Origin of the sequence: Clostridium sp. UBA7791 (assembly GCF_002480755.1) — a bacterium.
GTDB lineage: Bacteria > Bacillota > Clostridia > Clostridiales > Clostridiaceae > Clostridium_J > Clostridium_J sulfidigenes.
This window is the reverse complement of sequence record NZ_DLCT01000003.1, coordinates 345,443-403,113: the sequence shown is the minus strand read 5'-3', so window position 1 is coordinate 403,113 and position 57,671 is coordinate 345,443. Positions and strand designations below refer to the sequence as shown.

Below are 57,671 nucleotides of genomic sequence, written 5' to 3'. Positions count from 1 at the left end.
TCAGCTCTAGTAGCTGGTGTTCCTATACTAAAACCGCTCAATATGGACTTCATTAATTCTTCCGAAGTTTCCTCTAAATTATCTTCTGAAGAGTTTTCATCATCATCATCATTATTTTCTTCTTTTCCTAAACTCTTACCACAGGTTTCCATAACCCTTAGCAAAGTCTTTTCTGTATGATTTTTAGGTGGCTTCTTTGTTACGGTGTTAACTTTATTTCCTACAATATCCACTACTCCCTTTTCCATAACTAAAGGAAGTATAGTATCCTTAGTTTCTATCTTTTCTACCACACGCCAGCCTTCAACAATTTGAACTTTACCCTTGGAAACAAATATGCCTTTAATATTTTCCTCATAAACCTTAGCCGTAATTTTTGTTTCCTCAAATTCAGCAATAGGCATAAATTGCATTATAAATCTATTTTTCACTGCATTATAAACAATTGCTTCATCAGCACTAAGGCCGCTTGGTTTTATATAAGTTGGAACTATAGCACTATGACTCTCCACCTTAGAATTATCAAAAACCCTTTTAGTTTTTGCAAATTTTATTTGATTTTCGTATGGTAGACCCTTTTTAAGATTCTCCAAAACCTTCCTTGTTCTATCCTCTAAGCTTTCTTCTAGGACAATACTGGCAGTTCTAGGATAAGTAATAAACTTTTTTTCATAAAGAGACTGGGCAACCTTTAAAACCTTATCGGAAGTCCATCCTTTAAATTTACTAGTAATATGTCCTTGAAGATTTGATAAGTTAAATAGATACGGTGGATATTCCCTTTTCTTCTCTGTTTGCTTATCAACTATCTCCGCTCTTTGTCCTTGTAGTAATTTTCCTATATTACTTAAATAAGACTTCTCTTCGAATTTTTCTGAATCATTTTCATAATATAGACCTTCGTACTCCTCATTAGCCTTAGTCTTAAAGGTAGCCGATAACTTATAATAAGTAGTAGCTACAAAGTTTTCAATTTCCATGTCCCTATCATAGATTATCTTTAGAGTTGGTAATAACACTCTTCCTATGTTTAGCATTTTAACATCTTCAAATTTATATCTCAAAGTTGCCACAGATGTAAGATTTATCCCAATAACCCAATCTGCCCATTGCCTTCCTATTCCAGCATCTTGTAAGGACTTCATTTCTTTATTAGGCTTTAAAGCTTCCATACCCTTTTTTACTTCATCTGGAGTCCACTCATTTAGAAGAAGCCTATATACAGGCTTTTCTTCATTGAAATATATAAATAATTCATCTGCTATAACCTGACCCTCTCTATCAAAGTCTGTGGCGGATATTATTCCATCTACATTCTCTCTATCTATAAGTGATTTAATAATGCTAAGCTGTTTCTCAGCTCCCTTATCAGTAATATTTCTATTAAGTGAATCACTTTTTATCTTATATTTAAACTCCTTAGGTATAAATGGAAATTTAGAAAACTCCCATCCCTTCATGCTTTCATCATAATCTTTAGCATCATATAGTTGTAATAAGTGACCAAACGCCCATGTAACTAAATAATTCTCACCCTCAAAGTATCCATCTTTTCTAGTTTTTATATTTAAAGCTTCTGCAATATTCTTTGCCACGGATGGTTTTTCCGCAATAATAACCTTAGCCACTTCTCTCACACCTTACTTATTTTCTCTTACTTAAATAAATTTACTTATATTTATAGTTATTTTTAATTCTTAAAACTTTCCACTTAATTATACAATAAAATAAAACTTTATTAAAACTAGACATTTATTTTACAATATAAACTTTTTTGACTAGACCCTAAGGTAGTAGATTATGATTTATCAGAAGTGATAATATGAGGATTTTATATATAAAAACATATAAATATTTTCATAGATAAATATGGAGCTATTTATAATGTTAAATAGCTCCTTTGTCAATACTTATCGGCTAACTTATCTTGAACTAGCCCTTCTAAATATATATTGCACAGCTAGGTTCCAAATCAAGTAAAGCTCCGAACCTTTGCGATGCTGTAAAAAAGCAAATTAGTGCAAAAAGCTCTGAGATTTCTTTTTCACTGAATAGTTCTCTTAAACTTTTAAAAGTCTCCTCTGTTAAAACTATATTCTTTGAAATCATATCTGCAATTTTCGTTGCCATTCTTATATTTTTATCCTCTATATCTTCAGAAGGCTTTCCCTTTGCCATACAATATTTACATCCATTGTTAAAAGCAAGAGTACGTCTTACTTCTTCTTTTAATTCATAACCAAAAGTTTTAGATTTTAAAAAACTTATTTCTAAATTACTCCAACCTTTCATTATCTCACTGTTATATCCAAGTAGTTGTTCAAAGGATGTTATCCCCTCATTTGAAAAATTTATTTTTGTCATAATATCTCTCCTTTATTAATCAAATCTAATTTTATTAATATTATATATAAATAAAATTGAATTTTGTATTTCATATGACATATAATAAAACCTATATATATATCATACAAAATATTAAAAAGGAGAAAATATTTCAAATGAAATTTGACGAAATTGATGTAATGATTCTATCCGAATTAGAAAAAAATAGTAGATTATCCATAAGAGAGTTGTCAAAGCGAATTAACCTATCCCCATCCTCTGTTACAGAGAGAGTAAAAAGACTTGAAGATAACAGAATAATAGAAGGCTATACTATTACTATAAATAAAAAGAATCTTGGTCTATCCATTGATTGTATAATAAAAATCACCATGAAAAATGGTGAATATGAGCGATTCAAAAATTTTATTAAAGACTACAATCGCAGTGAATGGTGCTATAGAATTGCTGGGGATGGTTGTTTTCTTGTTAAACTTTCAGTTAAAGATTTAAGTGACATTGAAGAATTTATTAATGAAGTATCTCCATATGCAACAACTAGTACTTATATTGCATTCTCAGAAGTAGTCATAGAGAATTCTATAAATAAGTTTTTAATATAAGTTTTTTATTCTGTCCATAGTTCCCATGTTAAAATACTCTGATCATAATCCTGTTACCTTAGTGTTTAAATTAAAATAAAAAAAGAAAGCCTCCATGAACTACATATAATTCATGGAAGTTTCCTTTTGTAGAGTTAATTATAGCTTATATTTTTTTAACGAATTCGGATTTTAAACTCATAGCTCCAAAACCATCAATTTTACAATCAATGTTATGGCCATCAGATGCATCAGGAACTAAACGTATATTTTTTACTTTCGTTCCTATTTTTATTGATGATGAAGCACCTTTTACTTTAAGATCTTTAATTATTGTTACAGAATCACCATCTTGTAACACATTTCCATTTGCATCTTTTATAACATTAATATCTTCATTATTTTCATTTTCAGCTTGTACTCCCCACTCGTGAGCACATTCTGGGCAAACAAAAATACTTCCATCTTCGTAAGTGTATTCTGAATTACATTTTGGACAATTAGGTAAATTACCCATAACTTCATTTCCTCCATTCGTTACTATAGTTCTGATACATAAGATTCACTTTATAAAATAATATATACAGCTTCTTATGTTCTTATATACTATCATAGTCTTCCTCTATTGACAAATTCTATTTATAATTTAACTCAAGCTTTCCAGTACTTAATTACAGAAATCTCATCACCAGGTTCTATCCATCCTTCTTCTAATACTTGAGCAAAAATCCCTTCTCTAGGCATAACACACTCCCCTGTGGTCTTCATTATTTCACAGTCCTTATGACATTCTTTTCCAATCTGTGTCACCTCCATAATAACTTCTCCAATGGAAAGCTTTGTTCCTATGGGTAGTTCATATAAAGTTATTCCTTGTGTTGTTATATTTTCTGCAAATATTCCTGGGACTAATTCTTTATTTATTTTTCCTCTAAGCTTATCTATGCTTTCATCTCCTAACAAGCTAACTTGTCTATGCCAATTACCACCATGAGCATCTCCTTCTAATCCGAAGTCGATCTTAAAGAAACCTCTTTTTATAGGTGTTTTTATAACCCCTTTCTCAGTACTTATATTTATACTAATAACCTTTGCCATATCCATCTTCTCCTATCTTTAAAAATAATTAATCTCTCCAGATTTTCCACCAATCTTTCGAAGTAGCCTAATATCACTTATAACCATTGATTTATCTACTGACTTACACATATCATATATAGTTAATGCTGCTATGGATACCGCTGTTAAAGCTTCCATTTCTATACCGGTCTCCCCTATTGTTTTAGTTGTAGCTATTATATCTACCTTACTTTTATCATGATCTAGGTGAAAGGTAATATCACACCCTGACATCATGATAGAATGACACATGGGAATTATATCTGAAGTTTTCTTTGCTCCCATTATCCCACCCACTTGAGCTACGGAAAGTACATCTCCCTTTATAATTTCCCCTTTGTCTATCTTTTCTAAAGTAGATTTCTTCATATAAATAGAACCGCAGGCTATTGCCTCTCTATCTGTCTTTTTCTTTTCACTAACATCTACCATTCTAGCTCTTCCTTGCTCATTTATATGAGTGAATCCTTCATCTATTTGAACATCTTTAATCATAAGTTATCCTCCTATTTGAAACATTTGCTTATTGCTTCTACTTTTTCCTTCCATAGATAGTCTATGTCCTAATGGCTTATTATACATAGCTCCTAAAATCTTTTTCTTAAGAATACTATATTCTCTACTCTCTCGTAAATCGCAGTATGATAAATTATATTTTTTAAATAAATCTCGTACATCTGATAGAATATTAATTTCCTCTTCACCATGCAAACAAGACTTAATTCCACCTTCAGCAGTTAATCTAACTCTATTACACTCACTACAAAAATTACAACTTATAGGACTAATAAATCCAATTCTCCCTTTTCCCTTACTACTTTTATAAAGTTCTGCCGTTGAAGATACTCTATGATCTTCAGGTATAAGATTAGGATGTGACTCTACTATATCCTTATAGGGTATAAAATGATTTTTAAATAACTCTGTACCTGCTCCTATAGGCATTAATTCTATAAACCTCACATCTATAGGCATTTTCTCTGCAATTTTAATAAACTCATCAACCTCGTCTAAGTTTATACCTTTCATAAGCACCACATTAATTTTCACCGGAGTAATGCCCTTATCTAAACATACTTCTATACCTTCTTTAACTTTTTTAAGATATGATCGTCCTGTTATTCCTTCATACTTGTCTTCCTTTAATGTATCCATACTAACATTTACTCTATTTAACCCTGCCTTCTTTAATTCATCTATTTTATCCTTCAAAAATATGCCATTAGTAGTTAAAGATATATCTTTAATTCCTTTAACTTGGGATGCATTATATATAATCTTAGAAATATCCTTTACAATCAACGGTTCTCCACCAGTAAATCTAACTTTCTCAACACCACATTCAGCAAATATTCTAATAATTAAATCTATTTCTTCTATAGACATTTTCGAACTAACATAATTTTGATTACACTTTCCTTCTGGCATGCAATACATACATCTTAAATTGCACATATCCGTAAGAGAAACTCTTAAATAATTTATGTTACGTCCATGGGAATCTTCCATAAATACTCCTCCCTTTATACTCCCTATAAATCAACTTCACTCCTAGCACATTCTGAAGTTTCTCCAGATAAAATCTTTAGTCCATGATCTAAATATGGAAAAATGAATTCTATATTTTCTTTAGCACCTCTAGGACTTCCTGGTAGATTTATAATTAAAGAATTCTTTCTAATACCTACAATTCCTCTAGACAGCATCGCTCTTGGTGTAATTTCCATAGACTTCATTCTCATAAATTCTCCAATCCCAGGTACATACTTTTCTATAACTTGTAAAGTTGCTTCTGGAGTTACATCCCTCTTTGAAAATCCAGTTCCTCCATTAGTAATTACCAATGGTATATTTAATTCATCACATATATATATAAGTTCTTTTTTTATATCTACAACTTCATCAGGTATAATTTTATAATAATGGACTATATATTTATTTTTTTCTAAATACTCCCTTAACACTTGCCCTGTCTCATCTATACGCTGTCCTTCAGAACCTTTATCACTTATAGTTAAAATTGCAGTTTTTTTCATACTATAACCTCCATAAAGTTATTGTTAATTCAAATATTTAAATAAATATAATTTTTATATTAAACGCAAAATTATATCCTGACTATCTCCTCAGTTTTTATTAATATCAATTATATCATATTTATTATATTTTATGTAAATATATTCAATTTTTTTCAAATTGTACATTATAAAAATAATTAGTTTCCCGATATTTATTTTCTATAACATACCTTTTAATACATAAACTTAATTGTAAATTTTATATGTTATTACATTTATTTCTTGATATAAACCTTCTACAAATGTAGAATATAATTATATACTACATTTGTAGAAGTGATAATAATGGTTAATACTTTTTCAACCAATTTTAATGGAGGTGTAGATAACACGAAAAAAAGATTTAAAAATATTTTTGATATGAAGAACAAACTTAATGGTATCTCCTTGTTATGTATTATACTTTTCTTTAGTATCGTTATATTTTCCCTAATTGCTTGCGAAAGAGTAAATCCTTCTCCTGATAAAACCGTTGCTGAATCTTTTATAGAAAATTACTATAATATTTCAGACTACACTTTAACAGATCAACTTTCTAAGCTTTTTGAAAGCTCTCTTGAAGGACGTGCTCCTTCTAATGGGGAGACAGGTATTGTTACACTTTCTCCTGAAGATGAAACTAAAATTAGAGAAGTTTGTTTAAAAAATATAGGTGATTCTATTACTTCTCAATTAGGTGATGAACTTATTTTAAATAGATTTCCCTTATCTTCTATAAAAATGGCTAAGGACTATGAATACACCACTACCATATCTAACATTATTCTTGATAAAATCTCTAGTGATAATGATACCGAAGCTTACTACAAATATAATGCTGATATTAATATAATATATAATGATGGATACAAGGAAAAGCAAACTCTAGAAGGAAAAATTAAGCTAATAAATAAAAATAAAAAATGGCTTGTTTCTATTTTTACTCCATTGACAGAAATATTACCAAATAAAAAATATTATAATCCACAAAATTTAGATTCTCATTCACTACAAACTAATGATTCTACTTCTATAAATCATGATATTAGCTCCGCTGAAGAATTTTGTAATTCATATATGAATGCTATGATAAACAAAGAATATTCCTTCATTTACAATTATACAGTTAATTCTTCTAATAGTGATACTTTAGAAGAAGGTCAAAAAATATGGGATGAAATAGATATTGACTATGTAAAAATACTTAATGCTGAAGTAAGAAATAATAAAGCTTATTACGAACTAGAAATAAACGTTAAAGAACCAGGAAATTCAGCCTTCGATAAAGGTGTAACCGTCAGGTGGCTATATATATTTTATAGTAACAAAAGTAATACTTGGGTTGCAGAGGGACTTATGTCTGGTGGTAAACCAGATGAAAGCTGGTGGAATACTATTTATGGTGGTTAATACTGATATTATAAAGCCAATAAGTAGAGACTACTCTCTACTTATTGGCTCATTTACTTTCTCGTATAAAGTTATAACATCCTCACTATTTTTTCCTTCAGTAATATTATAATCTTCATCAACCTCATCTTCTTTTTCTTTTTTCCTAAACCTTATTCTCCACTTTGTATCTTTTTGTATAACTCTATCAGCTTTTTTAAATAAGCTTAGTATTATAAATATGATTACGGCTGCTGTTAAGGATAGTGCATAGAGTCCTCTTCCTACCGCTAAACCTAAGCATGCCACAATCCAAAGAGTTGCGGCAGTAGTTAATCCCCTTACAGATCCTTTCTCTCTTAAAATAGTACCAGCTCCTAAAAATCCAACACCACTTATAACCTGAGCTCCTAATCTAGCTATATCGACTTTTATAACTTCAGCATACATAGGATTTTGAGCAATAACCATGATTTTTTGTATATCATACTCTGTTATTAAAGAAATAATTGTAGCTCCTAAGCATACTAATATATGAGTTCTAAACCCTGCTGGACTATTTTTAAATTCCCTTTCATATCCAACAAGTCCCCCTACTATAACGCCTACTATAAGCCTTTCTAACACTACTATATAATCCATAATTCCCTCCCCATCATAGTATAATTACTTATATTATATTCATAGGTTTAATATTGTTTAAAAAAATGTTATAATTATTTTACAACTTAAAGGCAAGGAGGATTTTAGATAATACTTTAAACTTATCTAAATAACAGTTATATGAAAAGAAAAGAAAATTTAATTCGTATAATTACCGGAATAATCTGTGGATTATCTGTATTATCTCTAATAGTTACCATCGTCTCATCTATTTCTATGCTTTTAGGATTTGACGTAAATATTCAATCAAAATTATTAACTTTAATAAGCACATCTGATATTATATCTACTGAAATATCATCTTTACTCATACTTATTTGTATGTCCATTGGAGTTATTGTTTGCTTAAATATAAATAAAAATTCAACTAATTAGAATAATAATATTAAAAACTAATCCCCATGAAAAAATTATATATTTTCATGGGAATTATATATTTTTTTATTGTCTAAAATACATGTCTACTAATTCTGGAAACCTATCTATTTTATAATCATAATCTTCCACATTCCCAAATCCATAAGATGCATACACAAAAGGTATTCCTGCTAACCTAGCTGCATTTCTATCCCCTTGTGTATCACCAACATACATAGGATTCTTTAAATTATTTCTATTAATTATGAGTTTTATATTCTCACCCTTTGTAAGTCCCGTTCTTCCTGGATGTTCAAAATCTATAAAATATTTTTTCATGTTATGAGCATGAAAAAAAGCTTCTATATAACCGTGGTGACAGTTACTAACTATAAATAGCTTATATTTTTGTGAAAGCTTCTTTAAGGTTTCTTCTAGTCCTTGAAAAAGGATTCCTCCATGAAGCGGTAAATATTCATTTTCTTTCTTACAGCAATAATTCATAAATTCAATTGCTCTTTCTTCCTTCAAATCTGGAAGAAGGATCTTAACTAAATCTATAACTGGTACCCCTACTACTGATTTTAATTTTTCCTTTGTAATTATTGCATCTATATCACTAAAATCCTTTATAGCTTCATTCCATATTTCTACAATCGCATCTAATGAATCCCACATAGTTCCGTCTAAATCAAATATAATGCTATCTACTGTCTCTAATATCATAAACTCACTCCTAAATATCTTATTTTCATTAGTAATTATTCATAATTAGGCTCCAAATAAACTATTTTTTTGCCATGTTCCTTCGCATATTTAATTTCACTTCTGGTGCTAGAGCCTATATACCCATTCTTATTTATAACAAAGATTTCATCTGCCATATCAATTTTTCTTTTATGAATATCATCAAGCATGATTTTAATTTCATCTGTAATTATAGTTCCAAATTCACCATCTGCGTGGCCGAATAATCCTACTGATATTACAATTATCCCCTGAAGAGTTAACTCCTTTTGAACTTTTATAAAATCCTCTTTAAACTTTGTACTTCCGCATAAAGTTACTACTTTATATTTACCCACCATTTTATACTCACTTCCCAACTTTTAAATGTAAAACTATAGCAAATTATAAGTTACCATTCTTACAAAAGAAGTTATCAAAAATTTTAATAATACACTAACATATAAATTATATCATAATATTCTAAAATATTTTGTTAATGGACACTAAGTGGATTTGATATCTTTGCCATGTAGTTCTAATTTACTTAATTCTTCATCAATAATACTCTTATCTAATCTTTCAAATAAAACATGAAAATTACTTATATTTACTCCTGAATTTAATTGAATCTCTTTCCACCTATTTTCTTCGCAATAAAACCAACTTTTAATCTTTTCTGAGGACTCTGGCAAAAATGGATTTAGAAGATTTGCTAGGTTTACAATAGCATATAAACAATTATAAATAGTATTTTCACACTGTTTATTATCTTGTTTTATGGTAATCCATGGCATTTCTTCATCAAAATATTTATTTATACTTCGTATAAATGTAAATATTCTTTCTATGCCAGATTTTAAATTTCCTTCTTCTATATTTTCCCCAATATTTTTATATAATTCTTCTATAGTGCTTTTAATTGACTCTTCAACTTTTCCTTTTGGTACCTTGCTATTAAAATTCTTCTTAACAAATACCAAAGTTCTATTAACTAGGTTTCCATAAGCTCCCAATAATTCACCATTATTTTTATTTATGAACTCCCTCCAAGTAAAATCAGCATCTCTTCTTTCAGGTCCATTTGCAATAAAGAAATATCTTATTAAGTCACTATTATATCTATCTACTATATCTGGTACCCAAATTGCCCAGTTATTACTTGTTGATATTTTCTTTCCTTCTAAAGTCACATATTCACTAGAAATAACCTTATCTGGATTTCTTTCTGGTCCTGTTCCTCTTAATAATGCTGGAAGTATGATTGTATGAAATGGTATATTATCTTTTCCATGAATATAATATGAAATACTGCTACTATTCCAATAATCACTACAATTTTTATTATTTTCTTTTCCCCACTTCTCACTTACAGTTAAATATCCCAATACCGCATCAATCCATACATATACTTTCTTATCTTCAAATCCTTTAATTGGTATATCTATTCCTATATCTAAATCCCTAGAAATAGCTCTATCTTTCAAACCTTCATTTAAGTATCTTTCTGTACTATTTACTGCATTTATTCTCCAGTTTTTTCTAGACCTTTCTAAATGCTTTCTAAGTCCTTTTTCAAAAGTAGATAATGCAAAGTATAATTGTTTAGTGGATTTTACTACTGGCTTACTACCACATAATTTACACAGTCTATCCTTTAACTCTAAAGGATCTAGAAGGGTTGAACAATTTTCACATTGATCACCTCTTGCAATACTATTGCAATGCGGACATACTCCCTCTACATATCTATCAGGTAAAAATTGTTTGCACTCCTCACAATAAACTTGACTTACTTTTTTTTCATATATTAAGCCTTTTTCATATAGACTTATAATTATCCTTCTTACTTCTTCTTTATGCTGATTATCATCAGTTCTTGAATAACAATCATAGCTGAAATTTAACTTATCAAAACAATACTTAAATTCCTCATGATATCTATTAGCTATAACTTCTGATAATACACCCTCTTTTTTTGCTCTAATAGAAATAGGTGTTCCGTGACAATCACTTCCTGAAATATATAATACATCATCCCCTTTTGCTCTATAATATCTAGCTATAACGTCTCCAGGCAATAATGCTGCAATATGTCCTATGTGCAACGAACCATTGGCATAAGGCCATGCTCCTCCAATTAAAATATTCATTCTACTCTCCTCCTCTTATACTATTTAATTTTTCACTTCTCCAAATTATAAATTTGGAGTAAAACTAAAAACTCCCACTCCTAAGAAATTAATCTTAGGAACGAGAGTTAAAACTTCGTGTTACCATCCTACTTCATTTACATTTCACAATATAAATCTCTTCAAGTACGTTATAATTAAAATTGCTTACATGAAATTTATTCCACGACTAGTACATAGATAAAATTTCTCATAAAAATCCTGTTTATAGTTATACTCTATCACTATTACGGGTGAACCCGTTGCAGCCTTAATATTAAATCTCGGTGCACTGCTCCAAGGCCATTTTCTCTTTAATATCCATTGCTTCTTCTCACCAATGAAAGCTCTCTGTATAAGTATTCTTAAAGTTACTTTCCTTTTCTTTGCATTTAGCTATTATACTTATAATTATATATATATTTACCAACTTGTCAATTGAAGTTTAAAACTATTAATTATTAATAGTTTTTATTACAAATAGAAAATAGTAATATTTAATTATTATCATCAAAACAATAATGCATTTTATAACTAAACTATCTAAAATTATAAGTGGAAATGCCATCATAAAATCAGCAAATAACAATATAGTCATCTTTTGTTTTAAAGTCATTGCTTTTTCCTTTACAAAACTATCTAGGTGTTTTTTATATATCTTTGTGTTCTTGAACCAAATATCAAATCTCTCAGACCCTTTTACAAAGAAAAAAGAGGCTAACAGCAAAAATGGTGTTGTAGGGAGTATAGGTAATATAATCCCTATCGCTCCAAGTGTAAAACATATCAACCCTACAGATACGCATATAAACTTTTTACACTTATTCATAGTAACTCCCTTCCTAAATCCTTATAGAGATAATCATTTTAATATGTATACATTATAATAACCAACAATTAATTTCAATATATTTTATCAATTATTTTTTCTATTTTAATAATTTAAATCTTTATCTTTAGTAAACAAGACAAAAACAGAAAAAGCCTACCATCTATATGGTAGACTTTTTCTGTCTGTGTCTTGTTTAATGTCTAGTTCTTTTAAAATTATAGGGAAATTTTAAATGAAACTAATTATATATATTAAATTGTTAATATATAGCATAAAAAATTTGTTCTATAATATTATTATAATACAAAATACTAAAATTTCAAAATATATTTTTCTACAAAATTTTAATTTTTTCTTAATTTTAGTCCTTTATTCCAATATATTAGGGTATACTCTATATAATATCATCTCTAAAAATATTTAAATTAATTTTAACATATTCTTTAAAATGTTATTACTTTTAAAAGTAGCTTATTTCCCACAAACTGTAAACGTTTATAAGTGGTATTAATTAAAGTATATCACTATTATATTCTATGTCAATTCATTACAATAAAGTGGAATGCTAATTTTATTTGTACTAATATATACTAATTTAAAATTAAATATGATATATTTAATTTTGTTATTAATATAGTTATAGGAGAATTATTATGGAAAATAAATTTAAAATAACAAGTCCTAGATATCAACAAATAGCAGCCGATGTTGCAGCCAAAATTGTTGATGGTCATTATAAAGTTGGTGATAAGATTTATGCAAGATCTTCTCTTGCAAGTCAATATGGTGTCTCATCTGAAACTGCAAGGCGTGCTATTTGTGTATTATCAGACTTAAATATTGTAGATACTTCAAAAGGTAGTGGAGTTACTATAAAGTCCTACGAAAATGCTATAAAATTCGTTAAACAACATGATGATATTAATACTATAAGTAATCTAAAGCAAGATATTATTGATAGTGTTGACAGACAAAAAAAAGAAATAAAATTTTTATACGGATGTCTTTCTGATTTAATAGATAAAACTGATAGATTACGCTCTGTAAATCCATTTACACCATTTCAAGTAGAAATAACATCTGCTACACCTTATATTAATAAATCTGCATCTGATATAAACTTTTGGCATAATACTTCAGCAACAATAATAGCAATCAGAAGAAACGACTCTTTACTTATGTCACCAGGACCATACGCAGTTTTTCAAGAAAATGATATATTTTATTTTGTTGGAGATGAAAATTGCATTGAGCGTGTAAAAAAATATTTATATCCCTAATTTAAATTGTATGTAATAAACTTAATATAAATTAATTAAACTATCAGAAAATAATATATTAATCTTTGCTAGTATATGAACTAAGATTAATATATTTTTGCGATAGTTTATTTTTTTTGAATTTGACAAAGTAACAACTTTCATTTATAATTAGGTTGTTACTTTACAAAGGAGGATTTACATTGATAAAATTCGAGAATATTTCAAAAAAATTTAAAAATACTACTGTTCTTTCTGATGTCTCTTTTGAGATTGAAAAAGGTAAATTAGTAGCTATTATAGGTGAAAGTGGTTGTGGAAAGACAACTACACTAAAAATGATAAATGGTCTCATAACACCAACTTCTGGTAAAATATATATTAACAATGAAGATATTAGCACTAAAAATGTAATAGATCTTAGAAGAAATATGGGTTATGTTATTCAGCAAACAGGTTTATTTCCTCATATGACCATAAGAGAAAATATTGAACTAATACCAAAAGTTCAAAATAAAAATCCTGAAGACATTACACAACAAACATATAATTTAATGGATATGGTTGGTCTTGATTGTGATAAATTTCTTAATCGATACCCTGTAGAACTAAGTGGAGGGCAACAACAAAGAGTAGGTGTCGCAAGAGCCTTTGCCACTAATCCAGATATAATATTAATGGACGAGCCATTTTCAGCTCTTGATCCAATTACACGTTCAAGTTTGCAAGATGAACTTGTGAATTTACAATCAAAACTAAAGAAAACTATTATATTTGTAACCCACGATATGGATGAAGCTATAAAAATATCAGATAAGATGTGTATCATGGATAAAGGCAAAATTATTCAATACGATACACCTGAAAATATATTAAAAAACCCCGTTAATGATTTTGTCTCACAATTTGTTGGTAAAAAAAGAATCTGGACCTCTCCTGACTTTATTAAAGCTGAAGATATTATGATAGAAAATCCTATAACTTGCTCTAAGGACCTATCAATATTTAAATGTATAGAAAAGATGCGTTCGTACAAAGTTGATAGCTTAATGGTTGTTGATAACAAATCAAAAAAACTGCAAGGAATAGTAAAGGCAAAACAAATGCGATCAATTGATGATAAATCAATTCAAATCAGTTCTATTCTTAACAATAATTATATTTATGTTTCTCCAAATGATACTATAATTGATATTTTAAAAATTGTAAATGAGAATAATATTTCAACAGTTCCTGTTTTAAATGATAGTAGCAGTCTTATTGGATTAATTACTGAAAGTAGTCTTGTTACAACGCTTAGTCAACAATATATAGAAGAGGAGGCGTAGTAATATGAATATTTTAGAATACATTTTACAAAATAAAACACAAATTATATCATTATTGATTGAGCATATCAGACTTACTTCAATTTCAGTTGGCCTAGCAATTTTAATAGGTGTTCCCCTAGGAATTCTAATTTCCTATGTCAAGAAGTTAAATAAACCAATTCTTGGAGCAGCAAATATTATTCAAGCTATACCTAGTATGGCTTTATTAGGATTTTCCATACCATTTTTAGGTATAGGAACTCTCCCTGCAGTTACAACAGTAATTCTATATTCCTTGTTGCCTATAATCAAAAATACTTATACTGGGATTTCTAATATTAACCCACAGACAATTGAAGCCGCAAAAGGAATAGGATTGACAAAATTTCAAATTCTAACAAAAATTCAAATTCCATTAGCTCTCCCTGTTATAATGGCTGGAGTTCGAATTTCTTCTGTTACTGCTGTTGGCTTAATGACCATTGCTGCCTTTATAGGTGCCGGTGGATTAGGTTACCTTGTATTCTCTGGAATAAGAACTGTGAATAATAATCAAATACTAGCTGGTGCAATCCCAGCATGTATACTAGCTTTAGCTGTAGATTTTCTAGCTAGTATTGTTGAAAAACTAACAACTCCAATCAGTTTACAAAAGGTTAAGTCTAATACAAAAAAAGATTTCATGAAAACTCGTAAAATGCAAAAAGGAATATTAGCAATCTCAAGTATTTTTATTATTCTAATATTTATATTTTCTGCAATTACTAATGTTAATACTAACTCAAAAGTAATTACTGTAGGGAGTAAAGATTTTAGTGAACAAATGATATTAGGCCACATGGTTTCAGATTTAATTGAAGAAAATACTGATATTTCAGTAAATCGTAAAATAAATCTTGGTGGTACTCAAGTATGTTTTTCTGCTTTAAAATCTGATGACATAGATTTATATATTGAATATAGTGGGACAGCTTATGGAGATACCTTAGGCAATCCTCCTATAAGTGATATGGAAAAAGTATATGCTACTGTAAAAAATGATTTCAAAGAAAAATACAATATTGAAGTTTTAAAACAAATGGAGTTTAATAATACTTATACCTTAGCTGTTGAACAAGAAACAGCTGAAAAATATAATTTAGAAAGTATTAGTGATCTTTCACTCATTGCTACTAACCTAAAGTCTGGAACTACCTTAGAATTCTTAAACAGGGATGATGGTCTTCCTGGACTAAGCAAAAAATACAATTTTTCATTTAAAGATTCTATAGGCCTTGATGGTTCTCCACGATACACTGCTTTAATCAGCAAAGAGATAGATGTGGTAGATGCCTTCGCAACAGATGGATTGCTAAAGAAATTTAAATTAAAGACATTAAAAGATGATAAGAACTTTTTCCCACCCTATTATGCTATGCCTATAGTTAGAGGTGAAACTCTTAAAGAGTATCCAGAAATAATTCCTCTATTGGAACAATTATCAACTATCCTTAATGATGACATCATGATGGAACTTAATTATAAAGTTGATGAACTACAGATGGAACCTAATGATGTATCCCGAGAATTTTTAGAAAAACAAGGTTTAATATAAATATAATAACTTTTTATTACAACTAATAAGTTATAGATTAAATTTCAAATACAAGAGACTGTGCAGAATAGATTAAAACTCACTCTGCAACAGTCTCTTTTTCTCATTAAGGTTGTTTTACTTTATTTTTATCACTTGTCCTGGGTATATTAAATTTGGATTTGATATATTATTAAGCTTAACAAGAGTTGAAGTAGTAGTATCAAACCGCTGTGCTATCTCACTTAAAGTATCCCCCGATTTTACAGTATAATAGGATGAACTACTAGCATTACCTTTAGATGAAGAACTACCTGATGGTAATACTATTTTTTGTCCTGGATATATTAAATTAGGATTTGATATATTATTAATACTAGCTAGAACTTTAGTTGTAGTTCCATATTCTTGTGCTATACCGCTCAAAGTATCTCCTGATTTTACAATATAATAGGATGAATTACCGGTATTACCTCCTGTTGAAGAACTACCTGTTGGCAATATTATTTTTTGTCCTGGATATATTAAATTAGGATTCGATATACCATTAATAGATGCCAGTACTTGATAGGTTGTATTATATTTTTCTGCTATTCCACTTAAAGTATCCCCTGATTGTACTGTATAGTATTTATCATTTTTACTATTATCATCTGTACTTGGACTTTCTGGTATACTTTGTCCATTTAATAATATTCCCTCATTGAACTCATTTAGGTCACAATTTCCACTTACACCGGGGACTTGTCCAGTACTTGAAAATTGAAAACCAACCCATTGATTCCATATTGGATTACTAGCAGGTTTGCTTACCCCATATTCAGCAATCCATAAAGGATATATTCCTAACCTACTATCTAAACTAGTTCTTGCAAAATTAGTATAGGTATAAACTACGATACCTTTACTAGTTAGTCTCTTAACCTCTTCTAAAAATATTATTGCTGCACTTGTTAAAGATGTCTTATTTAAACCATTAGTCTGTTCTATATCTATAGCTAGTCTACAATCAAATTCTCTATTTCCAATGGTATTTACAAAATGCCTAGCTTGAGCTTTAGGATCTATTCCTCCTAGAAAGAAGTGATAAAATCCAACCTTCAAACCCTGCTCTTTAGCATTTTTATAGGATGAAGAAAAATAATTATTAACATAGCTTATACCTTCCGTTGCTTTAATATAAACTATTTCTATCCCACCGTCTTTTACTTTTTTAAAATTTACATTTCCTTGCCAACTACTTATATCAATCCCCTTATAATTACTACTATTTCTACTTTCCATAGAAACACCTCCTCTCTATATAAATATGCTCTTTATTAATTTATTCTACTCTCTATTATAATTTTTACATTATATAACTAACTTTAATATGATGACAGTATTATAACAACTAAACACATTATAAAAATAGCTATTTGACTTTTAGAATGTCAAATAGCTATTTTCTATTTTACTAATTATTATTTTGTGATACCTTCCATATCCTCTATAATTAAATCAGCTGCTTGAAGTCCAGCTCCACCCACATACCAAGCTTGAGCATTTAGATAAACTATATTTCCATTTTTATATGTGTCTGTAGTTTTTACTAATTCATTCTCTATTACTTCCTTAGCTGCTGAATAATCTTCTGATCCACTTGTTCCTGCTGACTTATCAACTACAAAAAGATAGTTTGGATTTTTAGCTAATAAGTACTCATAAGTTATATTTTGACCATGCTTTGATACTTCTATATTCTCATCTGTTGGAACAAAGCCGAACTTTTCAAATATAATTGAAAATCTTGATCCTGCTCCGTATACACTCATAGAACCATCTGTAATTATAGTAGCTAAAGCATTAAACCCTTGCTCTTTTATTTTTTTACCTACTTCTTCAACTCTTTTATTAAGTTCTTTTAATTTAGATGTTGCTGCATCTTCTTTCCCAAATATTTGTCCTATTATGTTTACATTTGACTCTAATGACTCTAAATACTTTGTAGTATCTGTTCCTAATTGTATTGTTGGAGCTATAGCAGAAAGTTCCTCATAATAATCAGCTTGTCTACCTTCAATTATTATTAAATTCGGTTTGATCTCATTGATTACTTCTAGACTAAATTCTTTTAATCCACCTAAATCTGTATATTTTTCTTCCTTATATTCTGAAAGATAAGTTGGCAGGTTTTTCTTTGGTAATCCTACTAATCCTTTTATATCTAATGAATCCATAATATCTAAAGATGCATAGTCTAATACTACTACTTTTTCTGGATTCTTAGGTACCTCAGTTTCTCCAGCAGTATGGATTATTTTTATAGTTTCACCTTTTTCCCCTTCATTATCTTTGTTACCAAGTTTTGTAGCTGCAAACACACCAATTAAAGCAACTATTGCAACTCCTACTATTATATTAATTTTTTTCTTATTCATTTGTTTCACCTATTCCTTTCATCTATATCCAATTAATATTTTCCTTATATCTTAATATTTATTTATAATAAATTTCTTTAATTTTGAATTTAAGAATAAATTATATTTTATTGTTATAGAAATCATAGATTTCTTTTTCTCGCTTTGCTCGTAAGGATACTCCTTGTCACCTTACTATTTGAAACTTACTCCTTTTCGTTACACTCAAATGAGTAAGTTTCCATAATTAAATCATAGATTAAAATGGTCACTTAAGTTCGACCAACCAAATCATAGATTTGGGGTCTCTCTTAGAAATATACGCAGATGTTGTTTCCGTTTATATTCTTTATGTGAAAATCTATTTCATATACGTCTTCTAAAACATCTTTTGATATTATGGCATCAGTTATATCATCTTTAACTATCTTTCCATCTTTAAGAATAACTATTTTATCTGAGTAAACTGATGCAAAATTTATGTCGTGCATAACTATCACTACAGTTTTTCCAAGATCATCCACTAGCCCTCTTAATACTTTCATCATCTGTACTGAATGTTTCATATCTAAGTTATTTAATGGTTCATCTAATAGTACATACTCTGTATTTTGAGCTATTACCATAGCAATATATGCTCTTTGTCTTTGTCCACCGCTAAGCTCATCTAAATATCTATCTTCAATATCCTTAAGTTGCATATATTCTATGGCTTCATCTACATACTTTGTGTCTTCCTTTGTCAGTCTACCTTCGCAGTGAGGGTAACGTCCAAAGCTAACTATTTCCTTTATAGTTAATCTTACATTTATATTGTTAGATTGTTTAAGTATAGCTATTTTTTTAGCTAGTCCCTTAGTGTCCCATTTTTCTAACCCCCTACCATCTATAATAACTTCGCCTTCATCTTTCTTCATAATACGAGATATCATTGATAGTAAAGTACTCTTTCCTGCTCCATTAGGTCCTATGAAAGAAGTAATCTTACCTTTTTCTATGTTTAAAGATACATTGTCTACTACTGGATTATCTCCATACTTTTTAACTATACCTCTAACTTCTATCATTTATTTTCCCTCCTTCATTAAAAGATATATAAAGTAAATTCCACCAATAAAATTAATTATTATACTTACTGTACTTCCAAAGTTTAATATTCTTTCCACTATGAACTGTCCAGCTATTAAAGCAATTATACTTATCAATATACTTCCCGTTATTTGATAACTATGTTTATATGTATTAAGAAACTGATAAGATAGATTAACCACCAATAATCCAAGGAAGGTTATTTGTCCAACTAAAGCTGTAGATATTGATACTAATACTGCTACAACTATTAATATTTTTTTAGAAAATCTATCAAAATCTATTCCTAAGTTTATAGCTTGATCTCTTCCCAAAAGCATAACATCTAATTTTTTTACATCATCATAAAATAATACAAAAATGATTAGTAAGGCTATTACTGATATTAACAATATATCCGTATTAACATTAGCAAAGCTAGCAAACATTTTACTTTGTAATGTTTCAAATTCATTTGGATCAATTATTACTTGCATAAAAGATGTCATACTTTTAAACAAGGTTCCCAATACTGTTCCCACCAATAGCAAAAAGAATATATTACTATTTCCATCTTTCTTAAATAATATTTTATAAAGAACTAAAGTTCCAACTAACATTATTGTAACTGAAACCATAAAATTCACATTTCTGTTTATCATAAATATACTTGATGCTCCGAATAAAAACACGGATATGGTTTGTACAAACATATATAAGGAATCAAGTCCAAGTATGCTTGGCGTTAGGATTCTATTATTTGTTACTGTCTGAAATATCATAGAAGAAAAGGCTATTGACCCTCCAGTAACTGCTATAGCTATAACCTTAGGTATTCTCTTTGATAGGTTATAATACCAGTTTCTACCATTTAATCCTTCAAACAAAAATAAGCCAATAACAAATAATGCAACTATTCCAAGTATATATAACTTTTTTTTATCTATATTATCCTTCATTTCTATTCCTCCTAAATATCAGGTAAAGGAATATAATACTTCCTGTAACTCCTACAGTAAGACTTATAGGTACTTCATAGGGATGAATTACAAGTCTACCTATAATGTCACATGCTAGTACAAATATTGCCCCAAACAAAGCTGTATCCCAAATATTCTTACTAAGATTGTCCCCTTTAAATATAGATACTATATTCGGAACTATTAATCCTATAAAAGGTATATTCCCAACAGTTATTACTACTAAAGCTGAAATCAATGCAACAATTATAACTCCAATATTGGCAACCTTATTATAGTTAATCCCTAAATTTGATGAGATATCCTCCCCCATTGCTATAATAGTAAATTTATTAGCATACAAAAGTGCTAATATTAATAATGGTATAGTCAAATAGAGGAGCTCATAATTTCCCTTTATAATCATGGAAAAATCTCCTTGGAGAAAAGTTCCCATACTTTGAACTAAATTGTTTTTATAAGCAAAGAAATCTGTCATAGACCCTATAACATTTCCTACCATTATTCCCACTAGAGGTATGAATACAACATTTTTCATTTTTATGCTTTTAAGTATTTTCATAAATACAAAGGTTCCCAAAAGGGCAAATATAAATGCTGTTATCATCTTTTGCATCAAAGTTGCTGATGAAAATAGTAGCATAGAAACTAGTACCCCAAGCTTTGCTGAGTCTACGGTAGCTGCTGTACTTGGAGAAACAAATTTGTTATTACTAATTTGCTGCATTATAACTCCACCAACGCTCATTCCTACTCCAGCTACCACTATACTAATAAGCCGCGGCAATCTAGTTAAAATTATTATATTCATCTTACCCTGGTTCCATTGCATTATATCTGTAATACTTATATTTTGAACCCCTATAAATATTGAAGACATACACAGTATTATGAATAAAGGAATTAAATATTTCTTTTTCATATTTCCTCCAAAACTTTATTACGTATCCTAAATATCTTTATGTATTAAATTATGTGATATTCTTAAACACTTATATATACTTGATGTAACAATAAAATTACGTTATCAATTGAAATATAATTTTAATTGATAATACTTATCGCTACTTCATAATAGCTTAATTGATAATCATTTTCAACTTCTTAAGACTTAAATACACTTGATTAAATTACTCAAAATTCTCCATTCTCCATTTTTCTGTATTTTCCTTATATATTTGTATTGAACTTTTATATTGAAATTTCGTTTTTACATTTTAGATAAGATAAATTTTATTGTCAAAAACAACAAATAATAATGTTCATTTACATTGGTTGCATATAATAGTAAAATTCTAATTGAGATAATTAGAATTTTAAAACTATATTCACAATAAACATAAGTTAATTTGTAATTATTTAAGTTTTAAATGTACAGAGGGGATTATTTAAATTATGAGTAAAAAAGATGTTTTTCAAAAAAATGGTGTGATTTTATTGTTAGCTTTACTATGTACCTTACTTTGGGGAAGTGCCTATCCATCTATAAAGATTGGCTACTCTTTATTTTCTATAGGCGAAAATGATATTTTTAGTAAACTTCTCTTTGCAGGCAATCGATTTGCTTTATCAGGTCTTCTAGTAATTTTATTAACTTGGATAATTCAAAAAAAATTTCCTTTTCCTAAAAAAGAGGCCTTAAGTCATATTGCACTACTTGGGTTTATTCAAACTACTTTGGAATATTTATTTTTCTACATAGGACTTTCTCATACTACCGGTGTTAAGGGGTCCATATTAAACGGTACCGCAACCTTTATGGCTGTAATTCTTGCTCATTTTATATATTCAGATGATAGATTAAATTTCCAAAAGATTTTAGGATGTATTGTTGGATTTATGGGAGTAGTTATAATTAACTTAGGTGGTAAAGTTGGAAGTGGTTTTACCTTTACTGGTGAAGGATTTATTATTCTTGCTGCTGCTTCCTTTGCAATTGGATCTCTTATAAGTAAAGAAGCAGCTAAGAGAGAAGATAGCATGATAGTCACAGGATGGCAACTACTCTTTGGAGGGGTTTTACTTGTAATTGTAGGCGCACTTGGAGGTGCACGAACCTCTATACCTTCTACTGAAGCTATGCTATTACTTTTATATCTCTCACTTCTTTCTTCAGTGGCTTTTACAATATGGACTATCTTATTAAAGCATAATAATGTTGGTAAAATTTCTATATACAATTTTTTAACACCTGTGTTTGGTGTTTTTCTTTCTGCTATATTTTTAAAAGAATCTATTTGGCATTGGAAAAATCTGTTGGCACTTGTATTTGTATGTGTTGGAATATATATAGTAAATAAACCTAAGGTTAAAAATAGTTAACTAAAATTAATAGACTCTACGAACTAATTATTCATGGAGTCTATATTTTAAATATATTCAATCTATAATTATTATACTTTACCTATAAATATTTATTTTTATATTCATCACAATACTCCATTTTAGTTATGGAATAGCATAGATCATCATATATTCTTCCATCATAAGTTTCGCTAGCCATTCTTAATGTTCCATCATATTTAAATCCACACTTTTCTATAACCCTTTTAGATTTTTGATTTCCGTGATAATGATAACAAGATACTACTTCACATTTTATTTCTTCGAACAAATATTTTATTACCCTATTTACTGCTTCAGTCATAATTCCTTTTCCCCAATATTCTTCTGAAAGTACATATCCTATCATTCTTGCCTTTAATAAATTTCTTTTCACATCTCTATGATTACCAATTGAACCAATTACCCTATTATTTTTCTTATATACAATTGCCCATACCTCATTATTCTTTATAAATGACTGAAGTATACCTTTAGATATTTCTTTATTCTTATGGGGTTTCCATCCTGCCATAGGACCAACATTAGGATTTTTAGAATACTCATAAAAATCATCTAAATCCGCTATTTTCCAACTTCTCAAAATCAATCTTTCTGTTTCTAGCAACTTCATATTCCCACCTCTTAGATTCTACAATTTATTCCTTAGCCTTTTAGTTTATATTTTATATAAATTATATGTTATGGCAATGACACTATATGATAAATATAACATAAATACATTTTAATTACTTTATTTATTGGCTTAATTCCCCAATCCACTCCTTAAAAAATAAAAAAGAACTTTGAAATTTCAAAGTTCTTTTTATATTTTAAAACCTATCTATCTTCAAAATTTAGTGCCTAAATTATATTTTGCTACTAAATTCTTCAATAAATTATATACCCTTTTTCCAAGCATTAACATAATAAAATAATTACCTACCATATGAATTAAATCATAGGGTATTCCATTTATCCAATAAGTTAAAGCAAAGGTTTTAGAGACTGTAAAGATATATGGTATTGAATACAGTGCTCCAAATAACATTCCAAACACACCGGATATTATACTCCAACCTAAAAAATTTTCTTTAATTATTTTTCTAAATAACAGCACTACTAGTACTAGCATAGGCCAAACAATCCAGTATCCAAACCACCAAGTTCCCATTCCACTAACAAGACCTAGTAAAAAGTTAAATACCACTACAACTACTAATGCTCTTCTGCCTAATACTAAAGTATATATTACCAGTAAAAAAGATACTGGTTCTATATTAGGTATTCCACTCATCATAACTTGTAACACAAGCATTAGCGCTCCAAGTAATGCCAATATTATCAAATCTTTAGTTTTATACATATTACCAACCTATTGTAAGTATAAGTTCTATCTTATCACCATCTTTTATAGCAGTATCATCTATACCAGTTTGGGAATTTTTTCCATTTATTTTTAAATTCCACCACTCTTGCTTGTTAGCATCTGCATTTAGTCCATCTACTCCAGTTATAAATCTAGTAGCTTGAGATGTATCAGCTACAATTATCTTCATTTCATCTAGTGCTTTTCCTAGAGTTTCTGCATTAGTTGAATGTGTATAAGTTTTTTCATAATTATCCTTTTTACTTATAACTGTAACTTCTATAGTTTTATCTCCTTCAACTCTTTGCTTTGCATTAAAATTTTTGTAGATAAAAAATCCACCAATTGCAATAATTATAACTATTAAAGAAATTATTATTGATTTCATATTTTTTTTCATATCTTTACCTCCTAAGAAACAAAATAAACTCCCTTTCAGTAGAGAAAGAGAGATTTTACTGACTACTAATAATATATTTTATGTAGCAACTCCATTTACATGCTATCATATATATTTTATAAAATCAATGTATTCTAATTAAGTCATATAACATACTATCAACCAAATAATTATTTATTACTCTTCTTAATCCTTATACTAATATCTATATATTAATTCGATATACTGAATTTACACCTATAAATTTTTCTTTATTTAACTTTATGTTTAAAATTATTAACACAAAGTTAATATTCATGAAATATATTTTATGTTTTTATAATTTTCTTCATAATTTTTTCATAAAAAAGAAGTATTAGTTATATATGTATTTATTCTTGTCTTAATTTAAATAAAAATGATAAATTTCAATAAAAATCAACATATTTTTTATTAAAACAAATTTACTTGTATATACTAACTTTTTTTATATTTACTAACATATATGCTATATTAGTTATGGATATGTGTGGTATGAACATTAATTATAAATTATGAGTATACTTTATAATTAAAATATTTAAAAAATTTTTAATTGCAATGTACCCATTTATCCATTTTTTATCCGCGGATATGTTTATCATAAATTATAAATTGTAATTTATTAACACATTATAATGTTGAGGTATATAATTTTTATTTTATTCTATTGAATTTTATGCTAGTGAGGTAAGGAAAATGAAAATTAAACTAAATAACTATTCTGATTTAAAAACATATTTATTAAGTGAAAATTTATACTTTAGTTATAACTTATCTATACTTACACTTATTTCAAGTACATTGTTATTTATAATTAATATAATTGATGAAATTCCTATAGTGATTAACAATATCTATCTCTATGCCATTATAACTATATTTTTAGTTGTTTGGTTATTAGTTTATAATTTAATTCCTATAAAATATCAAACAACTTTTATATATAACTTATTATTTAATATTTTTCTTTTTGGTGGTACGTACTTATCTTTATATTCTTGTATTTCTCTTCTTGAAGTTAATGGAAGTATCACTTTTTTTTTGATTTTGATTTTTGTAATAAATCTATTTTTCTTAATAGATTTTAAAAAATCTTTATTAGTACTTATCCCTTCATCATCCATTTATATATTTAATATGATGAATATTTTAAATTATAGTAGCACTGCATGGAAAAATTTATTTGATATAGGTTTGTATTTAATATTAGGATTTTGCTTTTCTATAATTAAATTTAGACATATGAAAGAGAGTTATTTAAGTAATAAAAAATTACTTGATACTATGTCTGATTTGAAAAAAACTAACAATAAACTTATGTCTCATGAGAAAGAGCGTACAAACTTCTTTGCAGATGTATCTCATGAACTTAAAACCCCTATCAATGTTATATATAGTGCCGATCAACTTCTGTCTCAGCAATTAAAAAATCCAAATCTAGACTTAAGCAATGCAGAGAAATATACTAACTGTATAAAACAAAATTCTTTTAGACTTATACGACTTATTAATAATCTTCTTGATTTAACTAAAATTGAAGCTTCTACTTTTAAAGTTAATCTTGAAAATATTAATATAGTTTATTCTGTAGAAAATATCGTAGACTCAGTTGTAGATTTCATTAAATCTAAAGAAATAAACATTATTTTTGATACTGCTATGGAAGAAAAAATTACTGCTATAGATGAGGATAAATTAGAAAGAATTATTTTAAATCTCTTATCTAATGCAGTAAAGTTTACTAATCCAGGCGGAACAATTTTTATTGATATCTCTGAAGATGATAATAATACTATTATTTCCATTAAAGATACAGGTATTGGTATAGATGATTCTATGAAAAGAAAAATATTTGATAGATTTGTACAAATTGATAAATCTAGTACGAATAATTCTGAAGGTACCGGCATAGGCTTATCCCTTGTAAAATCTCTTATGGTTCTACATGATGGAGATATAACTTTAGAAAGCAAGGTTGGTGAAGGTAGTAAGTTCACTTTATATTTCCCTAATAAAATAGTAAAATCTGACCATTCAAAAGATTCAGCGCCTCCTTCAATTAGATCCTACAATAACAAAATAGAACGAATTCAAATTGAGTTTTCTGATATATATCAATAAAACTCTTTGCCTTTAAATTTTCTCAATAAAATACTATTAATTATAATTAAAATACTTTTTTTCTACTAAAGTATTTTTTATTTTAAAATAGTCTTAAATAACTAATATAATTAGCTACTTAAGACTATTTTATTTCTATTAAAATCATATTAAAATAAATAAGTAATATATCTATTACTATACTAAATTCTGTTCTATGTTATTTAATATATTCTTACATAGCCATATAATTATAAAAGATATGAACATATTCCATGCAAATGTAATTATTATTGAAATTGTTCCTATATCAAAGATAATTGCTACAATTACAGAACCTATAATTCCTGGTAGTGCAATTATTATCAATGCAAGTATTGTTAAAAACATTAATAAGCCTTTCCCTGTAACTTGTTTGAATATTTTTTGAGACAATACATCTCCTGCTATAAATAACATTCCAAATCCCAATCTTGATATTATACATACTAATATTTCTATAGGTGAAGAACCTAATATGATTCCCGCAATAACAAATAGTATAATTCCATCTACAAAACACTTTATTAAGTTTTCAGAAACTATATATAGAAGTTTTTTAAGTGGACTTTCAGGAATTAAATATACGTAATGCATTTTTAGTTCTCTAACCCAGCGCCCTGCAAAAGTCATAAATAATTGAATATATGTGGCCATAGCAAAGGTAGCCATTATACTTCCTATGTCCTTCATTGTTAATGTAAATATGACCACAACTACTATTTGAATTAAAGTAGTATTGTCTAAAAAGAATTTTCCTGCTCTCCTATTTTCTAACATATGCTTAAAAAAGAATACAGAAGCTCCTCTTCCTTTATTTATTCCAACATTTTTTAATTTTATCTTCTTAGTATCTTTAACTTCTACTATTCGGCCTTCTTTTGCATCTTCCACACGTTTATGCATAGTTTCTGTAGCTTGAAGTACGTCTTCATAATATTCATTTTTACTTTTCATAAGAATAACTATAGTTAATACTACGCCTATAAGTGTTGCTAAAATATACATTAACGCATTAGAGGTTTCGCCTATCAAAATACCATAAATTACTCCTTTTATCCACCCTACAAAAGGAATAAATTCTAGATAACTTACATTTATCCCATTAACTATAGCTCCTATACCTCTTCCACCTTCTTTTATATTAAATAGAATAGAAATTATTAAAGGTAATACTAGGAGATAAATTAAAATCTTTACTGCTTTCTTTTTACCGTCATCTCCGCTAGTAATTGAATAAATAGCCATAGATATGATACTACTTATGAAAACTAACATAAAATATCCTAGGAATATTACTATTACACCTAGCGGATTTACTCCATACCTCTGTTTAAGTACACCAGCTTGAAATAGTATAAAGATGGATATAAATAAAGATGTACCTAACTGTCTTATAAGTCCATATATAAGTACTTTTTTAGATGATATGGGAGAAACAAAGAGTAAGTTTACATCAGACATTTTAAAAAATGTAGCTCCTGATGATAATCCTTGGATAATTTGAGTTGTAAATAAAAACATAAATAGTGCATATATTATTGCTCCTAGCTCCGCAATTGGACTTAAGTTATTTACATCAACATTATTAGAAGTTTTAGCTGAGGTTATAAAAACAAAAACCATTAAAGCTATCAAAATTATATATCCTATTAATTTACCAGGATGATTCTTTAAATCCTTTATTCGATTTTTTAAGGTTGTTCTCCATAGATAAATTATTCCTTTCACTACTGATCACCCTTTCCTTCAGTGATATGAAAGAATAATTCTTCTAATCCTTCATTAGATTTTTCAGCATCTTTTTTTACCCTTGTTGCCGCAATCTTTCCATTCATCATGATATGTGCTACATCCCAGAACTCTTTCACACTATCAATCATATGAGTACTTATTATCATTGCTGCACCTTGATTTTTTAATTCCATTATTAATTCTTTCAATGCTTTAATTCCATGGGGATCAAGACCTACTAAAGGTTCATCAAAAATTATAACCTTAGGTTTTGGAAGTAATGCACAACAAATACTTACCTTCTGCTGCATTCCTTTAGAAAGTTCTTTCCCAAACTTTTGTTTTTTGTCATCTAGTTCAAATATCCTTAACAGTTTTTCAGCATATTCTCTCCAGTCAGTAAGATTATAACCTCGTGCAATAAATTCTAAATGCTCTTCCACTGTTAACATATCATATAGTACAGGTACTTCTGGTATATATCCAATTATTCTTTTAGCTTCTATGGATTTATTATCAAAACCTTCTATGGATATATTTCCTTGAAATCTTAATAGTCCGCATATACATTTAATAATAGTAGATTTTCCAGCACCATTAGGCCCTAAAAGTACTGCTATCTCTCCATCGCCCACTTGAAAACTTATATTATCATTAGCAACAAATTTTCCATATTTCTTCGTGACATTATTTATAACTAACACCGAAATCACCATCCCTTAAAGTTTAACTTAATACTAGATTTTTTACTAAATATAGTTACCCACATTTGCACTTGAGTTTAATTACTAATATTAACATTTTATACAATAACCATTGTAATTACAAGTATAGATGATAAAATGTTAACAATTCATTCTAATACAACTAATAAAGTGGCTTTGTTGAAAATTTCAGTAATAAAATAATAGGTTTTAAAAGCAGAGCTTCTAAAACCTATTATTTTATATTGACATTGTTAAATATGTTACATAACTAGCCACTATTGCCATACTCGCTAATACATAAGGTAACGAACTTGATACCTTATGTATCTCCTTTGCTTGTTCTTTTTTTATCTTTAACATACCATAAGCAACTACAGTACATATAAATCCAAATATTATTAATAAGTATCCTTGGTTCGATGGTTGATAAATAGATCCTTTTATATATAGTATATCAGCTAAAAACAATATGCAAAAATTAAATAAATTACTTCCTACAATGTTTCCAATCATAGCATTAAAATTACCTTTTTTAGCTAAAGATATAGAAGATGTTAATTCTGGAAGAGAAGTTGCAACTCCAAGGAACAATGCCCCCGCCAAGGTAACCCCTAGGTTTAACTCCTTTGCAATCATATCTGTTACTATAGTAATACCTATACTAAACACAATTAATCCTATACTTAATAGTGTAAACCTCACATATATTTGCTTTACTGTAAGATTGCAATTACTTTCTCCACTATCTTCTGGAGATTCATCCCCTGACATAGCCTTAACACCAAAGATATATAATAGCATAATTGCTATAGAGAATATGCTTACACTAAAAAATGAAAATTCTCTTCCAATATAATTAGCAACAAACACTATTACATAAATCACCATTAAAAGTTTCAGTGTATTCCTATGGCTTGATGTTACTACAGAGCTTTTGAATCTCTTAACTCCTACTAAAACTAATACTGCTAAAATAGTTAAGTTAAACACATTACTACCAAGAATATTACCTGAAACCAATTGTACCTCATTCAAAAATATAGTAGATGAAATACTTGTAAATAACTCTGGAAGTGAAGTTACTGCTGCTAACATAACACCTCCAATAAAAGCTCCTGATAAATTTGTTTTTTTATCAAGCTCGTCTACATAATAAGACAATTTAATTGAAAAACCAATTACAAATGCAGCAAAAATTCCATATAAAGCGTATATCATTTTCATTCCTCCTATGTATTTTAACAAAATAAAAGAGACTTATATTCTAATATCAGAATATAAGTCTCGTCTTTTAAGATTAAACCAGAATATTAAATATCCAGTATGTTGACCTAATCCCATGAAGTCATTTAATACTTCCTGCTAACTACTCCCTTAATATATAAATTATTATATTATAACCTGTACAACGTTTTAATCATACCATTTTTTAAATGTTATATCAACTAAAAAATTTTATAAATTACGTAATTAAATTAAAATAAATTAAATTTAACCTTTTATAAATCCTTTATTGAATTAAGTAGTAAATTATATCTTCTAATGAAATGCCATGATAAGATTTTTTAATATTTTCAAACTTTCTTCGTAAATTCCCCTTAATATTTTCAATATATGATATAGTAAAAGGCAAGTATTTAGAAATTTCTTTTACATACTCCTTTGAAAAATAATTTTTGTTCATAACAATAGCAAAGATTATCATTAAAATACAATTATCTTTTATTAATTTTTTCAAATCTTCAATATTTTCCCCTTTAAAACACGTTGCATCATCTAATACATGGATAGTTAGATTAATAAGTTTATTAACAATATTATCTAGATGATATTTTCCTGCTAGTTGAGACATTATAGTCATATGTTTATTCTCATAATCTATCCTTACATCTTGCAAATCATCGCATAATTGAAGCAGAAATCCATACCCATAGGTAAAAATCTCCTCTTCTTTGTTTAAGCTTCCATTTATAAGATAACCATCCACAATAACAGATGCTCCGCCCTTTTCAATAGATATATCTAGCATATCCCTTTCATAGGGGTTACTTATACCTTCTTGCTGAATTAGGCTTTTTACTTGCCCTTCATGAATTAATAATAGACCTTGAAAAACTTTTGGATAATCATTTCTATTAAAAACAGATTCTATATATTCAACTAACTTAAACACTTGCTTTTCATGAGAATTTCTCCCCTCTATCTCTTCACCACATAGTCTTTTATAAAACCTGTTATTAAATTCTTTCTTTTCTTCTATTGATATATCTAAATTATCTAAATAATTGTCAGTATATGGATATAGCATGCTATATCCAAAAGTAGCCATGGTAAATGATATATCCATATCCTTCATCTTTTGAAGAAGACTAACAATCCACACATTTCTCATAGCTTGACCAATATCTTCATAATTCATTTCTTTATCAAAGATCTTACACTGATTTATAAATACCTTAGTGTTTGTAAAAAACTGATCCTTCATTTTTTTATCTATGGTTCCTAGCTTAAATAATTCTTCTCCCAATATCATATTTTCAAGATAAGAGTTACTATTTTTCTTCCATAATTCTCTATTCTCTTCTTCCAAAGGAAACCTTTCAATAATTTTAATAAATTCATCAATAAATTTCTCAAACTTTTTCTCATTTTTCTTCTTCTTAATATATCCATTAGCTTCTAAGGGAATATCTACACATGTAGGCATACTCCACCATATTTCTTTATATAAATTTTTTAAAACCTTAATATTTCCTATATAGCTTTCACCTACATCACTATTTATGATAATCATCTCCTTAGATACCATTTACTTTACAAATACTACACTATAGTGCTTATGATTGTTAAATTTATAATATTCTTTAAATCAATCTCATAAGGACTAATTTTATTATTATATTCATCTTTCACAATTCTTACTACTGGTCTATCTGGGAACCCATTATTTTGACTTACCACATACCCAAATAAATTATTTGATAGATATACAGGACATCCTAATGGATAAACTGCAAATGTATCTTTAAACAACTTAATTATTTCAGGATCAAAACTTGTATATGTCTCTGCTAAAATTAATTCATAAGCTTCTCTAGGGTCAAATTTTTTTCTATAGCATCTATCTGATGTTATGGCCGTAAACACATCACATATAGAAATGATTTTTGCAAATTGTGATATTTCATTATCTTTTAATCCATAAGGATAACCTGTACCATTATACTTTTCATGATGTTCTATTACTCCACCTATTATCTCTTCATTTATTATAGGATTACCAAGTAGTATATCTCTACCGTATAATGGGTGCATCTTAATTTGCTTGAACTCATCTTCAGTTAATTTATCTGGTTTATTTATGATTCTACTAGATATTTTCGTTTTTCCTATATCATGAAATAGAGATGATATGGCTAAATCACGTAATCTTGATTTCGAAAAATTCATATTTACTCCTAGAAAAATTGCCATAATACTAGTATCCACAGAGTGTATGTATGTATAATCATCATATAATTTTACTTCATATAAATTTAGATTTATGTAGTTTTCACTCTGTATATATTCAACTAAATCATCAACCATAGTTAGAGATTTACTTAAAGATTTATTATCATAATTTATTAAGTCACTAAACATATTAGGTATGGTTTGAAGTATATTCTTTTTTAAATTTATAAGTTTACTATCATCTTTTATGTCTTTTAAGTCATCGTCTTGTACATACAGAAAAAAAATCCCTTGCTGTTCAATACTATTTTTTACTTGATCAGTAATTATAATACCTTTTTTTAACAAAGTCTTACCCGAGCCTGTAATAATGTCCTTAGCAAGTATTTCATTTCCCTGCAAATCCTTAAGCAATGTTAATTTCATATAATCCCTCTCCATAAACATAATTATCTGTATTTTATTACTTTATCATATCATATCTATAAATTATATGATACTTTAATTTGATTATTTATACATATACTGTATATTATGAAAATAACTTGATAAACCAATGTTGGTAGAAAAAATTAAGACTATATCATAAATTTTCGATATAGTCTTAATTTCTTTTATATTTAATCATATATTTATCCAATTATAGGGTTATAGGATGTAACCACTACAAATTATAGTGGTTACATCCCTGTGTGAAATTAGTTGGTTTTATCCAAACCACTAAGAGGGACATAAGTAGAAAATTTACATTTATATTGACTAAAGTTTTGGGTTGAAAACTTTAAGTTAATAACTAAAGTAACAATTAAAATATAGTTACTTTATTTGTATATTTTATATAGGAGAAAGCCACGCCTTTGTAGCTTCATAGTTTATTTAAACTGTAAAATAGCTTATATATTCTACAATCCACTTCCTTGTAGATTCTCCTAGCCATATAAATACAATAAAAAAAGATAGATATCATTGATACCTATCTTGGAATATACTAAATTTAAATAAGTGAAAGCTTTTGCAATTTAATTTATAGTTTAAACCTATAAACATAAATACTATATTTTACCTAAACCATCACTGGATAAATCTTTTAACTCTTCCTCAGAAAGTATCAAATTTCATAATCCCATGGCAGGTCTCCTGGCTTGTGAATCATACTTCTTAGCACCTTCCCAAAACAAATTAGTGGCTTTTGCTAAGTCGTCCTCACTTACAGTTACTGGGATAGCTTTGGATTTTCACCAAATTCCCTATTAAGTACTTAGTACACCTATCGGACTCTATATATTAAATTTATTTTTAATCTAATAAGTTTAAAATGTAAGTTGTAGTTATTTTATAAAATTAACTTTCCATTCCCCTTACAATTATTATTCTACTTAACTAGATTAATATTGTCAACCCCACTTTTTTAAATAAATATAGAAATATTTTCACTTATAATTTCATTATATAAATTAATTCATTACATCTCGCTTTTGGAACACTAAGAATGAAGCTATAATTAATATTGTAGCAAACACAATCAATTGAATTGCCCCCATAGTTGAACTTAAAACTATACTATATTCACTTTTAAACATTTCAACATATTGGGAATTTGTAATGAAAGTTGATAAATTCATATAGGGTAATATAGTTTTACCTACCCATCTCATACCTAAGCTTGCCATAATCATTGTAGCAACTGAGCTACCTAAATATGCTACAGTAGTAAGACCAACTGCTAAAGCTGTATTTTTTATAATAGTTGATATTGCAAATACTAAAGCTATTATAAATATTAAGCTAATGCTTGAGAATAAAAGCTTAGGTATAATTGAAATTACAAAGCTTTGCTGAACTATACTTTCTCCACTGAAAGAAATTACTTTTGTAGCAAGTCCTCCAAAACCATTTACAATTCCACTTGATATAATATTTAATATAACTGTAGTTAACAGTACCCCATACCCAATTATAAATACTGATACTAATTTAGAAAATAAAATTTTCCATCTAGATACTGGTCTAATCATAAGCAATCTAACAGTCCCTGTAGAATACTCTGAAGAAACTATACCTCCTCCAATTATTATGCATAGTATAATGGCAACACTAACATACATTAAATAAGTTCTATCTACAGAATTTCTAATATCATTATCAAATTTAACTTGTGGTATATTATTTTCAAGACTATACCAATCAAGAACTATAGCCTGTTCTATAGACTTTGTTTTCTTTTCATAGTCTTTTTTGTACTCCTCATAAGTATATCCTTTTGCTATTTTCTCGCTATTGTATTGTGTAAATTCAGTTTCACTAAGCAGTCTTTCACCATTTTCATCAATCTTATAGGAAATATCCCTAATAGTGTTGTTTTTCCAATTCTTATTGTCATAAGGAATTTTATTATTATATCTATATTCGGTTGCCTTAAGTCTTTTCTCCAAAGCATCAAGCTGAATTTTAGAATTCTCTAGAGATGTAACAAAATTTTTATTATTAGGATTTTTCTTCACTTCATCTTCTGATGTTTTAATAGTTGACTTTAAATTTTTAATTTCCTCCTTAGAAGATTTAATATTCTTATCTAAGTAAACTAAGTAATCATTTTTTATAACAGAATCATATAATTCCTTACTTTCTTTATTTTTAGAAGTTATTATCTTTTGAAGTTCATCCTTGCTCATTCCTAAATATTCATTAAACATATTTACATCAAATTCATGTATATTAAAAAATAATTCTTCACCTGCTAACCCTTCTGAAATTCCTGATAGAATAATAGCCTCTTTTGATTTATTAGAAGCCTCTCCAGCTACTTCATTTCTCCAATCATCCCAAGAAACATTACTATCTATTAGCGTTTGTGATTTTTTAATGTTTTCTTCAAAAATTTTCTTCTGAATGTCTTTATTTTTCTTACTTGAATCAATATTAGTTATTTCTGTTTGTTGCCATTGAATGTCTTGATTATAGCTATTTATATACCACTTTGACTCATCTCTATTCTGTAAAAATTTTAAAGCTACTGGTAACATTATGCTAGCTAAAAGTATTAAAATCACTATTACTTTAACACTAGTTTTTTTATATTGTTTTATCAATTCATTTTTTATTAGTCCACATACTTTACTCATTAAACTCTGCTCCTTTTCTACTATATTACACTATTTGCATTTTTGATCCTGTTGTTACCTTCATAAATTCATCTTCAAGAGTGTTATTAATAGGCTTAATAGTGTAAACTAATATATTCTCCATAATTAAAGCTTTATTAACATTGGCAATTTCATCACGAGAACAAGAAATTAATATTTTATTTTCTTTGAAGTCTACAGTAATCTCTTCAGATATTTTACTATAATCATTCTCTATAATTTTCCTCGCTAAACTATAATTACTTACTTCTAATTCATAGGTTATCAAGCTTTCGATATTTTGCTTTTTAATATCTTTTAATGTTTTAATATCTATAATTTTTCCATTATCTATTATTCCAACTCGATCACACATAAGCTCCATTTCACTAAGTAAGTGACTTGACACTAAAACTGCTAGTCCCTCTTTTTCTGCCAAATGTCTTAGGGTATCACGTAACTCTTTAATTCCCATTGGGTCTAATCCATTAGTAGGTTCATCTAAAATTAAAAGCTTAGGATTGTGTAATAATGCTTGAGCAACACCAAGTCTTTGACGCATTCCAAGAGAATATTTTTTCACTTTATCATTAATACGATTTTCAAGTTTCACTAATTTTATAACTTCATTAATACGTTCTTTAGAAATATTACCATGCATTCTGCCATATATCTCTAAATTTGTACGTCCTGTAAGATATCCATACATCTCTGGATTTTCAATAATCCCCCCTACTTGAGAAAGAGCTTTTTCAAAATTTTTCTTTACATCATTATTGCTAATTAAAATATCTCCTTCATCAATTTTTAAAAGTCCTGTAATCATCTTAATAGTAGTAGTTTTACCTGCACCATTTGGTCCTAAAAATCCAAATATTTCTCCTGAGTTTATTTCAAAACTGACATTGTCAACTATTTTACGATTACCCATAATTTTAGTAACATTTTTTAATTCTAGAACTTTAGACATTTCCTCACCTCATAATCTTTGATGATGTTAGCATACAATACCTTTAATACTTTGAAAATAAGTTTCCTCTAATTGTAAGAAAGATGTAATAATCACTTTAATTTTTCTATCAAAAGTAATAATTTCTTAAGAATTAAATTCTGATATAAGTAACATTTATAAATAACATCCAAATAATTATTTTAAAAGCTTTACTCTTTCAGCCATGATATTTTAACCAAGTTCCATACTTTAATTGACTAATCTTCAAATCTATATCATAGATATAATAAATATTTAACCTTTTAAAAATCCTATTTCATAAAATATTAAAATTCTTTCCTCATAAATCACTTTAAATAAGTTGTCCTCTTGTACTATAATATAGTACAAGAGATATGTAGAAATTATATATTTAAAACATATTTTGATATTTTAATGTTTCAATAACAATTAGTTATAATATATTAAGAGGTGATCAAATGAATTTTTTCAACGAATCCTATGGAATTGACTTATTTTCATTATTTCTTATTCTAGTATCATCTATATTAAATTTATTTTCTATTACTCGTCTTTTAGCGGGAGTTATTTTATTTTATGCATTATACAGAGTTTTCTCAAGAAATGTTGAAAAACGTGAGCAAGAACATAGAAAATTTTGTATGTATGCCAACAGATTTTTAAGTAAATTTAATAAAGCAATTCCTAGCAACCTACCTGTGTTCCATTTTGGTGATTGTGCTCCTATTTTTAGTAATTTCAAAAGATGGTTTAATGAAAAGAAAAATTATAAAATAGTTAAATGTCCAAAGTGTGGACAAAAGCTTAGATTACCTAGAGGTAAAGGGAAAATTACTGTTACTTGTAAGCGATGTTTCTATGAGTTTAAAATGAAAAGCTAAAACCTAATACAATTCCACAGACTATCAGTATGAATTATTTACTGGTAGTTTTTTCTTAACATTTAACTTTTTTACATTTATCTTTAATTAAATTTAATTTTCAACAAATATTATTGATTTTCTTTGTAGTTCCATATAATATATAAATAATACGATAAATTATTCGGGAATTTTATTTCCTATAATTCTTGTATTTTAAGAATTATTGTAATTTTTCATAAACTTTTATAATTAAATAAAAAAATTAGATAAGGAGATGAGTTATGGATTTTTTAATTTCTACAAAAGATGTATTAATTAATTTTATGAATTTTTTAACTGACAAGGTTAACACTGTTAACACCTTTATGTGGTCTTACGTACTTATTGTTTTACTTATTGGAGTAGGAATCTACTTCTCATTTAGAACAAAGTTTGTTCAATTTAGATTTTTCAAAGAAATGTTTAGACTTTTAATGCCTAATGATCAAGATAATAAAGATGGAGTTTCATCCTTCCAAGCCTTTTGTATAAGTACAGCTTCTAGAGTTGGTACTGGTAATATTGCAGGTGTTGCCATGGCTGTGGCAGCTGGTGGTCCTGGTGCAGTATTTTGGATGTGGCTTATTGCTTTAATTGGAGGTGCTTCAAGCTTTGTAGAAAGTACCCTTGCTCAAATTTATAAAACTAAAGACAAGGATGGAAACTTTTTAGGGGGACCTGCCTACTACATTGAAAGAGGGCTAGGTAAGCGCTGGCTTGGTACAATTTTTGCCATCTTAACTACTTTATGCTTTGGACTAGTATTTAATGCAGCTCAATCTAATACAACAACTTTAGCCTTTACAAATTCCTTTGGTATTAATCCTGTAATAATGGGTATACTTTTATCAGTTTTAACAGCCCTAGTAATCTTTGGTGGGGTTAAGAGAATTGCCAAGGTTTCAGAGGTTATAGTTCCAATCTTTGCAACTGCTTATATTTTAGTTGCAATTATAGTTATAGTCCTTAACTTCAAAACTATTCCTAGTATATTTGTATTAATATTTGAACACGCTTTTGGTATAAAACAATTTGCAGCTGGTGGCATTGGATTCACAATAATGCAAGGTATTAAAAGAGGACTGTTCTCTAATGAAGCCGGTATGGGTAGCGCACCTAATGCAGCAGCTACAGCAACAGTTTCTCACCCTGTAAAGCAAGGCCTTACTCAAACCCTAGGTGTTTTTACTGATACAATAGTAATCTGTTCATGTACAGCCTTCATTGTGTTAATTTCCGGTAATTATTCAGGCACTACTTTAACGGGTATTGAACTTACTCAAAGTGCACTTAGTTCACAAATTGGAGTCGTTATTGGAACTTATTTCTTGGCTATATGTACTTTCTTGTTTGCTTTTAGCTCTATAGTAGGTAACTATTACTACGGACAAACTAACATTGAGTTCATAAGTAATAATAAAGGGATACTTAATATATTTAGATCCTTTGTCGTTCTTACTGTATTTATTGGTTCCCAAGCTTCTATAGACTTGGTATGGAATCTAGCAGATTTATTCATGGCTTTCATGGCAGTTATAAATCTAATAGCTATATTATTCCTTGGAAAATATGCATTTGCTGCTCTTGATGACTACTCTCGTCAGAAAAAAGCTGGCAAAGACCCTATTTTTAAGTCATCAACAATTCCAGGGCTTAAAAATACTGAGGCTTGGAATGATAACAATGATATAGCTGACGAAGAAATAGGTTAATATAAATTTAAGACTCAATTAACTGTTTAATAGTTAATTGGGTCTTTTGGTTTAAATCTAACAATTAATATGTACTTTAATTATAAAAAATTAAAACCTTGATATTCTTTTAAGGGAATTTAAAAGAATATCAAGGTACATTTCTATATGTTATTTAAAACTTGGAACTCTTCTTGTCTTTTCAGCTGTTTTTAATACACTATATAAAACTATAGTTTCTATAGGTAACAGAATAAGACTTTTAACTATACGTACTGAGTAAGCTACAAATATTCCTTTTCCATACATAATGGATAACCATATTGGTGTAAGTACTAGGTTTATTACAATCATTATTACTAATCTAGTAATAAAAATTCGCTTTATACTTACAGGCTTTTTATATAATATTAAACCTGTTATAAAACCACCTAGGAATTCATTGAAAGTAAATCCAATGAAAAACGGACCATTAGGGCGTATCATATACTTAATTACATCTGTAACTACTCCTACAAATCCAGTGGCAACAGGTCCATAAAACAAAGCACTTATTCCTACTGCAATAAAGGAAAATCCAATCTTAAGAATAGGGCTTAATTGAATAGATAATGATCCAAGAATAATGTTAATGGCTGCAATTAACGCTAGTCCAGTTAATGATGAAGTCTTTTTTAAATGTGCTGAGGACTCCTTTAATAAACTCAGCATGTCATCTTTTTTTTCTGAAAAAATCATAAAAAAACCTCCTTTTTATAATAGCTACATAAAAAAGGAGAATTCCTATTAATATGTAGCAGTGGGAATCGAAGTAAGTACCGCAAGTTTCCTTTTCGTCTGGTGACAATTCCCTGTTCACCCAGCACTTAACGCACGAACTTCTAATCTGCCTCATAATCATAGTATATCATACTTAAATTCTTTTTCACATATTTTTTTAAATTATATATACAAATATACAAATATTATCCACACAAATATATAAATATAGATTTAATTACTGAACCTAAATAAAGCCGAGATTAACTCTCGGCACTTTTGTTCTCATAGGCTATTAAAACTATTTTACTATTTTCATCCTTTGACATACTTTGTTCAAGATCAGTTAACCTTCTTCTTTCTTCATCTGTTACATTTGCAAATTTATATTCATTGAATGATTGCATAATATCACCTCCTGTTCAGATAGTATTAGCATTTGTATAAGAAATATGTGTACTTTAATTAACATTTTCTATAATTAATCTAAGTTCCATCGATAATTCTAATGCAATTTATTTAACATACATTTTCCTCTCTAATATTCACATTAATATGAATTTATAATATATTAACTATATATCAATAATAGGATAGATATAAAATGCCAACTGAATTATATACACCAGTATATCTAAATCAAGATGAAATTCAAAATCTATCCTCAATACTAATTGATGGATATTTTGAAAGTATAACCATCAAGCAAATTAGCGATAACACTGTTACAGGAAGATATCAACATAATAATAAAAGCCAATGCTCCAATGACTATAAAAACACCAAAGGTGATAAGGATGATAATACAGTCATAGGCAATAGCTGTTACAATTATGGTGATATTTTTAGATATTTAGAGGGCAGAAATTTTGATAGAAATGATGTAACTCTAAAAAGAGTATATGCTTCTTTTAGCTATTACAATAATTTAAGAAATAAAATGAATACCTTGGGGGTTATAAAATATATTAATAATTCAAGCCCTTCAATTAATAATATTTATTCTGGAGATTACGTAGATTTAACAGGATGTTTAGAAGTTAATACTATTTCTAACTGCATAGATAACTGCATATTTATATTAAACAATTATGGAACTTCACATTTGGATAATCTATTTGATACTAAACATATCGGCCCATTAACCTATACAATGATATGTGAATTACTAAAAACCATACAGAAAGAATTAAATAAAGGAGCTACTTTTGATATAATAATTAACTGCTTAGGAATTAACTGTGTTTTACCTATAAATTCCACATATACATCGAAACATTCTTATATATATGATGATGCCTCTTGTGATTGTTGTATACTTGGTAAAGTATCCAAGGTGGCTTACACTCCTTCTGAAAGCATTGGAATGCTTAGAAAAACAGGCTTAGATTCCTACTATACAAAACTTCTCAATTCTTTCATTCCATATTTTCACTTCTTAAACAATAATGGGTTTTTAATTCCTGGGGAATTTATAACTAATATAAATGGGCCTGCTCTCGAAATCATTCCATTAAGTATTTGCATGTAAAAGCGTCATATTACTATAAGTAGAGTTCTTAATGTTTTGATGGCATTATTAAATTTCTTAGACTTTTAGTCCTTAAAAATTATCATGCCTTATGATAAATATAATAGTATTTCACGCTATAGGCACTAATTGTATAAACTTCACTAAAATAAAATCTCATGAGTTTATACCCATGAGATTTTTTTGTTATTTATTCTTTATATAAAATATAGCTATTGCACCTGCCCCTGAATGTGTACCAACTGCTGTACCAATTTCATTGATAAGTATTTTATTTATGCCTAGTTCAGCTTCTATTAACTTAACTGTTTGATTTGCAGCTTCTAAATCATTTGCATGAGAAACAACTATATCATATTGAGGATCTATCTCTCTAGTTTTCATTATATCTATTGCATGTTTTAAAGCCTTATTTATACCTCTTGCCTTTCCACAAGGTTCAAGAGCCCCATCTTTCACTGTTATAATTGGCTTAATTCCAAGAACATGACTTACAATAGCTTTTCCTGTAGATATTCTTCCTCCCCGTTTTAACATGTCTACAGTTTCCATTACAATTAAAGTTTCTAATCTTCCTACTAAGTCATTTATTTCATCTAAAATTTTATCTACCGTATATCCTTTATCTCTCATGTCTGCTGCTACAGTAACTAAATATCCAAAGCCCCCAGATGCTACAAGTGTATCTACAACAAAAATATTTTCACTCCCCTCTTCTAAATGCATCTTTGCTATATTGGCTGAGCTATTTGTACCAGATAATTTGCCAGAACAAGTAAGACAAATAACCTTATTCCCACATTCTAATTCTTTCTTAAAAAATTCTTGAAACTCATAAGGAGTAACTTGTGAAGTTTTAACTGTAGTTTCTTTATGCTTTATAGCTTCATAAAATTCTTTATTTGATAAATCTACCTTATCCTTATATACATGTCCATTTAAATCAACTAACAGTGATAGAAATTCTATACTTCTCTCTCTCATAAATTCTGCAGTTAAATCTACAGAACTATCACATACTATTGTTATATTATTTTTCATGATATACCCTCCTGAATACACTTTAATAATAAAAGTGTATTCGGATTATATCATCTATTACTTCTCAATACAACAAAAACTCAAAAAAATTATGAGCATAATTATCATGTAATTTATGGCTATTTTTTCTTGAAGAATTCTTTTTTTAATAGTCTTAAAGCGTCTTGAAAATTTTCTTCAGCAACTCCCGAGCAAGATAGCAATAATCTAGGATAATCATTCTCTTCTTCTGCTTCAAAGGTACGTAGTAAGACACCTACATCTGCACCTCGTTTTGCTAGTTCTTTTGAAGATAAGCTACTTTTTACTTCTAGTTGTACTAAAAATCCCCCTGAACCTGGTATAGCTGTTGCTTTCTCTTCAAATACATTATTTATTGCTATACAGAGTTGTTGACTTTTAGCCATATACAACTTTCTAGCTTTCCTAATTTGTCTTCCAAGATGACCATCACTAATAAATTTACTTAAAGCAATTTGTTCAGTTTTTGATGCTGTTTGATTGTATACTCGCCCTCTTCTTTCATATACTTCTGTTAATTCTTTAGATAGTACCATAAAACTAATTCTTAAGGACGGCATTAATAATCGTGAAAACGTTCCCATATATACTACCTTATCTCCTCCATCTAACCCTTGTAAAGACGGTACTGGACGAGTATAATATCTGAACTCACTATCATAATCATCTTCAATTATTAAACAATCTTCTCTTTGTGCAAAGGCTAATAATGCTAATCTAATTTGTATTGGCATTACATCACCCCAAGGCGTTATATGAGAAGGTGATGTATAAATCATTTTAATTTTATCCTCCTTAAATTTAGATAAATCTCTATTAATATTCTTATAGGTTAAAATTTTAAACCCTCTATCTTCAAATACAGCCTGTCCCTGTTCAAAACTAGCTCCTGTAAAAGATATAGGCGATCTAACTCCTGTTAATGAACACAATATTTGTAATAAACTTTGCACACCTGCTCCAACTACTATCTGCTCCGGAGTACAAATCACTCCCCTTCTATCAGCTACGTACTTGGATAACGCTACTCTTAAATCATATTCTCCTTGTGGATCACCATAGGATAAAAGCCTTTCTTCATTACGAAGTGCACTTTTTATGTATCTACTCCACAAATCGAAATCAAAACTCTTATAATCTACTGCATAGGTAGCAAAGTCATATAATGGTTGGCTTTGTATTATGTATTTATTATGTTGTAATTTTTCTACCCTTTGGATATCTTTATAATTTAATTCACTTACAAAAAAGCCACTTCCAGGCCGAGATGTAACATACCCTTCAGCTACTAACTGCAAATAAGCAGCTTCAACCGTTGTCCGACTTATCATTCGCTCTTTTGCACATCTACGTATAGACGGAAGCTTACTTTCAGCCTTTAGAGTTCCTGAGGAAATCAGGTTTCTATAATGATTATATAGCTGAATATATAATGGTGTATTTGGTGAATCCTTTGGATTAATTATATCTCTTTTAACTTCATTCATAAACTTCTCCTCCAACTGTCCCTATTAAAATTATGTATTTTGTGTATTTCAACAATGACAAACCCAATGTATATTATATATAAAGACACCAAAATATTCAATTAATTCTAAAAGAAGATAATAACTTCACATTACTTATTTTCTAAATTTGTTATTATGCAACTTATTTATAATAATTTAAATCAATAGTATGGAGGTATATTAATGGAAACTAAAACACACTCTAAAATTTCTACTCGTACCATGGTTCTAATTGGACTTTTTGCTGCTTTATGCTACGTGGCATTATTTTTTAAGATACCTATTCCCTCTCCTGTAGGAAATCCATTCTTGCATATGGGAAATATGTTTGTTATATTATCAGCATTATTGTTCACTGGTACCATTGGTGGTCTTTCTGGCTCTATAGGTATGGGCTTATTTGACTTAATGAATGGTTATGCATCAAGCGTTCCTAAAACTGTGATTTTGAAATTTGGTATTGGAGCAATTGTAGGATGTGTTGCTGCAAGAGGGGAAAATAAAAATGCAAAGTCACCTATAAAGTGGATAAGCATTGCTTCTGGAATTTTAATCCTAATTGGTATAGTGCTATTCTTTACTGCTACTTCTTTAGGCAATGAAATTGTAGTAACAGGTATCGAGAAAAAACTAGTAATTAATCCAGTATTATATATTTTTTCTCTTATTCTTGGGTTAGGCTTAGCTTTGGTATGTACTTTTGCAAAAAAATTATCTATTGAAATTCAATATGCAGTATTAGGTGCTGTAGCTGGTATAGCCTTTAATTTAGTTGGTGAGTTTTTATTTGGAGTATTTAAATTACTTCTTGTTGGAAGTGGATTCCTACCGGCAATATTAAGTTCTGCTGTGAGTTTACCTGCAACACTTATAAATGGATCCTTCTCAATCTTTGTAGCTGTTGCCCTATATGTTCCATTATCTAAATCACTATCAAATAAAAAAGTTAATTTGTAATTTGCTAACCAATAATTTCACATATGGACTCTGGTATTTGATTATCAGGGTTCTTTTTTGTTATATAAATAACAAAAAAAGTCAAGGCCTATACTAAGCCTTGACTATATTATAGAGTAGATGGGGATTATTCATACTACCTATAAAACATGATAAATATTATAAGTGCAATTACTGCAAATACAATCAATAAAACTGGGACAATCACCGATGCTGTTGCTAAAACTAGGGCTAGTAAATCATTTTTCTCTAGCTCTACTTTACCAATCATCTCGGGATTTACTTCTCTTTTCTTAAATACTACTTTATATGCCTCTTTCATCTTCATAGCATATCATCTCCTTTTATGTCCTTTACTATATCTCTCCTGCAAAATGACAAGCACAGAAGTGTCCCTTTTCTATTTCTCTAGTTTCTGGTACCTGTTCCTTACATATCTCCTTAGCAAAAGGGCATCTAGTATTAAATTTACAACCCTTAGGTAGGTTAACATTACTTGGAATTTCACCTTTTATTATACTCATATCACTTTTATACTCTGGATTTGCTACAGGTATAGCTGCTAGTAACGCTCTTGTGTATGGATGTATTGGATTATTATATAAATCTTCCTTATCTGCTAACTCTACTATAGAACCTAGATACATTACCCCAACTCTATCGCTAATATGCTTTACTACACTTAGGTCATGGGATATAAATAAATATGCCAATCCCATTTTTTCTTGTAAATCCATCATAAGATTAAGTATCTGTGATTGAATAGAAACGTCAAGAGCTGATACTGGTTCATCACATACTACAAATTTGGGTTGTAATGCTAAGGCTCTTGCTATTCCTATACGTTGTCTTTGTCCACCAGAAAACTGGTGAGGATATCTATATATATGGTATGGAGAAAGTCCACACTGTTCAACTATTTCTAATACTCTTTTATTAAGTTCTTCACCTTTCTTATATAGCTTATGCTCTACTAAAGCTTCACTAACAATTGAATGTACATTCAGTCTTGGATTTAAAGAACTATATGGATCTTGAAATATAATTTGCATATCCTGTCTTAAAGGTTTCATCTTTTTTTCATTATATTTTACAATATTTTGATCTCTATATAGAATTTCTCCTCCAGTTGGTTCATAGAGCTTTATTAATGTTCTACCTAATGTAGATTTTCCACATCCTGATTCTCCAACTAACCCTAAAGTTTCCCCTTCATATATTTCAAAGGAAACATTGTCCACAGCTTTTACACAGAGTTTCTCTCCAGTGGCAGATTTACCCTTAACCGGGAAATATTTTTTAAGATTTCTTATTTCAATAATCTTATTTCTTTCCTTTTCCATCATGGATTCCCTCCTCTTTATGATGTTTCTCATCTATTGCTTCATTATATAGGAAGCATCTTACCTGATGTTCATCTGAAATATTAGTTATAGCAGGCATCTTGCATTTACATTCAGCCTTTGCAAATTCACATCTTGGTTCAAAATAACATCCCTCAGGAAGGTGAAATGGATTTGGTACTACTCCATCTATAGAGTATAGTCTTTCCTTATCTTGATCTAGACTTGGTATTGATGCTAAAAGTCCCTTAGTATAAGGATGCTTTGGATTATCAAAAAGTTCTTTAATTGGAGCTGATTCAACTACTTTTCCAGAATACATAACAATTACATGATCTGCCATTTGAGCTATTACTCCTAAATCATGGGTAATTAGCATTATAGCTGTATTGGTTTTTTCCTTTAAATCATTCATTAGTGTTAGTATCTGAGCTTGTATTGTTACATCAAGAGCAGTAGTAGGCTCATCAGCAATTAGTAATTTGGGCCTACATGCAAGAGCCATAGCTATCATAACTCTTTGACGCATTCCACCACTTAATTGATGTGGATAATCTCTTGCCACTTGCTCTGGCCTTGGTATTCCAACAAAGGCGAGCATATCAATAGCAATTTTCCTTGCTTCCTTTTTATCTAACCCTTGGTGAAGCATTACTGCTTCCATTATCTGATCTTCTATTCTAAATACAGGATTTAAAGAAGTCATAGGCTCCTGGAATATCATAGATATATCATTTCCCCTAACTTTTCTTATATCCTTATCCTCCATGGGTACTATATCTTTACTATCAAATTTAATAGTCCCATCTACAATCTTACCTGGTTTATCTATAAGCTTTAAAATAGACATTGATGTTATACTTTTACCACAACCAGATTCTCCAACTATACCAAGAGTTTTTCCTGGTTCTACATCAAAGGAAACTCCATCTACAGCTTTTACAATACCATTATCTGTATAAAAATATGTTTTTAAATCTCTTACTTCTAATAAATTTTCCATATATCACACCTACCTTATCTCTTTTGGATCAAAGGCATCTCTTAAGCCCTCACCAAGAAGATTTATACTAACAACGGTTAATATGATTAAAATTCCAGGCGGTATCCAAAGCCATGGATTATTCGTAAATATAAATGAGTCTCTAGCTCTTTCAATCATATTTCCCCAAGTTGGTGTTGGTGGAATTACTCCTAATCCTAGGAAAGAAAGTCCTGCCTCTGTTAAAATTGCACCTGCCATTCCAAGAGTAGCATTAACTATGATATATGCAAGGGTATTAGGTAAAAGATGTCTTACTATCTTAGATCTATTAGATATACCTAATGCCTTTGTAGCTACTATAAAATCTTGTTCTCTAAGAGATAAAATTTGTCCCCTAACCATTCTAGCAAGACCTGGCCAAGATATTATGGCTAGAATAAACATAACCACATACATCTTCTGGGTACTACTTACCCTCCACATCAATGCAAAGGACAAGGATATCATTAATGGCATAAATGGAAGTGAGCTAACTACTTCTGTAAAACGCATAAGAATGTTATCTACCCATCCACCATAGTATCCTGCAATTCCACCTATAGTAGCACCAATGAGTACGGTTATACCTGCAGTGACAACTCCAATAAACATAGATATCCTTCCACCATAAAATACTCTCATAAGTACATCTCTACCCTGTTCATCAGTTCCAAGCCAATGCTTTGCTGATGGTGGTTTAACTTTATTAACAAGTTCAAACTCATTTAAATTATAAGGTGATATTATAGGAACTAATATTACTAGTAAAACTATAATCCCAAATACTATACCACCTGCAAGAGCTATTTTATTCTTTCTAAATCGCTCCCATGCAACCCTCCATGGTCCCATAGCTTGAAGGTCTTGTTTCTTTTTTTCAGCCTTAGCCTTTTTTACTTCTAACATAATAAACTAACCTCCTATTCTACTTTTACTCTAGGATCTACCAATGCATAGGACATATCTGATACCAGATTTCCTAAAACCATTAGGACTGCATAGAATGTATTAGCTGCCATTACAACCCAAATATCTCTACCCATAACTGATGTATATAGTATATTTCCAATTCCTGGCCAAAGAAGTACTGTTTCTAATAATATTGCTCCTCCAAAGAGAGATGGAATATACATTCCTACAAGAGTTACTATTGGTATTAATGCATTTCTAAAGGCATGACGATAAATAACTACCTTCTCTTTTAATCCTTTAGAACGTGCTGTTCTAATATAATCTTGATTAATTACTTCAATAACACTATTTCTAACGTATCTTATAAGTCCAGCCAGACTTAAAATAGTTAAAATTATTACTGGTAAAATCATATGTTTAGCTACGTCTATTACTTCAGCCATGAAGCTATCATAACCAACAGCTGCCATTACTGGAGTTCTCATACCATTAAGTGGTATTGCTCCATTACTCGGTACTGCTATAAAGAAAATCATAAGTAGTGCAAAGAAAAATGAAGGCATTCCTACTCCAACTAAAGAAAACACAGTCCAAAAATTATCAAATACTCCATATTTCTTTACTGCAGATTTTATTCCTACTGGAATTGCAATTGCAAAGGCCAATACCATAGATACTATATTTAATATAAATGTATTCCAAATGTAATCTCCTATAACATCACTTACAGGTTTTCTAAATTTTAATGAAGAACCAAAATCTCCTTTTAAAGTTCTTCCCAACCAATTAAAATATTGTGTAACAGGTCCTTTATCTAATCCTAATTGCTCTCTAATCATTTGTTGCTGCTCTGGAGTAGTCTTAGAACCTTGTCCTAAATATGCACTAACTGGATCTCCAGGCATTAGTTGTAATAATATAAATAATATTATTGTTATTATTAGCATAACTGGGATTAAATTGAGTAATCTTTTGCCTAAAAACTTTAACATTTCATCACCCCTAAACTTATTTTAATAACGCCCTGCAATTTTATACAGGGCGCCAATAGCCTATATGAAATTTAAAATTATTCTTCTATATAAGCATGTTTTAATGCTTTTACCCAATCACAGAATGGGCTTGTTTCTAGGCCTTTTATTTTCTTGTTATACATGTCAAAATAAGTATTTGCATATACAGGAACTATAGGTGCATCCTCATTAAGGATTTTAGCTATTTTATTATAATAAGGTTTTGCCTCTTCCTTATCTACAATACTCTTAGCTTCATCTAACAATTTATCCACTTCTGGATTACTATATCTAGCTGTATTATCTTTACCAGTACCAATATAATCTGAGTGGATTTCAGAATATAAACTATGTGGGTCTGGTGTAGTTATAGAAGTTGCCATGAAGTATATACTCCATTTATCTACGTTTTCATCAGAGTTATAGATAACGTAATCTAATAATGTATTAAACTCAAGATATGCTATATTAAGTTTAATTTTTAAACCTTCGCCCCAGTCTCTTTGCCACATTGGAATAAGAGTATTTAAAATATCATGTTCTGGCATGGCAGCTACATTAAGCTCCATAACCTTTCCATCCTTTTCACGATATCCACTTGAACCAACCTTCCAGCCTGCTTCATCTAATAAAGACTTAGCTTTATCTAAATCAAAATCATACTCAGTCATTTCACTAACCAATTTATCATCAATACCCCAAGAAACTTGAGAGAATGGATGGTATTGAACTGATGCAAGTACATCTCCAGTTGCTTCGTCTTTATAATAGCTATTTACAAATTCTTTAATGTTAAAACCATAATATAATGCTTGACGTACTTTTTTATCTGCTGTTGGACCTGATTCACAGTTAAATTTAGTGTAACCATATCCACTTCTATCATAACTATTGAAAGTCATGAAATCCTTAGACTTAGCTTCATTTATTTTCTCTGGCTCAATAACTCCTGGAAGTAAATCTACCTCTTGAGATGTCAATTCAACTATATCAGTAGTTTGATCAACAAATTTACATACTATATTTTCAATAAAATATCCTTCACCATAATAGTTTGGATTTCTCTTTAGAGATACAAATTCTTTTTCCTGGAATTTTTCTAAAGTATAAGGACCTGAACCAATTGGTTTTGTTGTTATAGCTTCTATAGATGATGTATCTCCAACCTTCCAATTTGCACCATAATAATGTTCTGGCATGATTGCCATATTACAGTTAGCAAGATTTGTTCTTAGTGGCTCAGCAAAACTAAATTTAACTGTATATTCATCTAATGCAACTACCCCTTTGAACTCTTCAGTCTTACCCTTTGAATATTCGTTATATCCAGCTAAATCCTTAACAACAGATCCATATCTACCAGTATAAGATTTGTCTGATAAAAATTGATAAGTGAAAACAACGTCATCTGCTGTTACCTTTTCACCATCAGAGAAAGTCATATCCTTCTTCAATTTGAAGGTTATTTCCTTGGCATCGTCTGAAAATTCCCAACTTTCAGCTGCTGATGGTTGATAATCTCCATTAACATCCATTGTAATAAGTGAATCAAATATCATGTCAATTATAGTAGCATCATAGGCAGATGAATAATATCCTGGGTTAAAGTTACCAGATGCCTCTGTTATTCCAGCAACTAAAGTACCCCCAATTTTCTTCTCTGCTTCTTCAGTTTTTGGTGTATCCTTTGATGTGTCTTCTTTTTTCTCTTTATCACCACATCCAACTAATGAAAAAGCTAAAATACTTGACAACATCAAGGCCATTAATTTTCTTTTCTTCAAAATCTATTCCCCCTTAAAATAATTAAGTTATAAATAAATACAAAGATATATTTTAAAAATATATACTTGTATAAATTCCTATCCCCATAGTTAATACAATTTTAGATTTAATTTAGCTTTTAATTAGGCTTATCATTGCATTTTTATTTCATGTATTTAATTTCATATATTGTATATTTATTGCTTTTAAATATATATATTACAGTTTTGTAAATTCATTATCATAATAATACATATATTTTTTACTTTTGTAAATACTTTTTTGGAAATTTTCAGAATTTTCTTTATATTGTTTAGAATTTAAAAATATTCGGTATTCTAATATTTCGTTAAATACAATACCTTCATAATATTATATATATGGAATTTACATACATTATTTTATCTTCGTAAAAAAATAAGAGACTGTTTTTTAAAACAGTCTCTACCTTTACATATTATTCATATATTAAAATTTTATATTTATTGTAAATTAACTGAAACAACTTAATAAGTATATAATTACTATTATTACAAATTCCAACAGTGATTTAGAGGTCCATTCCCTTTTCCAATATTTAAATTATCCCTTAAAGCACCGGTTATATATTTTTTTGCCCTTAAAATGCTTTCATCTATGCCGTAACCTGCTGCTAAATTACAAGCTATGGAAGATGATAAGGTGCAACCTGTTCCATGGGTATTGGAATTATCTATTTTTTCTTCATGATACCAAGTAATTTTCCCATCTTTATATAATAAATCATCAGCACTATTTTCTAAGTGACCTCCTTTAATAAGAATTTTCCCTTTATATTCCTTTGAAATTTTTTCAGCTGCTTCTATCATATTTTTTTTACTTAAAATCTTAAATCCACAAATACATTCTGCTTCAGGAATATTAGGAGTAATCACATCAGCTATAGGTAAAAGTTTTGTAATCAAAGCTTCCATGGCATCCTCTGAAAGAAGTCTACTTCCACTGGTAGATATCATAACTGGATCAACTACAATATTTTTAGCCTTATATTCTAATAATCTTTCAACAATCTCTTGAATAATATCCTTAGAGGATACCATTCCTATCTTAATGGCATCGGGGAAAATATCTTTCATAATGCAATGGATTTCTTTACTTAAAAACTCTCTTGTTACATTTAAAACATCATAAACTCCAGTGGTATTTTGTGCTGTTAAGGCTGTTATAGCACTCATTGCATACATTTTATGGGCTACGATAGTTTTTATATCTGCTTGTATTCCAGCTCCTCCACTGCAATCTGATCCTGCTATTGTAAGTATCTTTTTCATTATAAATCAATCCCCTCTATCAATGTATATATTCTATAAAGTATTTTCCATCTAAAATGCACACCTATTTCCCATGTCTATTCTATTGAGTTAACATACATTCAGTTAACTCTAACATTTGTTTTGTTGCTAATAGCACATCTTCTTTAGAAAATATTGAAGATACTAAAGCAACTCCATGTATTCCTAAGCCTTTTAGGTTCATAATATTATTCTCATCTATACCTCCAATAGCCACCACTGGTATAGTTACAGATTTACATATATTTTTAATTGTTTCAAAGGTTATTACTCTAGTATCTAATTTAGTTGAAGTTGAAAAAGCTGCTCCAACTCCAATATAACTTGCCCCATCTTTTTCTGCTTTAATAGCTTGTTCCACAGTTTTTGCTGTAACTCCTAAAATTTTATCTTTTCCTATCCGCTTTTTCACTTCTGCTGCATCCATATCACTTTGACCTATATGAACCCCAGATGCATCAATATTCATAGCTATTTCCACATTATCATTAATAATTAAAGGAATATTATATTTATCTGTAATCTTCTTTATCTCTTTTCCTTCCTTTAGAAATTCATCATAGAATAAATTTTTTTCTCTTAGCTGAATTAATGTAGCTCCTCCTTGTAAAGTTTTTTCGATTTCTTCAGTAAACAATTTTCCATCTAACCAACTTCTATCCGTTACTACATATAACTTCATTTGACTTTTACTTATACTCATTTCATACACTTCCTTAACAGAATTTTGTAGAATCCAAAAAAATATGGGACATACCAAATAGTATGTCCCATTAATATTTTTAATGTAATTCCCTACGTTGGCATTATCCAAATCAGGTTATAGGTCGAAGCTACCTTTTGCTTCCTCTCAGCCTGTTATACAAGCTCCCTAAATATTTAATTTCTTAAAGCATAGCATTGATTACATCTTTTGTCAATTTTCTCTGCTTTCTGTGTAATTTAATTACACCCTTTAAATGAGAAATCATCTAAACTCCGCATGAATAAAGCAACTATTTAAATAGTTAAATATTAAAATAGTTATATCTATAACTATTTCCCTATAAAAATATATAGCTATTTATATATCTTTATAGGTAATTTTATCATATACTGACTATTAAATTAAATAATTTTATTATATTTTCATAATCAAACTTTTAATTAGAAACTTTTTAATAAATTTGCCATTTCTATAGCTGTTACTGCTGCATCGTAGCCCTTATTACCTGCTTTAGTTCCGGCTCTTTCTATAGCCTGCTCTATAGTGTCCGTTGTTAAAACTCCAAAAATAACTGGTTTCTCTGTACTAAGAGATACTGATGCTATTCCTTTTGAAGCCTCAGCACAAACGTAATCGAAATGTGGTGTAGAGCCCTTAATAACTGCTCCAAGGCATATAATTGCATCATAATTTTCATTTTGAGCCATTTTTTTTGCTACCAGTGGTAATTCAAAAGCTCCTGGCACCCATGCCACTTCAATATTATCTTCTTCTACTCCATGTCTTTTAAGTCCATCAATTGCTCCACCTAAAAGTTTAGATACAATAAACTCATTAAATCTTCCTACTACTATCCCAACTCTTAATCCTTGCGCAACTAAATTTCCTTCAAATATTTTCATCATTATTCCTCCTAGATTATATTATAATTTATACTAAACCATAGATTTAGAGTATTACTGGTAACTAAGTATGTGGTCCATTTTATTTTGTTTAGTTTTTAAATAAAATTCATTATCTTTATTGTAATTGATTTGGATTGGCACTCTCTCTACCACCTCAATATCATATCCATCTAATCCTTTAATTTTCTTGGGATTATTAGTCATAAGTCTAAGTTTTTTAGCTCCTAACTCTCTAAGAATTTGAGCTCCTATTCCATAATCTCTAAGGTCTGCTGGAAATCCAAGTTTAATATTTGCCTCTACTGTATCATATCCATGGTCTTGTAAATCGTAGGCCTTTAATTTATTTATAAGTCCTATGCCTCTTCCCTCTTGTCGCATATATAAAAGTATCCCGCAGCCTTCTTCTTCAATTCTCCTTAAAGCTTCTGCCAATTGCTCTCCACAATCACATCTATTAGATCCAAGAACGTCTCCTGTTAAGCATTCAGAATGAAGTCTTGTTAGAATTGGTTTATTCTCATCAATTTCTCCTTTAACTAATGCCACATGATGTTCACCATTCAATTTATTAATAAAACCATACATTTTAAAATTCCCGTATTTTGTAGGCATATCTATTGCTGCTGCCATTTCTACTAGTATTTCTGTCTTTCTTCTATATCTTACTAAATCTGCTATAGTTATTACTTTAATATTATGTAGTTTACCTAACTCTAAAAGTTCCTCAGTTCTAGCCATAGTTCCATCTTCACTCATAATTTCACAAATTACTCCTGCTGGCTTTAAACCTGCCATTTTGGCTAAATCCACTGCTGCCTCAGTATGTCCTACTCTTTTTAATACACCTCCATCTCTAGCTTGTAGAGGAAAAATATGCCCTGGTCTTCTAAAGTCTTTTCCTATGCTATCTTCATCTAAAATCTTCTGAATAGTTAAAGCTCTCTCGTAGGCAGATATTCCTGTAGTTGTACTAATATGATCTACGGATACTGTAAATGCAGTTTCATGATTATCTGTATTTTTTTCAACCATGGGCTCAATTTTTAAATCTCTAAGTCTTTCTCCCTCCAATGGCATACATATAAGACCTCTCCCAAATTTAGCCATAAAATTTATAGCTTCTGGAGTAACCTTTTCAGCAGCCATTAATAAATCTCCCTCATTTTCTCTATCGGGATCATCAATAACTATAACCATCTTCCCTTCTTTAATATCCTTAATTGCTTCTTCAATCGTGTAAAATTCTGACATGTTTAACCCTCCCTATTTTATTTAATCTTATAAGAATCCATTTTCTTTAAGAAAGTCTTCATTAATGGAATCTTTTTTTTCTACTTTTTTACCACTTTGAAATGTTAAAAGTTTTTCTACATATTTACCTATAACATCACATTCAAGATTTACAGTATCTTCACTGGTTTTAGACAATAATATAGTTTCTTTTCCAGTATGTGGAATTACAGATACTTTAAATACCTTATCATCTACATAGGCCACAGTAAGACTTATTCCATCAATGGCAATAGAACCTTTTTCAACTATATACTGTAAAATGTTTTCCTTAGCCTCTATGGTAACCCATATTGCATTATCTTCCTTTTCCAGGGAAACAATTTTCTCAACGCCATCTATATGTCCACTTACTATATGTCCTCCAAATCTTCCTTTAGCACTTAAGGCTCTTTCTAAATTTACTTTACTTCCAACCTTTAATTCCCCTAAATTACTTCTTCTTAAAGTTTCAGCCATAACATCAGCATCAAATATATTTCCATATATATTTGTTACTGTTAAGCATACTCCATTGGTACAAATACTATGTCCTAACTTTACATCCTCAATAACTTTATTAGCTTTAATTGAAAGTATGGAAGATTTTTCTCCCTTTTTTATTCCTCTAATTTCTCCTACCTCTTCAACTATTCCTGTAAACAAGGCTTCCATCTCTCCTTCATGTATCCTTCTATTAAAATATCTTCTCCTATAGTATCTACCCTTATACTCTCTACTCCATAGGCTTCTTCTAGAACTTTTATTCCCATTCCCTCTACTGGAGTTTTAGACCTTTCTCCTCCAATAAATTTTGGTGCAATGTAAATTTGAATTTTATCTACTATTCCAGCTTTTAGGGCTTCGAAGTTTAAGGTTCCCCCTCCTTCAAGAAGAATACTATCAATGTTAATTTCACCTAAAGTCTCCATTAATATCTCCAAATTGACTTTTTCTTCTTTAGAAGGAATGACCATTACCTCTACACCCCTCTCAGTATAAATAGATATTTTTTCCTTTGAAGCTTTTTCCGTAGTTACTATAATAGTTCTTGCCTTCTTATCCTCTATAACTTTAGAATTTAAAGGAATTCTAAGAGAGCTATCTAAAATTATTCTTATAGGGTTTTTCCCTCCTAGTACCCTACAAGTCAACTCTGGATTATCCTTAATAACCGTATTAGCTCCAACCATTATTCCCATAAGGTCATTTCTCAAATTATGCACATTTTTTCTTGAAGCTTCTCCAGTTATCCACTTTGATTCCCCATATTGAGTAGCTATCTTACCATCTAGTGACATGGCAGTTTTCATGATTACAAAGGGTTTCTTTGTAGAAATATACTTCATAAATATTTCATTTAAGGCAATACATTCCTTTTCTAAAACACCTATATCTACAATTATTCCAGAGTCTCTAAGCTTTTCAACTCCTCTCCCCGCCACTAATGGGTTTGGATCTAAAGCTCCAATTACTACTCTCTTTATTTTTTTCTCTATGATTTTATCTACACAAGGTGGTGTTTTCCCATGATGAGAACAGGGCTCTAAGGTCACATAAAGAGTTGCTCCCAAAGTATCTTCTTTAGCATATTTAAAAGCATTAACCTCCGCATGGTTATGTCCATAGACCTGATGATATCCTTCACCAATAATAGTTCCATTTTTAACAATTACAGCACCTACAATTGGATTAGGATTAACCCTTCCCCGTCCCTTCTCTGCTAATGTCAAAGCCAATCTCATATAATTTTCATCCATTAAAATCACATCCTTATTTAAATAAAATAAAAGCCCCAAGTATAATACCCTGGGGCTAAATTTTTATTCATATTTCTAGTAAATTTTAGTTTGTTTTATAATTAATATTAAAAACTTAATATTAATCATAAAATAAAAAATCTCTGAAATATATATATATA

Annotated in this window: 56 protein-coding genes and 3 riboswitches (1 of these 59 cut by a window edge); of the genes, 12 read left to right on the top strand and 44 right to left on the bottom strand. The window is 29.1% G+C overall.

The window, feature by feature from the left end; all coding sequences use genetic code 11:
• Nucleotides 1-1,628, bottom strand: the 5' portion of a protein-coding gene (locus B3Z56_RS03460; protein WP_346878243.1) for a type IA DNA topoisomerase. It extends 577 nt beyond the left edge of the window; 1,628 of the gene's 2,205 nt are visible here — the first part of the coding sequence; its start codon is at nt 1,626-1,628; its stop codon lies off the left edge, out of view.
• Between the two features lie 313 nt (nt 1,629-1,941).
• The gene (locus B3Z56_RS03455) at nt 1,942-2,364 is read right to left on the bottom strand and encodes a carboxymuconolactone decarboxylase family protein (RefSeq protein WP_346847497.1); all 423 of its coding nucleotides are present in this window, start codon (nt 2,362-2,364) and stop codon (nt 1,942-1,944) included.
• 137 nt (nt 2,365-2,501) lie between these two features.
• Between B3Z56_RS03455 and B3Z56_RS03450 the strand changes: the two genes are divergently transcribed.
• Entirely contained in the window at nt 2,502-2,948 is a 447-nt protein-coding gene (locus tag B3Z56_RS03450; protein WP_346876561.1) for an Lrp/AsnC family transcriptional regulator, read from the top strand.
• A 145-nt stretch (nt 2,949-3,093) separates the two neighbouring features.
• Here the strand turns inward: B3Z56_RS03450 and B3Z56_RS03445 are convergent, their stop codons facing one another.
• From B3Z56_RS03445 to B3Z56_RS03425, 5 genes are all read right to left on the bottom strand, one after another.
• Entirely contained in the window at nt 3,094-3,444 is a 351-nt protein-coding gene (locus tag B3Z56_RS03445) for a zinc ribbon domain-containing protein YjdM (RefSeq protein ID WP_035129948.1), read from the bottom strand.
• Between the two features lie 134 nt (nt 3,445-3,578).
• Nucleotides 3,579-4,025, bottom strand: coding sequence for an MOSC domain-containing protein (locus B3Z56_RS03440; protein WP_346847499.1), 447 nt, complete (start codon nt 4,023-4,025; stop codon nt 3,579-3,581).
• An 18-nt stretch (nt 4,026-4,043) separates the two neighbouring features.
• Nucleotides 4,044-4,523 (bottom strand): cyclic pyranopterin monophosphate synthase MoaC, encoded by a 480-nt coding sequence (gene moaC, locus B3Z56_RS03435; RefSeq protein ID WP_346847807.1) that lies wholly within the window; start codon nt 4,521-4,523, stop codon nt 4,044-4,046.
• Between the two features lie 21 nt (nt 4,524-4,544).
• On the bottom strand, nt 4,545-5,555 hold the full coding sequence (gene moaA / locus B3Z56_RS03430; protein ID WP_346847500.1) for a GTP 3',8-cyclase MoaA: 1,011 nt from the start codon (nt 5,553-5,555) through the stop codon (nt 4,545-4,547).
• A gap of 23 nt (nt 5,556-5,578) precedes the next feature.
• Nucleotides 5,579-6,082, bottom strand: coding sequence for a MogA/MoaB family molybdenum cofactor biosynthesis protein (locus B3Z56_RS03425; RefSeq protein ID WP_346847501.1), 504 nt, complete (start codon nt 6,080-6,082; stop codon nt 5,579-5,581).
• Between the two features lie 327 nt (nt 6,083-6,409).
• Here B3Z56_RS03425 and B3Z56_RS03420 point away from each other — a divergent pair, with 327 nt between their 5' ends.
• Nucleotides 6,410-7,513, top strand: coding sequence for a hypothetical protein (locus tag B3Z56_RS03420; protein ID WP_346876563.1), 1,104 nt, complete (start codon nt 6,410-6,412; stop codon nt 7,511-7,513).
• 30 nt (nt 7,514-7,543) lie between these two features.
• Here B3Z56_RS03420 and B3Z56_RS03415 read toward each other — a convergent pair whose 3' ends face one another.
• Entirely contained in the window at nt 7,544-8,134 is a 591-nt protein-coding gene (locus B3Z56_RS03415) for an MgtC/SapB family protein (protein WP_346847503.1), read from the bottom strand.
• Between the two features lie 141 nt (nt 8,135-8,275).
• Here B3Z56_RS03415 and B3Z56_RS03410 point away from each other — a divergent pair, with 141 nt between their 5' ends.
• Nucleotides 8,276-8,530 carry a hypothetical protein gene (locus tag B3Z56_RS03410; RefSeq protein ID WP_346847504.1) on the top strand — a complete coding sequence of 85 codons (255 nt, stop codon included), beginning with the start codon at nt 8,276-8,278 and terminating at the stop codon, nt 8,528-8,530.
• Between the two features lie 66 nt (nt 8,531-8,596).
• Here the strand turns inward: B3Z56_RS03410 and B3Z56_RS03405 are convergent, their stop codons facing one another.
• From B3Z56_RS03405 to B3Z56_RS03390, 4 genes are all read right to left on the bottom strand, one after another.
• Nucleotides 8,597-9,238 (bottom strand): HAD family hydrolase, encoded by a 642-nt coding sequence (locus B3Z56_RS03405; RefSeq protein WP_346876564.1) that lies wholly within the window; start codon nt 9,236-9,238, stop codon nt 8,597-8,599.
• Nucleotides 9,239-9,273: 35 nt separating this feature from the next.
• On the bottom strand, nt 9,274-9,600 hold the full coding sequence (locus tag B3Z56_RS03400) for a hypothetical protein (protein WP_346847506.1): 327 nt from the start codon (nt 9,598-9,600) through the stop codon (nt 9,274-9,276).
• 144 nt (nt 9,601-9,744) lie between these two features.
• Nucleotides 9,745-11,391, bottom strand: coding sequence for a methionine--tRNA ligase (gene metG / locus B3Z56_RS03395; protein ID WP_346847507.1), 1,647 nt, complete (start codon nt 11,389-11,391; stop codon nt 9,745-9,747).
• Nucleotides 11,392-11,863: 472 nt separating this feature from the next.
• A complete protein-coding gene (locus B3Z56_RS03390; RefSeq protein ID WP_035129974.1) occupies nt 11,864-12,238 on the bottom strand; it encodes a YbaN family protein in 375 nt (124 codons plus the stop codon).
• Between the two features lie 656 nt (nt 12,239-12,894).
• On the opposite strand from B3Z56_RS03390, the gene B3Z56_RS03385 reads away from it, so the two are divergent.
• The 3 genes from B3Z56_RS03385 to B3Z56_RS03375 all read left to right on the top strand — a co-directional run bounded on the left by B3Z56_RS03385 (nt 12,895) and on the right by B3Z56_RS03375 (nt 16,404).
• Nucleotides 12,895-13,521 carry a TrkA C-terminal domain-containing protein gene (locus tag B3Z56_RS03385; protein ID WP_035129977.1) on the top strand — a complete coding sequence of 209 codons (627 nt, stop codon included), beginning with the start codon at nt 12,895-12,897 and terminating at the stop codon, nt 13,519-13,521.
• A gap of 182 nt (nt 13,522-13,703) precedes the next feature.
• Nucleotides 13,704-14,828 carry an ABC transporter ATP-binding protein gene (locus tag B3Z56_RS03380; RefSeq protein WP_346847508.1) on the top strand — a complete coding sequence of 375 codons (1,125 nt, stop codon included), beginning with the start codon at nt 13,704-13,706 and terminating at the stop codon, nt 14,826-14,828.
• A 4-nt stretch (nt 14,829-14,832) separates the two neighbouring features.
• Nucleotides 14,833-16,404 (top strand): glycine betaine ABC transporter substrate-binding protein, encoded by a 1,572-nt coding sequence (locus tag B3Z56_RS03375; RefSeq protein WP_346847509.1) that lies wholly within the window; start codon nt 14,833-14,835, stop codon nt 16,402-16,404.
• Nucleotides 16,405-16,521: 117 nt separating this feature from the next.
• Here the strand turns inward: B3Z56_RS03375 and B3Z56_RS03370 are convergent, their stop codons facing one another.
• From B3Z56_RS03370 to B3Z56_RS03350, 5 genes are all read right to left on the bottom strand, one after another.
• Nucleotides 16,522-17,667 (bottom strand): LysM peptidoglycan-binding domain-containing protein, encoded by a 1,146-nt coding sequence (locus B3Z56_RS03370; protein WP_346878242.1) that lies wholly within the window; start codon nt 17,665-17,667, stop codon nt 16,522-16,524.
• Nucleotides 17,668-17,846: 179 nt separating this feature from the next.
• Nucleotides 17,847-18,803, bottom strand: a complete 957-nt coding sequence (locus B3Z56_RS03365; protein ID WP_346847511.1) for a siderophore ABC transporter substrate-binding protein — start codon at nt 18,801-18,803, stop codon at nt 17,847-17,849.
• A gap of 290 nt (nt 18,804-19,093) precedes the next feature.
• Nucleotides 19,094-19,849: an ABC transporter ATP-binding protein gene (locus B3Z56_RS03360; protein WP_346878241.1), complete on the bottom strand. Its 756-nt coding sequence runs from the start codon at nt 19,847-19,849 to the stop codon at nt 19,094-19,096.
• A complete protein-coding gene (locus B3Z56_RS03355) occupies nt 19,850-20,809 on the bottom strand; it encodes an iron chelate uptake ABC transporter family permease subunit (protein ID WP_346878240.1) in 960 nt (319 codons plus the stop codon). It abuts the gene before it with no gap.
• Nucleotides 20,799-21,752: an ABC transporter permease gene (locus tag B3Z56_RS03350; RefSeq protein WP_346878239.1), complete on the bottom strand. Its 954-nt coding sequence runs from the start codon at nt 21,750-21,752 to the stop codon at nt 20,799-20,801. Before B3Z56_RS03350 ends, B3Z56_RS03355 begins: the two co-directional genes overlap by 11 nt.
• A gap of 473 nt (nt 21,753-22,225) precedes the next feature.
• On the opposite strand from B3Z56_RS03350, the gene B3Z56_RS03345 reads away from it, so the two are divergent.
• On the top strand, nt 22,226-23,152 hold the full coding sequence (locus B3Z56_RS03345) for a DMT family transporter (RefSeq protein WP_346847515.1): 927 nt from the start codon (nt 22,226-22,228) through the stop codon (nt 23,150-23,152).
• 82 nt (nt 23,153-23,234) lie between these two features.
• Here B3Z56_RS03345 and B3Z56_RS03340 read toward each other — a convergent pair whose 3' ends face one another.
• The 4 genes from B3Z56_RS03340 to B3Z56_RS03325 all read right to left on the bottom strand — a co-directional run bounded on the left by B3Z56_RS03340 (nt 23,235) and on the right by B3Z56_RS03325 (nt 26,066).
• Entirely contained in the window at nt 23,235-23,786 is a 552-nt protein-coding gene (locus tag B3Z56_RS03340; protein ID WP_346847516.1) for a GNAT family protein, read from the bottom strand.
• 216 nt (nt 23,787-24,002) lie between these two features.
• Nucleotides 24,003-24,518, bottom strand: coding sequence for a hypothetical protein (locus B3Z56_RS03335; RefSeq protein WP_346847517.1), 516 nt, complete (start codon nt 24,516-24,518; stop codon nt 24,003-24,005).
• Between the two features lies 1 nt (nt 24,519).
• On the bottom strand, nt 24,520-24,921 hold the full coding sequence (locus tag B3Z56_RS03330) for a DUF4430 domain-containing protein (protein WP_346878238.1): 402 nt from the start codon (nt 24,919-24,921) through the stop codon (nt 24,520-24,522).
• A 947-nt stretch (nt 24,922-25,868) separates the two neighbouring features.
• A complete protein-coding gene (locus B3Z56_RS03325; protein ID WP_346847519.1) occupies nt 25,869-26,066 on the bottom strand; it encodes a hypothetical protein in 198 nt (65 codons plus the stop codon).
• A 13-nt stretch (nt 26,067-26,079) separates the two neighbouring features.
• On the opposite strand from B3Z56_RS03325, the gene B3Z56_RS03320 reads away from it, so the two are divergent.
• Nucleotides 26,080-27,063 (top strand): HAMP domain-containing sensor histidine kinase, encoded by a 984-nt coding sequence (locus tag B3Z56_RS03320; protein ID WP_346847520.1) that lies wholly within the window; start codon nt 26,080-26,082, stop codon nt 27,061-27,063.
• A gap of 177 nt (nt 27,064-27,240) precedes the next feature.
• Here the strand turns inward: B3Z56_RS03320 and B3Z56_RS03315 are convergent, their stop codons facing one another.
• The 7 genes from B3Z56_RS03315 to B3Z56_RS03285 form a co-directional block, all read right to left on the bottom strand.
• Nucleotides 27,241-28,812: a putative ABC exporter domain-containing protein gene (locus B3Z56_RS03315; protein WP_346847521.1), complete on the bottom strand. Its 1,572-nt coding sequence runs from the start codon at nt 28,810-28,812 to the stop codon at nt 27,241-27,243.
• The gene (locus tag B3Z56_RS03310; protein WP_346847522.1) at nt 28,812-29,519 is read right to left on the bottom strand and encodes an ABC transporter ATP-binding protein; all 708 of its coding nucleotides are present in this window, start codon (nt 29,517-29,519) and stop codon (nt 28,812-28,814) included. The genes B3Z56_RS03315 and B3Z56_RS03310 overlap by 1 nt, the downstream gene beginning before the upstream one ends.
• Nucleotides 29,520-29,759: 240 nt before the next feature.
• Nucleotides 29,760-30,740 carry a cation transporter gene (locus tag B3Z56_RS03305; protein ID WP_346847523.1) on the bottom strand — a complete coding sequence of 327 codons (981 nt, stop codon included), beginning with the start codon at nt 30,738-30,740 and terminating at the stop codon, nt 29,760-29,762.
• Between the two features lie 292 nt (nt 30,741-31,032).
• Nucleotides 31,033-32,331, bottom strand: a complete 1,299-nt coding sequence (locus B3Z56_RS03300) for a hypothetical protein (RefSeq protein ID WP_346878237.1) — start codon at nt 32,329-32,331, stop codon at nt 31,033-31,035.
• Nucleotides 32,332-32,345: 14 nt separating this feature from the next.
• On the bottom strand, nt 32,346-33,401 hold the full coding sequence (locus B3Z56_RS03295) for an HD-GYP domain-containing protein (RefSeq protein ID WP_346876571.1): 1,056 nt from the start codon (nt 33,399-33,401) through the stop codon (nt 32,346-32,348).
• Nucleotides 33,402-34,085: 684 nt separating this feature from the next.
• Nucleotides 34,086-34,262, bottom strand: a riboswitch (cobalamin riboswitch).
• Nucleotides 34,263-34,429: 167 nt separating this feature from the next.
• Nucleotides 34,430-36,097, bottom strand: a complete 1,668-nt coding sequence (locus tag B3Z56_RS03290; protein ID WP_346847526.1) for an ABC transporter permease subunit — start codon at nt 36,095-36,097, stop codon at nt 34,430-34,432.
• Between the two features lie 25 nt (nt 36,098-36,122).
• Nucleotides 36,123-37,067: an ABC transporter ATP-binding protein gene (locus tag B3Z56_RS03285; protein WP_346847527.1), complete on the bottom strand. Its 945-nt coding sequence runs from the start codon at nt 37,065-37,067 to the stop codon at nt 36,123-36,125.
• Between the two features lie 461 nt (nt 37,068-37,528).
• Here B3Z56_RS03285 and B3Z56_RS03280 point away from each other — a divergent pair, with 461 nt between their 5' ends.
• Both B3Z56_RS03280 and B3Z56_RS03275 read left to right on the top strand, forming a co-directional pair.
• The gene (locus B3Z56_RS03280) at nt 37,529-37,951 is read left to right on the top strand and encodes a hypothetical protein (RefSeq protein ID WP_346878236.1); all 423 of its coding nucleotides are present in this window, start codon (nt 37,529-37,531) and stop codon (nt 37,949-37,951) included.
• A 305-nt stretch (nt 37,952-38,256) separates the two neighbouring features.
• Nucleotides 38,257-39,684, top strand: coding sequence for an alanine/glycine:cation symporter family protein (locus B3Z56_RS03275; protein ID WP_346878397.1), 1,428 nt, complete (start codon nt 38,257-38,259; stop codon nt 39,682-39,684).
• Nucleotides 39,685-39,834: 150 nt separating this feature from the next.
• On the opposite strand, the gene B3Z56_RS03270 is transcribed toward B3Z56_RS03275, so the two are convergent.
• The gene (locus B3Z56_RS03270; protein WP_035133778.1) at nt 39,835-40,401 is read right to left on the bottom strand and encodes a folate family ECF transporter S component; all 567 of its coding nucleotides are present in this window, start codon (nt 40,399-40,401) and stop codon (nt 39,835-39,837) included.
• A 57-nt stretch (nt 40,402-40,458) separates the two neighbouring features.
• Nucleotides 40,459-40,554, bottom strand: a riboswitch (THF riboswitch).
• 131 nt (nt 40,555-40,685) lie between these two features.
• Nucleotides 40,686-40,829 carry a hypothetical protein gene (locus tag B3Z56_RS03265; protein ID WP_156964350.1) on the bottom strand — a complete coding sequence of 48 codons (144 nt, stop codon included), beginning with the start codon at nt 40,827-40,829 and terminating at the stop codon, nt 40,686-40,688.
• 197 nt (nt 40,830-41,026) lie between these two features.
• Here B3Z56_RS03265 and B3Z56_RS03260 point away from each other — a divergent pair, with 197 nt between their 5' ends.
• On the top strand, nt 41,027-41,953 hold the full coding sequence (locus B3Z56_RS03260; protein WP_346878235.1) for a hypothetical protein: 927 nt from the start codon (nt 41,027-41,029) through the stop codon (nt 41,951-41,953).
• Nucleotides 41,954-42,139: 186 nt separating this feature from the next.
• On the opposite strand, the gene B3Z56_RS03255 is transcribed toward B3Z56_RS03260, so the two are convergent.
• Both B3Z56_RS03255 and B3Z56_RS03250 read right to left on the bottom strand, forming a co-directional pair.
• Nucleotides 42,140-42,994: a DegV family protein gene (locus B3Z56_RS03255; RefSeq protein ID WP_346876574.1), complete on the bottom strand. Its 855-nt coding sequence runs from the start codon at nt 42,992-42,994 to the stop codon at nt 42,140-42,142.
• A gap of 119 nt (nt 42,995-43,113) precedes the next feature.
• A complete protein-coding gene (locus B3Z56_RS03250) occupies nt 43,114-44,502 on the bottom strand; it encodes a PLP-dependent aminotransferase family protein (RefSeq protein WP_346847531.1) in 1,389 nt (462 codons plus the stop codon).
• Nucleotides 44,503-44,706: 204 nt separating this feature from the next.
• On the opposite strand from B3Z56_RS03250, the gene B3Z56_RS03245 reads away from it, so the two are divergent.
• Complete coding sequence (locus tag B3Z56_RS03245; protein ID WP_346878234.1) at nt 44,707-45,480, top strand: ECF transporter S component; 774 nt, start codon at nt 44,707-44,709, stop codon at nt 45,478-45,480.
• Nucleotides 45,481-45,616: 136 nt separating this feature from the next.
• Here B3Z56_RS03245 and B3Z56_RS03240 read toward each other — a convergent pair whose 3' ends face one another.
• The 12 genes from B3Z56_RS03240 to ribD all read right to left on the bottom strand — a co-directional run bounded on the left by B3Z56_RS03240 (nt 45,617) and on the right by ribD (nt 57,510).
• Complete coding sequence (locus tag B3Z56_RS03240) at nt 45,617-45,808, bottom strand: hypothetical protein (RefSeq protein ID WP_035133786.1); 192 nt, start codon at nt 45,806-45,808, stop codon at nt 45,617-45,619.
• Nucleotides 45,809-45,836: 28 nt separating this feature from the next.
• A complete protein-coding gene (locus B3Z56_RS03235) occupies nt 45,837-46,826 on the bottom strand; it encodes a dipeptide ABC transporter ATP-binding protein (RefSeq protein WP_346847533.1) in 990 nt (329 codons plus the stop codon).
• Nucleotides 46,804-47,826, bottom strand: coding sequence for an oligopeptide/dipeptide ABC transporter ATP-binding protein (locus tag B3Z56_RS03230; protein ID WP_150844737.1), 1,023 nt, complete (start codon nt 47,824-47,826; stop codon nt 46,804-46,806). Before B3Z56_RS03230 ends, B3Z56_RS03235 begins: the two co-directional genes overlap by 23 nt.
• 9 nt (nt 47,827-47,835) lie before the next feature.
• Nucleotides 47,836-48,753, bottom strand: a complete 918-nt coding sequence (gene opp4C / locus B3Z56_RS03225) for an oligopeptide ABC transporter permease (RefSeq protein ID WP_150844738.1) — start codon at nt 48,751-48,753, stop codon at nt 47,836-47,838.
• Between the two features lie 14 nt (nt 48,754-48,767).
• On the bottom strand, nt 48,768-49,751 hold the full coding sequence (locus B3Z56_RS03220) for an ABC transporter permease (protein WP_346847534.1): 984 nt from the start codon (nt 49,749-49,751) through the stop codon (nt 48,768-48,770).
• 77 nt (nt 49,752-49,828) lie between these two features.
• A complete protein-coding gene (locus B3Z56_RS03215) occupies nt 49,829-51,556 on the bottom strand; it encodes an ABC transporter substrate-binding protein (RefSeq protein WP_346847535.1) in 1,728 nt (575 codons plus the stop codon).
• A 510-nt stretch (nt 51,557-52,066) separates the two neighbouring features.
• Complete coding sequence (gene thiD, locus B3Z56_RS03210; RefSeq protein ID WP_346878233.1) at nt 52,067-52,846, bottom strand: bifunctional hydroxymethylpyrimidine kinase/phosphomethylpyrimidine kinase; 780 nt, start codon at nt 52,844-52,846, stop codon at nt 52,067-52,069.
• Nucleotides 52,847-52,928: 82 nt separating this feature from the next.
• Complete coding sequence (thiE, locus tag B3Z56_RS03205) at nt 52,929-53,570, bottom strand: thiamine phosphate synthase (protein WP_346847537.1); 642 nt, start codon at nt 53,568-53,570, stop codon at nt 52,929-52,931.
• Between the two features lie 72 nt (nt 53,571-53,642).
• Nucleotides 53,643-53,751, bottom strand: a riboswitch (TPP riboswitch).
• A 262-nt stretch (nt 53,752-54,013) separates the two neighbouring features.
• Nucleotides 54,014-54,475, bottom strand: coding sequence for a 6,7-dimethyl-8-ribityllumazine synthase (gene ribE, locus B3Z56_RS03200; RefSeq protein WP_035133799.1), 462 nt, complete (start codon nt 54,473-54,475; stop codon nt 54,014-54,016).
• 54 nt (nt 54,476-54,529) lie between these two features.
• Nucleotides 54,530-55,732, bottom strand: a complete 1,203-nt coding sequence (locus B3Z56_RS03195) for a bifunctional 3,4-dihydroxy-2-butanone-4-phosphate synthase/GTP cyclohydrolase II (RefSeq protein WP_346847538.1) — start codon at nt 55,730-55,732, stop codon at nt 54,530-54,532.
• A gap of 27 nt (nt 55,733-55,759) precedes the next feature.
• Nucleotides 55,760-56,416 carry a riboflavin synthase gene (locus B3Z56_RS03190; protein WP_346847809.1) on the bottom strand — a complete coding sequence of 219 codons (657 nt, stop codon included), beginning with the start codon at nt 56,414-56,416 and terminating at the stop codon, nt 55,760-55,762.
• Nucleotides 56,401-57,510 (bottom strand): bifunctional diaminohydroxyphosphoribosylaminopyrimidine deaminase/5-amino-6-(5-phosphoribosylamino)uracil reductase RibD, encoded by a 1,110-nt coding sequence (gene ribD, locus B3Z56_RS03185; RefSeq protein WP_346878232.1) that lies wholly within the window; start codon nt 57,508-57,510, stop codon nt 56,401-56,403. The genes B3Z56_RS03190 and ribD overlap by 16 nt, the downstream gene beginning before the upstream one ends.
• Nucleotides 57,511-57,671: the final 161 nt, after the last annotated feature.

Bases quoted from the DNA above. Each gene is read 5' to 3' on its own strand.
- B3Z56_RS03455 (WP_346847497.1), bottom strand. From the start codon at position 2,364: ATGACAAAAATAAATTTTTCAAATGAGGGGATAACATCCTTTGAACAA.
- B3Z56_RS03450 (WP_346876561.1), top strand. From the start codon at position 2,502: ATGAAATTTGACGAAATTGATGTAATGATTCTATCCGAATTAGAAAAA.
- B3Z56_RS03445 (WP_035129948.1), bottom strand. From the start codon at position 3,444: ATGGGTAATTTACCTAATTGTCCAAAATGTAATTCAGAATACACTTAC.
- B3Z56_RS03440 (WP_346847499.1), bottom strand. From the start codon at position 4,025: ATGGCAAAGGTTATTAGTATAAATATAAGTACTGAGAAAGGGGTTATA.
- moaA (WP_346847500.1), bottom strand. From the start codon at position 5,555: ATGGAAGATTCCCATGGACGTAACATAAATTATTTAAGAGTTTCTCTT.
- B3Z56_RS03425 (WP_346847501.1), bottom strand. From the start codon at position 6,082: ATGAAAAAAACTGCAATTTTAACTATAAGTGATAAAGGTTCTGAAGGA.
- B3Z56_RS03420 (WP_346876563.1), top strand. From the start codon at position 6,410: ATGGTTAATACTTTTTCAACCAATTTTAATGGAGGTGTAGATAACACG.
- B3Z56_RS03415 (WP_346847503.1), bottom strand. From the start codon at position 8,134: ATGGATTATATAGTAGTGTTAGAAAGGCTTATAGTAGGCGTTATAGTA.
- B3Z56_RS03410 (WP_346847504.1), top strand. From the start codon at position 8,276: ATGAAAAGAAAAGAAAATTTAATTCGTATAATTACCGGAATAATCTGT.
- B3Z56_RS03405 (WP_346876564.1), bottom strand. From the start codon at position 9,238: ATGATATTAGAGACAGTAGATAGCATTATATTTGATTTAGACGGAACT.
- B3Z56_RS03400 (WP_346847506.1), bottom strand. From the start codon at position 9,600: ATGGTGGGTAAATATAAAGTAGTAACTTTATGCGGAAGTACAAAGTTT.
- metG (WP_346847507.1), bottom strand. From the start codon at position 11,391: ATGAATATTTTAATTGGAGGAGCATGGCCTTATGCCAATGGTTCGTTG.
- B3Z56_RS03390 (WP_035129974.1), bottom strand. From the start codon at position 12,238: ATGAATAAGTGTAAAAAGTTTATATGCGTATCTGTAGGGTTGATATGT.
- B3Z56_RS03385 (WP_035129977.1), top strand. From the start codon at position 12,895: ATGGAAAATAAATTTAAAATAACAAGTCCTAGATATCAACAAATAGCA.
- B3Z56_RS03375 (WP_346847509.1), top strand. From the start codon at position 14,833: ATGAATATTTTAGAATACATTTTACAAAATAAAACACAAATTATATCA.
- B3Z56_RS03370 (WP_346878242.1), bottom strand. From the start codon at position 17,667: ATGGAAAGTAGAAATAGTAGTAATTATAAGGGGATTGATATAAGTAGT.
- B3Z56_RS03365 (WP_346847511.1), bottom strand. From the start codon at position 18,803: ATGAATAAGAAAAAAATTAATATAATAGTAGGAGTTGCAATAGTTGCT.
- B3Z56_RS03360 (WP_346878241.1), bottom strand. From the start codon at position 19,849: ATGATAGAAGTTAGAGGTATAGTTAAAAAGTATGGAGATAATCCAGTA.
- B3Z56_RS03355 (WP_346878240.1), bottom strand. From the start codon at position 20,809: ATGAAGGATAATATAGATAAAAAAAAGTTATATATACTTGGAATAGTT.
- B3Z56_RS03350 (WP_346878239.1), bottom strand. From the start codon at position 21,752: ATGAAAAAGAAATATTTAATTCCTTTATTCATAATACTGTGTATGTCT.
- B3Z56_RS03345 (WP_346847515.1), top strand. From the start codon at position 22,226: ATGAGTAAAAAAGATGTTTTTCAAAAAAATGGTGTGATTTTATTGTTA.
- B3Z56_RS03340 (WP_346847516.1), bottom strand. From the start codon at position 23,786: ATGAAGTTGCTAGAAACAGAAAGATTGATTTTGAGAAGTTGGAAAATA.
- B3Z56_RS03335 (WP_346847517.1), bottom strand. From the start codon at position 24,518: ATGTATAAAACTAAAGATTTGATAATATTGGCATTACTTGGAGCGCTA.
- B3Z56_RS03330 (WP_346878238.1), bottom strand. From the start codon at position 24,921: ATGAAAAAAAATATGAAATCAATAATAATTTCTTTAATAGTTATAATT.
- B3Z56_RS03325 (WP_346847519.1), bottom strand. From the start codon at position 26,066: ATGGATGATGAAGGGATAAGTACTAATAAAGATTTTTTAAAATCTATT.
- B3Z56_RS03320 (WP_346847520.1), top strand. From the start codon at position 26,080: ATGATGAATATTTTAAATTATAGTAGCACTGCATGGAAAAATTTATTT.
- B3Z56_RS03305 (WP_346847523.1), bottom strand. From the start codon at position 30,740: ATGATATACGCTTTATATGGAATTTTTGCTGCATTTGTAATTGGTTTT.
- B3Z56_RS03300 (WP_346878237.1), bottom strand. From the start codon at position 32,331: ATGGTATCTAAGGAGATGATTATCATAAATAGTGATGTAGGTGAAAGC.
- B3Z56_RS03295 (WP_346876571.1), bottom strand. From the start codon at position 33,401: ATGAAATTAACATTGCTTAAGGATTTGCAGGGAAATGAAATACTTGCT.
- B3Z56_RS03290 (WP_346847526.1), bottom strand. From the start codon at position 36,097: ATGAGTAAAGTATGTGGACTAATAAAAAATGAATTGATAAAACAATAT.
- B3Z56_RS03285 (WP_346847527.1), bottom strand. From the start codon at position 37,067: ATGTCTAAAGTTCTAGAATTAAAAAATGTTACTAAAATTATGGGTAAT.
- B3Z56_RS03280 (WP_346878236.1), top strand. From the start codon at position 37,529: ATGAATTTTTTCAACGAATCCTATGGAATTGACTTATTTTCATTATTT.
- B3Z56_RS03275 (WP_346878397.1), top strand. From the start codon at position 38,257: ATGAATTTTTTAACTGACAAGGTTAACACTGTTAACACCTTTATGTGG.
- B3Z56_RS03270 (WP_035133778.1), bottom strand. From the start codon at position 40,401: ATGATTTTTTCAGAAAAAAAAGATGACATGCTGAGTTTATTAAAGGAG.
- B3Z56_RS03265 (WP_156964350.1), bottom strand. From the start codon at position 40,829: ATGCAATCATTCAATGAATATAAATTTGCAAATGTAACAGATGAAGAA.
- B3Z56_RS03260 (WP_346878235.1), top strand. From the start codon at position 41,027: ATGCCAACTGAATTATATACACCAGTATATCTAAATCAAGATGAAATT.
- B3Z56_RS03255 (WP_346876574.1), bottom strand. From the start codon at position 42,994: ATGAAAAATAATATAACAATAGTATGTGATAGTTCTGTAGATTTAACT.
- B3Z56_RS03250 (WP_346847531.1), bottom strand. From the start codon at position 44,502: ATGAATGAAGTTAAAAGAGATATAATTAATCCAAAGGATTCACCAAAT.
- B3Z56_RS03245 (WP_346878234.1), top strand. From the start codon at position 44,707: ATGGAAACTAAAACACACTCTAAAATTTCTACTCGTACCATGGTTCTA.
- B3Z56_RS03240 (WP_035133786.1), bottom strand. From the start codon at position 45,808: ATGAAGATGAAAGAGGCATATAAAGTAGTATTTAAGAAAAGAGAAGTA.
- B3Z56_RS03235 (WP_346847533.1), bottom strand. From the start codon at position 46,826: ATGATGGAAAAGGAAAGAAATAAGATTATTGAAATAAGAAATCTTAAA.
- B3Z56_RS03230 (WP_150844737.1), bottom strand. From the start codon at position 47,826: ATGGAAAATTTATTAGAAGTAAGAGATTTAAAAACATATTTTTATACA.
- opp4C (WP_150844738.1), bottom strand. From the start codon at position 48,753: ATGTTAGAAGTAAAAAAGGCTAAGGCTGAAAAAAAGAAACAAGACCTT.
- B3Z56_RS03220 (WP_346847534.1), bottom strand. From the start codon at position 49,751: ATGTTAAAGTTTTTAGGCAAAAGATTACTCAATTTAATCCCAGTTATG.
- thiD (WP_346878233.1), bottom strand. From the start codon at position 52,846: ATGAAAAAGATACTTACAATAGCAGGATCAGATTGCAGTGGAGGAGCT.
- thiE (WP_346847537.1), bottom strand. From the start codon at position 53,570: ATGAGTATAAGTAAAAGTCAAATGAAGTTATATGTAGTAACGGATAGA.
- ribE (WP_035133799.1), bottom strand. From the start codon at position 54,475: ATGAAAATATTTGAAGGAAATTTAGTTGCGCAAGGATTAAGAGTTGGG.
- B3Z56_RS03195 (WP_346847538.1), bottom strand. From the start codon at position 55,732: ATGTCAGAATTTTACACGATTGAAGAAGCAATTAAGGATATTAAAGAA.
- ribD (WP_346878232.1), bottom strand. From the start codon at position 57,510: ATGGATGAAAATTATATGAGATTGGCTTTGACATTAGCAGAGAAGGGA.